Here is a 56,018-nt window from a genome sequence, read left to right as displayed (position 1 = left end):
GATGAGGCCGCTTTCCATCGGGGCCGGCATCGCGACGTAGGTGTCGCGGGCCACGTCCTCGTCGCGGATGTAGTTCTTCATGTGCCAGTAGTTGGAGTACGGCAGGGTCTTGGCGACCATCTCGCGCCAGTCCTCGATCGGGCGGTGCAGCCGGATGAGGTTGCCGATGTCAGGGTTGATCCCGACGTTGGCCAGACCGATGTCCTGGACCAGCTGGACGGAGGAATCCGCGGTGCCAAGGTAGGTGTCCTCGTACATTTCCAGCGAGAGCAGCACGCCGACATCGGCCGCGTGCCGGCCGAGATCCCGCAGGCGGGTCACGGCCTTGTCCCAGGTTTCCTTGTCCCCCACCGGGTCCTTGTAGCCTTCGACGGTCCAGAACCAGAGCTGCTTCTTCTGCTCCGCCGTGATGGCCTGGTGCAGCCCGAACGAGACCACCTCGCAGCCGAGCTCGGCGGCGGCGTCGATGGTGCGGTGGCTGTAGGCCAGGTTCGCTTCCCAGTTGCCTTCCTCGATGACGCTGCGGCGGATGGCGGAGATGACCGGGATGCCGATGCCCACGTCTGCGGCGGTCTGCTTGAATTCGGCAAGGCGGGCGGGGCTGAGGTCGCCGGGGCGGACCCAGCTGTCGGTGAGGTCCGCGTTGGCGAAGCCGGCGTCTTTGACTTCGGTGAGGACCTCGGCCCACGCGGAGGCCTCGGCGTCGTTGATCTCGGTTCCCGTGGCGTCGGTGCCGGGGAACTGCAGCAGGGCTGCCGTGATGGGCCAGTTTTCGGCGGTGTAAGCCATGGTGTTCACTCCTTCGTGAATCCCTGTTCCTAGGAACTGCGCCCGACCGGCAGCATGTAGTCAACGACACATTAACTGTCTTGGCGCCACTCAAAACCTATCGGGGGTGGCCCTTCCTTGTGAAGGGTCACTTCTGAGGCGGCCATGACTGCCGTACTGACCTGCTGAGGCTGGGGGACTTCAGCGCCGGTCGTCGATCACGTAGGCGCCGGCTTCATTTGGCGTCGGGCACACCGTCCCCTGACCCTTCCGCTGGCTTGAGCTTCCGGCGTCTGCCCCGGCGGCGGACTATCACCAGGCCAAGCACGACGATGGGGACCAGTACCCAGCCGCCGATGTCGAGAGCGTCACCGAGGGCATGGGCCAGTGCCCCCGCCAGATAGGCGAGGACGCTGAGGCTCGCGACCCAGGCAATGGACCCTGTGATGGTCCACAGCAGGAACTTGGGCCACGGCATCTTGGCAGCCCCCGCGGCAATGGCGCCCCAGAGCCGGACGACAATGATCCAGCGGCCGAAGAACAAGGCTGTGCCGCCGTGCCGTTCGAAGAACGACTCCAGCTGGACGATGCGACTCTCGTCGGCGTGGAAGCGCTGGGCAAGTCGCAGCATCAACGGGCGGCCGCCCACCCGCCCAAGTACGTAGCCAATAGTGCTCCCGATCATGGCGCCCAGGCTGCCGACAGCGATCACGGCAGCGAGGTTCAGATCTCCGTGGCGTGCCGAGGCGTAGGCCCCAAGCAGGACGGCCACGGCGGGAAGCGGCACACCGGCGCACTGGGCCAGCACTATCACGAAGACGCCGAAGTAGTACGCCCATTCGTCCGCAACCCCTGTTTCCGCGGCGACGAAGCCTGCCCAGCCGAGCGCCAGGAAGCGGAGGGCAGATAATCCGGTCATCGCTCACACCTCACTCCGCCAGTCCGCCGCGTCTTCCTAATGGCGGTCCCGCGCTGCCCGCGCCTATTTTGCGGTCGTTGCCCCCGCGACGACACCGGGATGGCCCTTATATACCCTTGTGGCCCTGGCCGCGTCAAGAGCACGCTGCAGTCACAGCCCGACCCGGTGCCGGCACCGCGACTCGGGTCGGATACTTTCACTGGACATCCGACCAGACCGAGGGCCCGGAGAACCGCAAGCCCTACCCCGGTGCGTGAATTCACCCGGAGCGGATGAGGTGCCGCACTTCACAGAGGGCACAGGATGGAGCTGCATCGGTCCGTCGGATCCCGTTTGACCGGCCCGGACTGTGAGGAACATCAGCGGAATCGGTACTAGCTTCACGACACGACTGCGCCGACCATGAGGCCGACGACAGAACATTTCAACGGAAAGCGGTGGACAAAATGAGTACTGCCCATCATCCGGGCGTTTCAACCGGGTGGACCGGTTGGGTCCGTTTCGCCGGAGTCATTCTGATCATCAACGGCGTTTTCAGCGGCCTTCAAGGTCTCGTCGCGCTCACCGGACCCGATACCTACTACTTGTCGACCCAGGGCGCGCTGTTCCTCTTCGACGCGAAGGGGTGGGGCTGGTGGAATGTGGCTCTCGGGGTGCTCCTGATCCTCACCGCTGTCGCGCTCTTCTCCGGTGCAACGTGGGCAAGGATCGTTGCTGTCGTCGTTGCGGGCGTCAGCGCGGTCGTTCAGCTGATGCTCATTCCGGCGCAGCCATGGTGGTCCTTGATCGTAATCGCCATCGACGTGCTGATCATCTACGCGATCATCGCCCACGGCGACGAGCTCCGGACCGGAGAAACGCCCTCGAACGTCGCCTCCTAAACCGAAAGCAAACGAGTTTCCGCTTGACCTGGATGGCAAGGGAAACCGGCAGGGTGCTCCCGTTCCGCACCGTGACATCCCGCGCCGGCGCTCCGATGGGACCGTCCCGGCGCAAGGGCGATGCGCTCACCACCCGTCCGTGCCCGGGCCACCCTTGAACGGCCCAACGATCTTGGTGGTGATCCAACCGCCGTAGAAGTCCCCCTCCTGGGAGGTCACCTGTTCACCGTCGACCTCGCAGGAGTCCATGTGACCCGGGTAGAGGGCGACCCGGGTCCTGAGCGCCTCGAAACCCCGGGCGGGTACCGGGTAGGTCCACCCGGCACGGGGAACAACGCCGCCGCCGGCAACGACATCGAAGTAGTGCGCTTCCCCCTTGAACTCGCAGAAGGTTGTGCCCTCGACCGGGACGAGTACACCGGCAGGGAAAGCCTCAAATGGCAAGTAGTAGACAGGGGGATGACTCGTCTCCAGGACGCGCACTGCATCGGTGGTGTCGGCAATAGCCTGCCCGCCAAGCCGCACGATAACCCGTTCCGATCTCGGCTCGACCCTTGGCGGCCGCGGGTAGTCCCACACCGATTCCTGACCGGCCTTGGGTTTGATGGGCTGGGGACGCCGGAAGAAGCCGGAAACACCGTGAGTAGGAGTCATGTCCCCATGCTCCCATCCTCTGCTGGGATGCCGCCGTGAAAGCCAGGTCTCCACTGGCTCAGGCGGCGGAAAGTGCAGCGAAGGCAGGTGACGGGGCCGGAGTTGGGAATCGGAGACGATCACCGCGCCGGGATTGCCGACCGCGCACGGGTCGGACGTGTCGCACCCGGGGACGGGGGCAATCGCCGGTAACCTGCCAAGGGAGTCTTGGAAGGGGCGGTGTTGTGGACATTCTGAGCGGCGTAAGCGGCGACTCGTTGAAGGTCCTGGTCTGGCTGTCGGCCATTGCCACAGGGCTGCTGCTGTGTTTCTGGCGGCCTAGCCGCGTTGACTTGGCTGCGCTCGGCTCCGTCCTCGTCTTTACCGTGGTCAACATCGCAGCGGGTGTATACGTCCTATCCCATCTCGGTGATTCGCGCTGGGGCGGCGGCGCGGAAGAGCGGCTGGACGCTCCCTCGCTGGCTGACACCCCTGTTGTTGGACAGTTCCTCGGCCCCTTGGACGTGCTGCTGGACGGTGTAGTGGAAGGAGTGAATGAATTCACCGATTTCCGGGCCTCGCTGCCGGTCGCAGTGGAATTCCTGGCAGCAGCCGGCTGGGCCCTCGCTGTTGCCGTGCCCCTGGGCCTGTTGGCGCTCGTGGTGAGCTACCGGGACGCCCAGCGCCGTAAGGCCGAGTCTGCGAGATTCAACTTGCAGGTCGAACAGCTCAGCACTGAACTCGACGAAATCAAGCGCCACCTCGGTTACCCGAACCGGGGTTAGCCCCGGAAGTGCATCCCGGAATGGGCGGGCCCCGGGGGCTTTCGGCCCGTGACAGCGGACTCGGCGGTCTGGAGGATTGCCCGATGACGAAGCGACAAAACTGGAAACAGCCCTACACGCCAGCTGCAGTGATCGCAGGGCTGGTGGCATCCGGCTACCTGTTCCGGCGCTTTCAATTGCGCTGGGGTGCCACCCCCGCCGAAGCCGACGGCGGGCTTCCGGGCGACGACTTCATGTCCGTTGCCGGTCTGCAGTCAACGCGGGCGATCACCATCGAGGCTCCGCCGGATGCGGTGTGGCCCTGGTTGGCGCAGATGGGTCAGGGACGCGGCGGACTCTACAGCTACGACTTCCTTGAAAACCTGGCCGGTTTGGACATCCACAGTGCTGACCGTATCCACCCGGAGTGGCAGGACATCAAGGCAGGCGACCGCTTTCACCTGGCACCGGCTGCTTCCGCAGACTTGGAAGTGGGGTTGGTGGAGCCGGGCAACGCCTTTGTGCTGCGCGTTCCTCCCGGTTCCCCTCCCGGCCCGTTCGATTTTTCCTGGGCATTTGTCCTGAAGCCCCGGCCCGACGGCGCCACCCGGCTGCTGGTGCGGGAGCGCTATGCCTACCGGCAGTGGTGGGCCCGGTGCCTGGTCGAGGCGGTGGAGGTTGCCAGTTTCATCATGTCCCGGCGGATGCTCCACGGTATCAAGAGCCGCTCAGAGGGCCACGTTTTGTAGCGTTCCTTGAGCCGCTGGGGGATGGCCGTCACTTGCCGTCTGGGGCGGGCCCGGTCAAGCCAATCTCTGAGCAACGCGGCAAGGAGTTCTGGCCGTTCGTGCATGAGTGCATGGCCTGCGCCGTCTACTACCGCCAGGGTGGCGTGCGGATAGCGCTCGAGTAGGTCCATTGCGTCGGTATACCCGACGACCGAATCGCGTCGTCCGGCCGCGATCAGGGTCTGCGCCGGGAAGGTGGCCGATCCGACGTCGACCGTCCATGCGGCGAAGATCCGGCCCAGCCGGGTCGCGTCGACGAGCGTCTTGCCCGGCACGATATGGCTGCGGTAGCGGCGGGCGGTGGCCGGTGGGCGCACGACGAAGTATTCATCGAAACCGTACCGTTGCTCAGGTTCGAGTTCGTCCTATGCCGTGGTCAATCTCGTCCAAACCTCCCAAGAAAGCAGCGTGCGGATCATGATGTGGGCGGAATCCCGTTTAACGCGCAAGACGTGCCACTAGCGATCTTGGCGTTGGGACTTGGCGTGGTCCGCGCGTTCAAGCAGTCGGGACACCATGTAGCCGGTGACGAGGCCCCAGAACGCCGGATGGATGTTGAAGAGACTCAAACCGGAGATGGTCACGACGAATGTCACCAGGGACCCCAGGGTGAAGGCTGTGGCGAAGGCGGTCACGAAGGCCTGCTGGAGAGCCCGCAGCATCGCAATGCCGCCTAGGGCCAAGATGAATTCCTTGGGCGTGGCGAGCATGAGGCGGGTGAGGGTGGGGGCCAGGAGGGCACAGACCATGGCCAGGATGCCGAACACGACGGCAGCTGTGTACTGCCGCTGCCTGCTTCCCGAGGAGGTCATGAGGGCGTTGGTGGGCCCGGTCACGCAGGCTGAAACAGCGCCGCAGCAGGCGTTGAGCAAGGAAAACGCGCCGGAAACGATGGCAAAGACGTTGACCGGCGGATTGTGGCCGGCGGCGCGGAGCACGGCGACGCCCTGGCCATTCTGAACAAACAACACGGTGAGGGCCAGGGGAACAACCAGCTCGAGCTGGGCAGCCCAGGTGAACTCAGGAAGCGTGAAGACGGGCGTGGCCAGGATTGGTCCGCCGTCCCGGAGGGCAAATTGACCACTCGCCGCCACTGCGAGGCAACCGACCACGAGGGTGCCGAGCACCGGCGGAACGAGCCTGCCTAGGGCGGGCACGGCTGTGAGGACCAGGAAAGCCGCCACCATCGGGACAGCAACCACAGGGTTGGCCTGGGTTGAGGCGACGATGTCTGTGCCGAATTTCAGGAACACAGCGGCCACCATGGCCATCACGAGGGGCATCGGGACGGCCGCCATGATGCGGCGCGCCATTCCGGTGGCACCCAGGGCGAGGATGAGAACAGCGGACGTGAAGAAGGCGCCGACGACCTCAGGAAAGGACAGGTGCTGCAGCGACGGGCCGAGGAGCACCGTGCCGGGAATGGACCATGCGAAGCCCAGGGGCTGACGATAGAGGAGCGACATGAAGACGGTCGCGGCCCCGCCCGAGAAAAGGATGGCAAACACCCAGGAAGCGAGCTGGCCCTGGGTAAGTCCTCCCGCTGCTCCAACGGCCAGGGTGACCGCTATCGGGCCGGAGCTGGAGAAGATGAGACCGATCACCCCATTGGATACATAGGGAGTGCCCAGGTCACGGAGGAATTGGCGTACGCCTGCGGGGCGACCCTCGGGGCGTTCAAGCAGCGGTTGGGACTCCGCAGCCACAGCGGCCTCCGCGTGGGGCATGGCGGGCGGGATCAGACGGGATCGCGGCATTCTGGCTCCTGGGATCGGCGGAAAAATACTGGCGCCCCGGAGGTGACACTCCGGGGCGCCTTCCGTGCCAGATCCGGGGCCGGCACCGATTGCGAGGGGTGGTTCCTACTTGTGCTGGCCTTCCTTGGCGAGGACGTAGTCATAGACCACTTCTTCGCCGGTCTGGCCGTCCGTGCGTGGACGCGGGTCCAGCATCAGCTCGGGCTTGACTGCCGATGCGATGTCATCGGCGTTGTGAGCATCGCCGGGGAAGTACAGCTGCTGGGTGACAGGCTGGAAGCCGGGGGCGGAGACCTTGATGTGGATGTGCGCCGGGCGCCAGGCGTGCCACCCGGCCGCGTTGATCAGCTGTCCGCAAGCTCCGTCCGTGGGAATCTGGTACGGCGCCGGGCGCATCGTGTTGATTTCGAAACGGCCGTCGTCGTCTGCCTTGACCGTGGCGCGGAAGAGCCACTCGGGGAGGCCCGGGGCGTACTGGGAGTAGAACCCGGCGCTGTCCGCGTGCCAAATTTCCACCTGGGCTCCCTGGATTTCATTGCCTTCGGTATCAGTGAAGTGGCCCGTGAAGTGCAGCGGGGTGCCCTCCTCGTCCTCGCGCATCTCCACGGTGCCAGGGCTCTGGAGTACGGGGGAGCCGGGCACGTAGTAGGGTCCCTCGATGGTGCCCACGGTGCCTGGACGGTCCTGGGAGTTGACGTCCTCGACAGTGTGTTCCAGCCACACGTCCAGGAACAGCGGCCATTCCCCGTCCGTCCCTACCTTGATCAGCCAGGCCTTGAGGGCGTTGTATTCCTCGTAGGTGACCTGGTGTTCGACGACGATGTCGTTGGCGGCCTTGATAAGTGCCCCTGCCAGCAGGCTCACCCGTTCCTTCGGCACATCCAGATGAGCGAGCTTTCCTGAGGCGGTAAAGCGTTCGGTGGCCTTTGAGCCGGCTTCGACGGCAGTGCCCTCGTCCTCTGTGCGGGTGTCCGCTTGGGTCTCAGTCATGGTGTTCTCCATACTCTTCATTGAACAGGGGAGGAAAGATTCCTGCACCCGTTGCGAGCCTCCGTGCGTCAGGATTTGAATCCGCGGTGACGTGGCTGCGCGTGATGTCTGTCTCATGGTAAGCCTCGCGATCAGGACGCCACAAATATCGATTTGGGGGCTTTTATGTCATAAAGCCTACATAGTTGCACCCTTGGTCGAACCTAGGTATTTGCCTGATGTGAGGGTGGTCACGATAGGACAAAATTGGCTGACAACGTTCCCCGTCGGCGCCACCGTCTGACCCGGACCTGCCGCCAATCCGCACAGCACTCTCCAATGAAGGAGCAGCCATGACCGAGAACCTGAACCATGTCCGTGAGGTCCTTGCCGACGCAGTGATCGACGACCGTGAGAACGGCGTCATCCGGGCCAAGCGCGAAATTTTCACCGATCAGGAGATTTTCGAACTGGAGATGAAGCACATCTTCGAGGGCAACTGGGTTTATCTCGCGCACGAGTCCCAGATTCCCAACGTGGGGGACTACTTCACCACCAACATTGGCCGCACCCCCGTGGTGATTACCCGCGACAAGGACGAGAACCTTAACTGCATCGTCAACGCATGCTCCCACCGCGGCGCCATGCTGTGTCGCCGGAAGACGGACAACCGCACGACGTTCACTTGCCCGTTCCACGGCTGGACGTTCAAGAACTCCGGTGAGCTGCTGAAGGTCAAGGACTCCCGCAACGCCGGCTACCCGGAGAGCTTCAACAAAGAGGGTTCCCACGACCTCACCAAGGTTGCCCGCTTCGAGTCGTACCGCGGCTTCCTGTTCGGTTCCTTGAAGGCTGACGTTCTCCCGCTCAAAGAGCACCTGGGTGACGCCACCAAGGTGATCGATTCCATCGTGGATCAGTCGCCGGAGGGCCTCGAAGTGCTGCGTGGGGCATCCACGTACACCTACGACGGCAACTGGAAGGTGCAGGCCGAGAACGGCGCCGACGGTTACCACGTCACGGCCGTGCACTGGAACTACGCCGCCACCACGGCCCGCCGCAACTCCGGCGACTCCGCCAACACCACCAAGGCCATGGACGCCGGCAAGTGGGGCAAGGTCAAGGGCGGCTTCTATTCCTACGATCACGGTCACCTGCTGCTGTGGCAGGAATGGACCAACCCGGAGGACCGCCCGCTGTGGGACCGCCGCGAGGAGCTCGTTGCTAAGTACGGCGAGGAGATGGCGAACTTCATGATCAACATCTCGCGAAACCTCTGCCTGTACCCGAACGTTTACATCATGGACCAGTTCTCCTCGCAGATCCGGCACTTCCGTCCCATCTCCGCGGACCAGACCGAGGTGACGATCTACTGCATCGCACCCAAGGGCGAATCGCAGGAGAACCGGTCCAAGCGCATCCGGCAGTACGAGGACTTCTTCAACGCCACCGGCATGGCCACCCCCGACGACCTCGAGGAGTTCCGGTCCTGCAACAAGACCTACTGGGCCACGTCGGCGCCGTGGAACGACATGACCCGCGGGTCCACCCACGAGATTGCCGGCCCCGACGAACAGGCCAAGGCGCTGGGCATGACCAAGGTGATCGCGTCCGGCGTGCGGACCGAGGACGAGGGGCTCTACCCGATCCAGCACGGGTACTGGAAGGAAGTCATGGACCGGGCCCTGGCGGAAGAGGAACAGTCCGCACTGGACACCGTTCCTGTCACCGCCTGACCTAGACCACGTGGAACCAGAGAGAGTGCATAACCCATGACAAACCTGATCAGAACAGTTGCGGCGCTCAAGAGCGCTGAGGAGATCGCCACCCTCGAAACCGTCCGCGCCTTCCTGTACAAGGAGGCCCGGCTGCTGGATGAACGCCAGTTCGATGAATGGCTTGAGTGCTACCACCCGGACTCCGAGTTCTGGATGCCCGCATGGGACGTCGACGACCGGTTGACCGAGGACCCGCAGAACGAGATCTCGCTCATCTATTACGATAACCGCGGCGGCATTGAGGACCGTGTCTTCCGGATCAAAACAGACCGGTCGTCGGCAACCTCCCTCCCGGAGCCCCGCACCGGGCACAACCTCACAGGCATCGAGATCGTGGAGCACGACGGCGACCAGGTGAAGGTGCGCTTCAACTGGTTCACCCTGTACTTCCGCTACAACACAACCGACACCTACTTCGGGACCAGCTTCTACACGATCGACCTCGCCGGCGAGGCGCCGGTCATCATGAAAAAGAAGGTCATCCTGAAGAACGACTACATCCACCACGTGGTGGACGTCTACATGATCTAACGGCCGGGCGCCGGTGCCCGGCACTTCCCGGGCACCGGCGTGCACGGTTCCGAACCCCGTGCCCACCGGGCACATCCGCACTTTCCGGGTCGCGACGACGCGACCCCCAGCAGGAGGAAATCATGGGCCACAAAGTAGCCCTCAGCTTCGAAGACGGCGTCACTAAAGTCATCAAGGTAGGCGACTACGAGACGGTGATGGACGCCGCATACAAGGCCCGGATCAACATTCCGTCAGATTGCCGGGACGGCGCCTGCGGCACCTGCAAGGCCTTTTGCGATTCCGGCTCCTTCGACCCCGGCGACTTCATTGACGACGCGATGACGGAGGACGAACTCGCCAAGGGCTACATGCTGACCTGCCAGGCGGTCCCGGAGTCGGACCTGGCCATCCAGATCCCTGCCACGTCGGCATCCGCGAAAACCTCGGCCACCACCTTCACGTCCACCATGACGGAACTCAACAAGCATTCGGAAACCACGGTTTCCTTCAGCCTGGAGGTCGAAAACCGCGACGCCCTGGCCTTCCTCCCGGGCCAGTACGTCAACCTCAAGGTCCCCGGAACCGACGCGGAGCGCTCCTATTCGTTCAGCAGCGGCCCCGAGGTTCATGCCGCCTCCTTCATGGTGCGGGTAACGCCGCAGGGCGCGATGTCCGAGTACCTGCGCGACCGGGCGGCGGTGGGCGACACCATCGAACTCACAGGTCCCTACGGTTCGTTCTTCCTGCGGGAGCCCAAGCGCCCCCTGCTGCTCCTGGCGGGCGGCACCGGTCTGGCCCCGCTCTTGTCCATCCTCGAGAAGCTCACCGAGAACCCGCCGTCGACGCCGGTCCACCTGATCTACGGGCTGACCCGCGAGGCAGACATCGCCGGCCTCGACTGGCTGCGGGAATATGAGGCGAAGCTGCCCGGATTCACCTGGGACTACATTGCCTCCGAACCCGGAACGTCCGCTCCCCACACCGGCTATGTCACGCAGATCATCGAGCCGTCCCATCTGAACGACGGGGACGTTGACATCTACCTGTGCGGCCCGCCCCCCATGGTCAATGCCGTGTCGAAATGGCTGGACGCCGAGGGCATCAAGCCCGTCAACTTCTACTTCGAGCGCTTTGCCCCGAAGGAGGCCACCGGCGGCGACGCCGAGACCGGTGCACCGGCAGCCGTGGAAAAGATCCAGGCCGAAGGCGACACGATGACCCGCAGCGAGGCCGTCTCGTCCCTGGAGACCGGACGGCTGGATTTCCGCAAGGAGGACAGCTTCGCCCAGCTGGACGCCCGCATGGGCCTGGAGCTCGCCGTGAGCGAGCTGATGCTGGGCCGCCTCACCGAGGAACAGCTGCACCAGTTCCGGCGGCTCGCCGAGGCCACCACCCGCTCTGTGGCGGGCGGCGTCGTTCAGGAACCGGGTGAGTTCGCGCGGACCAACGAGGAGTTCCACGAATACCTCTTTATGATCTGCGATAACCCCATGCTGCTGGAGTCCTACCGCCGGCTCGATGTCCACGCGCAGATGGCTGCGGCCTTCGAGATCGGGACGCACATCTTTGAGCGGGTCACGCGGGACCACGTTGATGTCGTTGATGCCTTCGAGCGTCAGGACAAGGCGCGGGCGCGGGAGGTCATCATGGCCCATGCGCACGACGCCAAGGAAACCATGGCTACGGCGATCGATGCCAAGGCTGGCCACTGATGACGCAGCCATATGCTGGTCAGTTCATTACTCCGGGCCGCTATGCCGGCAAGGTAGCCCTTGTGACCGGCTCCGCCCAGGGCATTGGCCAGAAGGTAGCGGAGCGGATCGGGGCCGAGGGCGGCGCCGTTGTCCTCGTGGACCGGTCCGACCTGGTCCACGAGGTGGCGCAAGGGATCGAGGAGGCCACACAGGGCTCCGGTTCAGGAGGCTCGGCCTCCGCCGTGACCGCAGATCTTGAGACCTTCGCAGGTGCGAAGCAGGCCGTGGAGGCTGCGCTGGCCGCCCATGGCCGGGTGGACGTACTGGTCAACAATGTCGGCGGCACGATTTGGGCCCGCCCGTACGAAGAGTACGACGAGGAGAAGATCGAGAAGGAGATCCGCCGCTCACTCTTTCCCACCCTCTGGACCTGCCGGGCTGTGCTGCCGGCCATGCTGGAACAGGGCTCCGGCACCATCGTCAACGTTTCATCGGTGGCCACCCGCGGGCTGCACCGGGTGCCCTATGCGGCGGCGAAAGGCGGAGTCAATGCCCTAACGCAGTCGTTGGCCATGGAGGTGGGCGGACGCGGCATCCGCGTGGTCGCAACCGCCCCGGGGGGTACCGATGCGCCGCCCCGCAAGGTCCAGCGGGGGCCGGAGGCCGAATCCTCCATGGAAAAGGCCTGGTATCAGGTGATCGTCGACCAAACCGTGGATTCTTCTTTCTTCAAGCGCTACGGGACCTTGGACGAACAGGCCGCGCCGATCGTATTCCTTGGATCAGATGAAGCGTCTTACGTCACCGGAACCATCCTTCCAGTTGCTGGCGGGGACTTGGGCTAAGGCCACGGGTGATGAATTCCCGCAGCCCGGGCCGGGCGGTCCGCACCAGTAGGATTGCGGTCATGACGTCGGGCTCCATAAGCGGTGAAATGGCAGAGGACCTTCCGCTCGTCGGCCGGCGGGGGGTCTTCGAGGAGCTGTTGGAGATGCTCCGGACCGTCCGCAAGTCAGAAGTGGGCGCAGTGGTGATTTCCGGGCCATCGGGCTCCGGGAAGACCGCAGTGCTCGATTTATTTCTTGAGCACTGCCGCACCGGCGTCCGTGGTGTCCGCGTACTGTCCGCCATGGGCGACGAGTGGGAGGCTCAGTTTCCCCTCGCCGGTTACTCCCAGCTAATGCTCACGGTGCCGCTCCGCTCGGCCAAGGATTACGACGGCGGCCCGCCCGTTCCCTCGGGCCCCGTCGCGGCTCTCACCCCGGCCCAGGTGGTCAACTACGCGTCGACGCTGAGCGCCCACCTGGAAGGGCTGCAGTCGCACGGCACCGTAGTTGTCGCCGTCGACGACGTTCACAAACTCGACGCCGAGAGCCTGCGCATCCTCACCTTCGTCATGCGCAGGCTGCACGGAAAACGGATTCTGTTCCTGCTCACGATCAACCCTGATGACGCTTCACGTGTCCCCGTAGGTGCGCTGGACTTCCTTTCCGGTCATCAGGTCACCCGTATCCCGCTGGATCCGCTCACTCCGCAGCAGGTCCAGCATCTTGCCCGGACAACGCTCGGCATCGACCTTAGTGCCACGGCGGCCCACGGGCTGGTCCAGCACACCGGCGGAATTGCGCAACCGGTCGTCGAGCTGCTCCGCGAGTTACCAGCGGAGACGTGGCAGTCGTGGTTTCCCTCCCTGCCCCCGACCTCCCGGGTGCGCGCCCGGATGCGCAGCGTACTGGCAGCGGCGTCTCCCGGGCTGGTCTCTCTGGCAGAGGCTGCGTCCGTGCTTGGACGCAGCGCGGGTCTGGCAGAGGTTTCCCAGGTCAGCGGGCTGGAGTCGGTCATGGAGGTACTCGACGAGGGACACCGGGCAGGGCTGCTGGGGCTGACTGTGGATCAGGCCCGTTCTTCCGTGGTGTTCTTTGAACCAGGCACAGCCGAGGCCATCTACGAACAGATCGTCCCCAGCCGGCGCATAGCGCTGCACCGGCTGGCAGCTGAGGCCGTACAGGCCGAGGGTGAGCGTCTGGGTCACCGCGTCGCAGCGACTCCCGGTCCAGACGAGGCCCTTGCTGAGGAGTTGGAGGAGTATGCCCGGGGCCAGGCCGTGCTGGGGGTGTGGCAGGATGCCGCGACGGCACTGTTCTCCGCGTCCCGGCTTTCGAAGGACAACCGGTCCCGGAACGACAGGCTGTTGAGGGCCGTGGATGCCCTGGTGGGCTCCGGCAACATAGCCCAGGCGCAGATGTGGAGCGCGGCAGTGGACGCCCTGCCGTCCTCACCGCTCCGCTCCTCAGTCCTGGGATACCTCTCTACCGTGTCCGGACAAAATGACAGCGCGCAGACGCAGTTGGAGATGGCCTGGCGCACCTGCAACCCGCAGCGTGATCCCGCGGCCGCGGCGCAGGTCGCGCAGCGCTTCGTCCTGCACGGGGTAGCGTCCTGGGACGGCCCGCTGATTACCGGCTGGGCTGAACGGGCTATGGAACTTACGCAGCCGGGAACTCCCGCGCACATTGAATCAGAGGCAATCTACGGCTTAGGCCTGTATGCGCAGGGCCGGCTTTCGGAGGCGGAGGCCTCCTATCACCGGGCCTTCGAACATGCTGCCGAAAACGCCCAGAAGCAGCGGGTCCAGATGGGTGCCGGCTGGCTGGCATTGCGCCTTGACAACGTTGAGTCGGCGTTGGTGAACTTCGAGGCGGCTGCTCCCACTGAATACCGTGGCGGCTCGATGCGGATTTCTCTCTGGGCCGAGGCCTGGCTGGCGCGCACCCACCTGGTGCTTGGCAACTGGGATGCGGCTGCCGCCACCGTGGCGCGCGCCTCCGTCCGCCTCGAGACCACGCGGATGCCGCTGATCCGGCCCCTGCTTTACTGGACTGCTGCGGAGCTTTGGTCCATGCGGGGGGACTGGGACCGGGCCCGATACTACGTTTCACAGGCCGCAGTGCAGCCGGGGACCTACCGGGCCATGCAGGTGCCGGCAAGCCTTGCCCGGGCCCGCTTCCACGAGGCGCGGGCCGACTATGAAGGTGCTTTGGCTGTGCTGCAGCCGCTGACGGAGCTGGACCCCTGGACGGAGAAGCGGGTGTCCTTCTGGCCCTGGCAGGACACCTACGTCAACGCCCTGGTCATGACTGACCAGCTCGACGCCGCCGACTCGTTCCTCACCGCGTTTGAACGGGTCCCGCGAGAGCGGGAAGTGCCGTCGGATCTGGCGCGGATGGCGTGGGCAAGGGGCCGGCTTGTGGCCGCCCAGGGGGACCCTGACACTGCCAGGGAACACTTCGAGGCGTCCCTGGGCCACCTCCGCGGACTTAACCGGCCGTATTTGCGGGCCCGGATCAGCTTTGCCTTCGGCCAGAGCATGCGCCGGGCGGGCAAACGTCGTTTGGCGTCCTCGGTCCTGCGCGTGGCCCGAGATCTGTACGACACCCTTGGGGCGGCCACCTACGTGGAGCGGTGCGACCGTGAGCTCAAAGCAACAGGTCTCGACATTGGTAACCTGCCCGATCCGGCCGATCCCGTGCTGATGGCGGCCAGCGAGCACCACCTACAGCTAACAGTGCAGGAACGGGCGGTGGCCGAACTGGTAGCGGCCGGGGCCACCAACAAGGAGGCTGCCCGCGCCCTGTTCCTGGCGGAGAAGACGGTGCAGTACCACCTGACCCGGGTCTTCCGGAAAATGGGGATCCGCTCCCGCAGCGAACTTGCGGCTGCGTTCCGGGCCAAGGACTGACCCGGGACACAGCTTGTTCTGATGCAAGCAGGGGTAATTCGGCCCGGCGTTTACTTGACGTCGGACGGGTGCTTGGCGAGCGGCACCACCGAGATGGCCATGAACGGGAACAGCGGCAGGTTCTGCAGGATCTCGTGAAGTTCGTCGTTCGAATCGACGTCGAAGATTGAGTAGTTGGCGTACTCCCCAACCACCCGCCAGATTTCCGGCCACTTTCCCGAGCGCTGCAACTCATGCGAGTAGGCCTTTTCCTTGGCCTTGATCTCCGCGGCTTCAGCGGCGGGGAAGTCGGCGGGCAGGTTTACGTCCATGTGGACAAGATATTTCACGGGTGTACTTTCGGAAGTTGGGATGTTATCGGTCTGAGCGGTACAGGGAGAGCTTGTCTTCATCAACAGCTGTGCCTACGCCCGGTCCCTCGGGAACACGGATGCGACCGCCGGTGATGGCCAGTGGTTCGGCCAGGAGGTCGTCGGCCATGTCCAGGTAATTGGACAGCTCCGCTGCACGCTTGGCCGTATGGGCGAAGGCGGCGCCGAAGACCACCGAGGCAGCCGTGCCGACCTGGGTGTCGATCTGGTTGCCTATGTAAACATCGATGCCCATACCTTCGGCCATCCCGACGATTTTGGCCGCCTCGGTAAAACCGGACCGGGCCGTCTTGACAGCCAGGAGGTTTGCGCCGCCGGTGAGGATTTCCCGTGCGGCCTCACCAAGATTGGCGGCAGACTCGTCCGCGGCAATGGGGATGGGGGAGTTCGCCACGAGGCGACGGCGCCCGAGGACTTCGCGCGCATCGTCGGGCTCCTCCAGGAACTGAAGTCCCAACTCCGCCGTGCGTCGCAGCACCTCTGCGGCCTCGTTGGCGGACCACCCGCGGTTGGCGTCCATGTAAAGCTCAGCGTCCTCGCCAAGCCCATCCCGCAGTACCCGGGCGGCCTCGATGTCGAGGTGAAGGGGGCGGCGGCCGGTCTTGAGCTTGAACGTGTTGATGCCATAGGTCTCGCGGAACCCCAGCGCCAATGCCAGCAATTCCTGGGCAGGCTTGAAGCCGAGCATATGGGAGACCCGGAGCGAGTCGGAGTACCCGCCCAGCAGCTTTGTGACCGGCTGCCCGAGAGTCTTGCCAATGACGTCCCACAGGGCGATATCCACGGCTCCCTTGGCCGTCTGGTTGTGGACAGTCCGGTTCAGGATCTCCTGGACCTTCTCGCGGTCAAAGATGTCGACCCCGATCAGCTGCGGGGCAAAAATATCCTCTACTACCGCGACGATGGACTTCTGCGTCTCCCCATAGGTGTAGGGGCGCGGCGGTGTGTCGGCAGTGCCCACGACCCCGTCGTCGGTGCGAAGCCTGATGAGCACATGGTCTGCCTCGTGCATGGATCCGGAGGCGAAGTGCAGGGGGTGGAGATAGGGGATCGAGTAGGGAATCGCCTCAATGGCTGCGATCTTCATCAGCGGGTCAACCTTTCATCAGTGGGAAACGGTGCGGGGCCGGGGTGCGGGGGCAGGTGCCCGGGCTCTGCAGTCGCGGTGTCAACGACTTCGAGGAAATTCTGCAGCAGGGCGGAGGGATGCCCTCGCATCCAGGCGACTGCGAGTTCCACCGCAGGGACGTTTTCAATCTCCCGGTAGACAACGCCTTCGAGTTGGATGGCCCGCACGCTGGACGGCATGACGGCCACCCCGCCCCCTGCGGCCACAAATGCCAGCATCGTGGAGGTCTCTCCTACCACTTGGGCAATGCGCGGCCGGAAGCCCGCCTGGCGGCACAAGTCTGACGTGGTGCGGTAGAGCACAGACTCGGGTGCATAGGCGATGAACTCCTGGTCCTGCAGTTCGTGCATGGCCACATTCCGGTCTATCGCCAGGGCGCTGAACGAGGGAAGCGCGACGACGAGCGGCTCCTTGGCCACAATCCGGTAGTCGATGTCCGGGGACGCAACGGGGGGGCGCAGCAACGCGGCGTCCAACGTACCCTCCCGCAGCCCTGCTTCCATGGAAGGTGTGAGCATTTCGCCGTGCAGCGCCAGGGACAGTCCGGGCAGGACCTGCTTGGCAAGGCGGGCGATCTGCGGCATAACGCCGTAGGTTGCCGACCCTGAGAAGCCCACCCTCAGAACGCCGGTGGCGCCCTTACCCACTTGAGAGACATCGGCCTGAAGTGTCGCCAACTCGTTGACGATCTGCCGACCGCGATCCAGCAGGAGTTGGCCAGCCGCTGTGAGGTCCACCCTCCGCGTGGTGCGGTTGAGCAACTTCACGCCGAGCTGGTCCTCCAACTGACGGATCTGCTGCGAGAGAGGTGGCTGCGCCATGTGGAGGCGCTTGGCGGCGCGGCCAAAGTGCCGTTCCTCGGCAACCGCGATGAAATAGTTCAATTGGCGGATGTCCAAGGTGCTGCCGTCCTTCTGCCGGGGACCGGCCTCAAGGATGCTGCCCTGTGCGCGGTGATTAGTTCAAATAATAACCATAATAAGCACTACTAGGTCATTTAGCACGCGTAATAATGTCAGGGCAGCATCACGCGGGCTACCTGAGTTGCTCCGAAGGGATGCTGTCCCTTGTCCGCCCTTCGACGATCTCCTCCACTCTGTGCTCGGCTTCCTCCAGCTTTCGCTGGCGGGGGACCAAAATGGTCACGACTGCGCCGACGAGGGCTACGGCCCCATAGATATAAAACGCTGTGGCCCCGCCAATGCCTGCGGCAGCCAGCCAGCCACCGATGATGGGTCCAAGTATCCCGCCGAAGCGTCCCACACTGGCACACCATGCCACGCCAGCGGCCCGGGCATTGGTGGTGTAGTAATTCGACTGGAATCCATAAATCAGGACCTGGGTGCCCAGTGTGCCTACCCCGGCGAAGGCGATGAAGGTGAACAGCAAGGGCAGCGGGAAGCTGAAGGTCATCAGCACCAGGCTGATGGTCGCCAGAACAAAGGTGGAGGCGATGACCCGCTGGGGGCCGCCCTTGTCAGCGAGACGCGAAAGCAGGAGACCGCCCGCAACGGCACCCAGGTTCAGCGCCAGGGGGAAGAACAGGGAGTATGTGCGCCCGTAGCCGTAGCCTTCCATGATTTTCGGCAACCATGTGTTCAGGCCGTAAGTCAGGAGCAGGCCACAGAACGACATCAGGCCAAGCAAAATGGATGGCACAGCGAACTGCCGGGAGAACACTGCGGCGAAACCTGTTTTTTGCGGTGCGGCGCCCACCTGCTGAATGACCCGTTCCTCGATAAGCGGAACGCCGGTGCGTTGGGAGGCGGCCTGGGCTTCCTGCTCACGGCCGCGGGCCAGCAGCCAGCGCGGAGACTCAGGGAGCTTGAACCACGCGATGGGCACGAGGAGGACGAGGGGTAGGGCGCCGATCATGAACAGCCCGCGCCAGCCGATGTCATTGAGCAGCAGGATGCCCAGGATTGATGCCAGGACGCCGCCTGCAGGGACTCCGGAATACACAATTGCGTTGTAGAACTGACGTCTTCCGGCGGGTGCGAATTCAGCCATGGTGGCGCCGGCAGTAGCGATGACCACTCCCAGGCCAAGCCCGGTAACAAACCGCAAGGCTCCAAAAGCAGTGACGCTGGTGGCAAAGGCCGTGACGAACATGCCCACGGAGAACCAGGCGATGCCCAGGAGCATCAGCCGGCGCCGGCCGAAGAAGTCGCCGACTGCGCCGCAGACCAGGGAACCCACAAGGACTCCGATGAGCGCCCAGGACCCCAGGAGGCCGGCGGCGACTGTATCAAAAGCGCCGATCTGGCTCGGGTCCGCAAGCAGTCCCGGAAGGACGGTGCCGTAAATAACGAGGTCGTATCCGTCAAACACGAGGGCCGTGCAGATGATGAAGGCGACCCAATTCGCCGTGCGCGCCTCCTTTTTTGGATTTTCGGCTACAACGGCATGTGGTTGTGTCATGGTGCCAGGTCCTCTCTGCGCGAAGTGAAGACGGAGCGGCGCAGCGAAGGATCTTCGGGGCCGACTTCCGATTGCTTTCAGCCTGACAGAGGTGTGATTCAAGTCATATGAGGGAAATGCCCGGCTTTTCGCTCGGGGGTTATTCATATGCTGCAGATATCAAACAGGCTTATTAGGGCGGTGCCGCCTTTGGCAGTCCTGTCCGTCTCAGTCCATACGATCTGGATATGGAACAGCGGGCAGGAACGCTGGTCCTTGACCGGGAGCAATGGATAGGCTGGCAAAATGATCAAGCCAGCACGCCTTCACTCAGACCTGTCCCGCCTCGGCAGGGAGTCGGACATGTTCCTGGCTACCGTCGAGTCACTTGTCGACGACGAGCTGACCGCTCCCTCGCTGTGCGAGGGGTGGACGCGCGCCGACGTCATCGCCCACGTCACCTCCAACGGACGCGCTCTGGTAAAGCTCATCGACTGGGCCGTCTCAGGCGAGGAACGTTCCTTGTATGCCTCGCCGGACGCCCGTTCCCAGCAGATCGCCGCCTTGGCCGCTCTCCCGCGGAAAGAGCTCGTCGCGGAACTGCGGGACTCGGCCCGGAGCTTTGCCGAGCAGGCACAGCGGCTGGGCGGGGAGATTGCGGCCCCCGGGGTGCAGCTGAACGGCAAGGAGCTCCCTGCCACGTCCATCGTTGCGCTCCGGATTGCCGAGGTGGTGGTGCATCACCATGACCTCGACACTGCCTGGACCATCGAGGAGGCCGATCCGGATTCGCTGCTGAACGCCCTTGAAGCCGTGGTGCGTTCGCTCCGGGCCAAAGGGTCACCGGGAATGACGTTGGTGACCGAGGAGCGTGACGAGTGGGTGATCGGCGACGGCGGTCTGCGCGTGGTGTCCGACCGCGAGGGGCTGCTCCAGTGGCTGGCCCGCGGGGACGCGGAACATATTGACGTGGACGGACCGGTGCCGGTGCTGCCAGCCTGGTGAGCCAGGATGAGAGCGAGCCCACATGGACCTGCCAGAAGCCGCTCAGAGGGCAACGCTTTGTACGGTTCCTGAGCCGCCGGGGGAAGGACGTCACCTGCCGTCTCGGCGAGCCCGGTCAAGCCAGTCTCTGAGCAACGCGGCAAGGAGCTCGGGCCGCTCGTGCATGAGTGCATGGCCTGCGCCGTCTACCACTGCCAGGGTGGCGTGCGGATAGCGCTCGAGTAAGTCCATTGCGTCGGTGTACCCAACGATCGAATCGCGTCGTCCGGCCGCGATCAGGGTCTGCGCCGGGAAGGTGCCCGATCCGACGTCGACCGTCCATTCGGCGAAGATCCGGCCCAGCCCGGTCGCGTCGACGAGCGTCGTGCCCGGCACGATATGGCTGCGGTAGCGGCGGGCGGTGGCCGGTGTGCGCACGACGAAGTATTCATCGAAACCTTGCCGATGCTCAGGTTCGAGTTCGTCGTACGCGTCAGCGTCCTGACAAATCACCTGATGGGCGGGCACATTTTGTGAGCGCTCGGCGACGGGGCATAGCAAAGCCAGGGCGCGCACGATGTCCGGCCGCTGTGCGGCCACGCCGCGCGCAAGATATGCGCCGTAGGAATGCCCCAGCAACATCACCGGTCCGGCCTCGAGACGATCAATGAAGTCAGCGATGAGCGCGACCACATCGTCGTTGCAGGCCAGGCCCCCGGTGGTGGAGCTGCCCATTCCTGGCAGATCCGGGTAGATCCGCCGGTATCCCGAGCCGGGGACGACGGCCTCGATCGCCGCCTCAATCTCGCGGTGATCAACACCGGCGCCGTGCAGCGCAATCAGCGGCACGCCGCTTCCGTGCTCGATGTAATGAATCAGGACGTCATTGATCCGTCGCTCCATGTCAACATCGTATTGATCGATTTCAGGACAGCAACACGGCCTCAAGAAACATGACGTCCAAACGCTTCAGACTTTGCAGTGCCGCGACCGTGACCGGTCTTACTCTCAGCCTTATGCTTTCAGCCTGTGGACCCCAGCCGGCGGAGAATGCGACAGCACAGAGTGCGGCCCCCAGTCTGAGCGCCTCTGCCACACCTTCTGCCACGGCCCTTGCCACCCCGACAGCCACTCCCAGCGCCGAGGTGCCTTCCCCCGCAGTCCCCGCCCCGCCTGCTCCGCCTGCCGCGCCGGTCCAGCCAGCATCAAAAACCTTCACATTTCCCGATGGGCACATCTCCTTCTCCTACCCGGGTTCCTGGTCCGTCAGGACGCAGCGGGGGCCGGGCCAGGAGGGGCCGCCCTGGCAGCCGGTTGAAGCGATCGTCTCGGACGGCACGGGCGCCGACCTCTTCAGCGTCTCAAGCGGCGCCAATGGCATCGGCTGCTCGGCGGGTCCCGTGAACCGCACGGTGTTCGATAAGGCACCCGTCGCCGGAATGCGCGAAGTTGACGGCACGACGCCGATGTTCGGATTCATTGTGGAAGGGAGCGGCGGCAATGACTCGTACTTCATGGCGGTCATGAACCCCCGCAACCTGGAGGAGGGGGACGTCTCGTCGCAATGCACGCTACTCAAAATGGGAAACGGCGGCGCGCAGAACCGGGTCATCTTCAACCAGTCGGTCTACCCGAACCACGTTCCGGGCTTCCCGAGCCGCCAAGCGGCGAAATCGTGGATGGCCACGGAGCAGTACGCGCAACTCAAGGCCCTGATGCTGAGCCTGACGTTCTCCTAGCGGTCCTCTCAGCGGACGATTGCGCTGCTGGCACGGGTGGGGCGGTTGTCAAGAACTTCGTGCGACGTCGGAAACGACCTGCCCGATCCGGCCCGGTGGTGTCAGGGCACAGGCCGCCCCGGCCACTCTTTGCCCGCCCACGGGTCGTAGTCGGCGATGAGCTCCTCCTGTGGCGGACGCTCCTTTTCGGGGACGTGCTGCAGGTTCACCCGCACCCGGTACCAGAGCGAACTCGACCCCCGCATCCCGTCGACGAGTACGTCGGCGGGATGCAGGGCCTGGACGAGGTCCGCATGCCGGGCCCTCCATTCATCGAGTGCCGCAAGTGCCTCGGGCTTGGTCTTGGTTCGTGCCACTTCGATCAGCGGCATCACCGACTGCCGGCGGCCCGAGCCGTCGCCGCTCCGCGGCGGCTTTTCGGCGGGACCGAGCTCGGCAGCCAGGGCCAGAAGCCCGTCCAGTGACCCCACGGCGTCATCGATGCCCTCGTGGGGGTCGCCCACCGCGGCGAAGCGCTCGAGCACCGTGGGCACCGTGAATTGTTCCGGGCGGGTGGAGGCCACCTCGTCCCAGGTGAGCGGCGTCGAGACCCGGGCGTCGGGCAGCGGCCGGACGGAGTACGCCGACGCCACGGTGCGGTCCTTGGCGTTCTGATTGAAGTCGACGAACACACTCTCCCCGCGCTCCTCCTTCCACCACCGCGCGGTGGCGAGTCCCGGGGCGCGGTTTTCGACCTCGCGGGCGAGGGTTTCGGCGGCGAGCCGCACGTCGCGGTAGGACCACTCTGGCGCGATGCGCACCAGGATGTGGAGTCCGCGCGACCCGCTCGTCTTCGGCCATCCCACCAACCCCAGGTCGTCAAGCACCTCCCGCGCTACGTAGGCGACGTCGACGATCTGCTTCCAGTCGACCCCCGGCATCGGATCCAGGTCGACCCGGAGCTCATCGGGGTGTTCCAGGTCCTCGGCGCGCACGGGGTGCGGGTTCAGATCCAGGCAGCCAAGATTCACCACCCACGCCAGGCCCGCAGCATCCCGGATCACGGCCTCCTCGGCTGAAGTCCCCGACGCGTAGTGCAGCGTCGTTGTGTCGATGAAGTCGGGGTGGTTCTCCGGCACGCGCTTCTGGAAGAACGGCTCGGCGTCGATTCCCTTCGGGAAGCGCTTGAGCACCATAGGCCGCCCGCCGGCACCCCGCAGGGCACCATCCGCGACGGCGAGGTAGTAACGAACCAGGTCCAGCTTCGTCAGCCCGGGCTCGGGGAACACCACCTTGTCCGGACTCGAGATGCGAACCTCGTTGCCGTCAATGCTAAGGAGCTCGGCCGGGGTCTTCGACGGGTTCATGCCGCCACGCTAGCAACGATCGGATGTCCCAGCCAGACCCGCTGCACGGCAGGCGGATTGACCCGAAGAACCTCCGACGCCTGGGCGCGACGGGTCTGCGGTCAGGATGCGACCCAGCGGACGGGGAGCGTCTTCACCCCGTAGACGATGGTGCTGTCCATCCGTTCCAGCTGCGCTCCCGGGGCGAGGGTCAGGCCGGGCAGCCGGGTCAGGGTGGCCTCCAGCGCGATCCGTGCTTCCAGTCGTGCCAGCGGGGCGCCGAGGCAGAAGTGAATGCCGTGGCCGAACGCCAGATGCCGGATCTGGCCGCGGTCGATGTCGAACCGGGCAGGCCGCTCGAACTGCCGCTCGTCGCGGTTCGCGGAGCCGATCCACGCCACCACCGGGGCACCGGCCGGAATCCCCATGTCGCCCAGGGTGGTGTGGGCAACCGTCACCCGGTACATGGACTGGACGGGGGACCGAAAGCGGAGCACCTCTTCAATGGCCTGGGGGAGCAACGATGGTTCCTCTACCAGCCGTTCGATGGTGCCGGGCACTTCGGTGAAGCAAAGAACCGCGTTGCCGATCAGGTTGGTGGTTGTTTCATTGCCGGCGACGAGCAGCAGGGCGCAGAAGCCCAGCAGCTCGGCCACATTCAGCTTCTGCCCGTCAATCTCGGCGGCGAGCAGGTTGCTGATCAAATCATTGCCGGGCCGGCTGCGTCGCTGTTCGATCAGGGCCAGGAAATACCCGGTCATCTCCTGGTTGGTGGCCTGGTGGTCCTCAGTAGTCGCCCCGGTCCGCGTCTGGCTGACGATGACGTCGGACCACTGCTTGAAGCGGTCACGGTCTGCGGCTGGTATGCCCATGAGTTCGGAGATCACGATAACCGGCAGCGGGTAGGCCAGCGCCTGGATCAGGTCCGCTGTTCCGAGTGACGCGATCCCCTCCAGAAGCTCGTCGGTGAGTTCTGAGATGCGGGGAGCCAGCGCGTCCACAGCTTTCGGCGTGAACGCCTGGGTCACCAGGGAGCGCAACTGCCGGTGCCGCGGGGGATCGGTGGTGATCAGGCTCGACGCGAACAGGTGGCCTGTTTCGGATGGATCGTCGCCCTGCATCCGGGAGGAAAACCTGGCATGTTCTGAGAGCACCCGCTGCACGTCGTCATACCGGAAGACATGCCAACTTCCTGATTGCTCGTCATGGTAAACAGGTGCGGATTCGCGCATTCTCTCGTAGTGGGGAAAAGGATCCAGCGGATGCTCACTGGCCGGGGCGAAGTCCATGGCTGGCCTCCCTGCTCAGCCCGGCGGTCTATCGGCCTTGATGACCGTCGGGGCGTCGAATTGATGGACCCGTGGAACCCTGAGTTTATTCGACGCCCGCTCGGCCTGTCAGCAGGCACGTGTGGCGGCTCGCCCTTGGCCGGGCGCCGTCCACCCGGAGCAAGGGACTTGCCGGCGGCGTACGAGACTCGCCGGCCACTAGGGTGCCGGCGAAGGTCGTGTTGAACGCCTTGACCACATTGGCGCTGGCGGGGACAAGCTGCGCGACGACGGTTTTGCCGGCCAAGGCATCGCCATAGGCGCGGACGACGGACTTGGCGGCGTCGAAGGGGACAGCAAGGACCACGATGGCGCCCTGCGGAGCATCGACTGTCGTGCCGAAGGTGACGCCGGTGACGAGCTCGGCGGCCAGCTCCTTGGCTTTGGTGGCGTCCTGTCCGAGGATTTCGACGGTCAGGGGAGGTCCCAGGCTTCCGAAACGTCCCGGGACCCGAGCAGCGTACGCCAGGGTGGACGCCGGCTCATTGTGCCCATCAAGATGAAGCGGTGACTGCTGATGATTCCGCAAACGCCGGGACGCCGCGCCGGGCGACTCCGGCCGATGCGGCGACGGTGGCCCAAATGCTCCACGAGTTCAACACCGAGTTCCAGACGCCCACCCCTGGCGTCGAGGAGCTGACGTCGCGGCTGGCCCAGTTATTGACGGGCGGGGACGTGGTGGTGCTGCTGATCGGCGAACCGGCCGGCGGAGTTGATCGAAATCAACGTCGACGGCGAGGACGTTGAGGCACGCCGCCTCTACGAAACACGCGGTTTCACCAACACCGAGCCCGATGGCACAGAGCCGATGCTGTATTACTACCGAGAGCTCTGAACGGCAGTCCGGGCACGTCGGGTTCTCAGGGAGGGTCTTCCGTGTCAGGATCAGGTATGCCCGACCGCCTGATGCTGCTCGACACCGCGTCGCTGTATTTCCGCGCCTTTTACGGTGTTCCCGACACGATCCGCCGCGAAGACGGCACCCCGGTGAACGCCGTGCGCGGGCTGCTGGACATGATCGCGCGGCTCACCACCGACTACGATGCGACGCATCTAATTGCGTGCTGGGACGACGATTGGCGCCCGCAGTGGCGGGTCGACCTCATCCCGAGCTACAAGTCGCACCGGGTCGCGGAGGAGGTCGCTGCTGGCCCCGACGTGGAGGTCGTGCCGGACGCGCTCGAGGCGCAGATTCCATTGATCCGCCGTGTGCTCGAGCTCGCCGGCATCGCCGTCGTGGGGGCGGCCGGACATGAGGCCGACGACGTCGTCGGCACCTACGCTAGCAACGCGCGGCTGCCCGTGGACGTGGTGACCGGCGACCGCGACCTCTTCCAGGTCGTGGATGACGCCCGTCAGGTGCGGGTGATCTACACCGCGCGGGGCATGAAGAACCTTGAAGTCCTCACCGACGCGGTCGTCGTCGAGAAGTACCGCGTGCTGCCCGGGCAGTATGCCGACTATGCGGCCCTCCGTGGCGACACCTCCGACGGGCTGCCGGGCGTCGCCGGCATCGGCGAGAAGACCGCCTCGTCGCTGCTTGGCGAGTACGGCACCCTCGACGGGTTGTTGACCGCCGCGGCGGATGCGGGAAGCGGTCTGTCCGCATCCGTGCGGTCGAAGCTCGCCGCGGCCACGGACTACCTCGCGGTTGCGCCCGCCGTCGTCAACGTCGTCCGCGACCTGAAGCTGCCGACGCTGGAGGAGGCGGGTGCGCAGCTGCGCCCTGTCGCCGGCGATTCGCGCGCCGAACTCGAGCGTCTCGCGGCCGACTGGAACCTCGGCGGCTCGGTCAGAAGGCTCCTCGACGTGCTCGACCGGCGTCGCTGAGGGGAAGCTGCACTCCTGAAACGCAGCGACGGAACGGGACTCCGCGGCACTCCGCCCTGACTGTTGCCAAACAGACGTGACAAGGCCAAGGTGAAGTAGGTCACATCGAGATCGGGAGTCCGGCCGCGGCCCATCCGGGAGCCGCGTACCTGTTGTGGAGGTCAGCATGAGCACAACTGAAGACAAAGTGTTCGACGCAACTCCCGAAGGCAACCCGCCCGAACTCAAGCGGGTCCTGGGACCGAAGCTCCTGCTGCTGTTCATCGTCGGTGACATTCTCGGCGCCGGTGTGTACGCCGTCACCGGAACCATGGCCGGCACGGTCGGCGGTCTCGTGTGGCTGCCGTTTCTGCTCGCGTTCATGGTCGCGACGCTGACCGCTTTCTCCTACCTTGAGCTGGTCACGCAGTACCCCCAGGCAGCCGGTGCGGCGCTGTACACGCACAAGGCGTTCGGTATCCACTTCGTGACCTTCCTGGTGGCGTTCGCCGTCGTCTGCTCCGGCATCACGAGCGCCTCGACATCCGCGAACGTCCTCGCCCAGAACCTCTTTGGGGGTTTTGAGGTCAACGGCTGGATGGCCATGCCCGGACAGGGAGCGATCACGGCCGTTGCGATGGGCTTCATGCTGCTGCTGGCGGCGATCAACCTGCGCGGCGTGGGCGAGAGCGTGAAGTTCAATGTGGTCCTGACCCTGGTCGAGATGACCGCCCTGTGCATCGTGATCGGCGTCGGTTTCTACGTGATGGCCCAGGGGACCGGGAACCTTGCGGAGATCACCGTCTTCACCGACTCCCAGGACAAGGGGTTGTTCCTGGCCGTCACCGCCGCCACCTCCATCGCGTTCTTCGCAATGGTCGGTTTCGAGGACTCGGTGAACATGGTCGAGGAGACCCAGAATCCCGAGCGGATCTTCCCCCGGACCATGCTGACGGGTCTCGGCATCGCGGTGATCCTCTACATGCTGGTGGCCGTGTCCGTGGTGACCGTGCTCACGCCCACCGAACTCGAAGGGATCAGGGAGGCCGAGGGCGCCGCGCTCCTAGAGGTGGTAGGCAAGGGCTCACCGGACTTCCCGATCGACCAGGTCTTTCCATTCCTCGCGGTCTTCGCAGTCGCCAACACCGCCTTGATCAACATGTTGATGGCCAGCCGCCTGATCTACGGCATGGCCCGCCAGGACGTCCTGCCGCGAGCGCTGGGAAAGGTCCTCCCGGGGCGCCGTACGCCGTGGGCCGGGATCGTTTTCTCGACCGTCCTCGCGCTGGGGCTGATCCTGTACGTCACCAGTGACCCGGACAGCAACGTCGTCGCGAACCTCTCCGGCACAACTGCGTTCCTGCTGCTGTGCGTCTTCACCGTGGTGAATGTGGCCTGCCTGGTGCTCCGCCGCAAGAGGGACCCCCACCGCAAGGTGTTCTTCACCTCGCCCGGGCAGCTACCGCTCGTCGCTGCCCTGCTGTGTGCCTTCCTCGCCGGTCCATGGGTCGGCCGGCCCGTCATTCAGTACCAGATCGCCGGGGGGCTGATGGCGATCGGCGTCGTGCTGTGGTTCATCACGTGGCTGATCACGAAGCGGACCAACACCCGGCCGGGCGAACCTGTCGGCATCCAGAACATCGGCAAGGACGGGTAGCCTCCACGTTTCGGATCGCCAGGTTCAGGAAATTATCCGAGGTCCGCAATGGCGGGGCTGTCTCATGGTAGAGGGGCCGGCGCCCGTCGGCGCCGGCCCCTCTACCATGGTGCCCCGCTGCTGGACCCTCAGCCGTTGATCACCTGCGGGACACCGAGGGCCTTGAGGCCTTCGACGCCGAACTCGAGTCCATAGCCGGACTGTTTGGCCCCGCCGAAGGGAACGCGCGGGTCCACGGCCCCGTGTTTGTTGATCCATACTGTTCCGGCTTCGATCCGGGCTGCCACCGCACGGGCCGCGGCCGGGTCTGCTGACCAGACGGAGGCGCCCAGGCCGACGTCGAGGGCGTTCGCCATGGCCACGGCCTCATCGACGGTGCTGTAGCGGATGATGGGCAGGGCCGGGCCGAACTGTTCCTCGGCGACGAGGGGGCTGTCATTGTCGATGTCGGCCACGAGCGTGGTGGGGTAGAAGTAGCCCGGCTGGTCTGCCTCCGGGTTGCCTCCCAGCAGGATCCGGGCGCCGGAGTCGCGCGCCGCATCGACGAGCCGGGCCACGGTGTCGAACTGCTGCCTGTTCTGCAGCGGGCCGAGGACGTTCACCTCGTCAAGTCCGACGCCCATCGGCATGGCCTCGGCGACGGCGGCGAGTTCCGTGCAGACCGCATCGTAGATGTCGTCGTGGACGTACAGCCTCTTGAGCGCCGCGCAGGTCTGCCCGGTGTTGATGAAGGCACCCCAGAACAGGCCTTCCGCGATCGACTTCGGGTCGGCGTCGGGGAGGACGATGCCGGCGTCGTTGCCGCCGAGTTCGAGGGTGAGCCGTTTGACGGTGTCGGCGGAGGATTGGATGATCGCCTTGCCGGTGGCGGTGGAGCCGGTGAACATGATTTTTCCGATGGCGGGGTGCTCGGCCAGACGTGCGCCGACCTCGCGTCCGCCGGACACGACGGACAGAAGGCCTTCCGGCAGTTCCTGGTTCAGGACGCTGACCAGCGCCAGGACGCTGAGCGGGGTGTACTCGGAGGGTTTGACGACCACGGCGTTGCCCATCCGCAGGGCGGGGGCGATTTGCCAGACGCTGATCATCATGGGCCAGTTCCACGGCCCGATCGCACCGACGACGCCGATCGGGCGGTAGCTGACGACGGCGTGCGTCTCGCCGTCGTCGACCACGGTCTCCGGTTCCAGCCCGGTGGTGGCCGTGGCACGGAGCCAGGCCGAGCAGGCGCCGACTTCGAAGCGGGCGTTGGGGCCGTTCAGCGGCTTGCCCTGCTCGCGGGAGAGGAGCCGGGAGAGTTCCTCGGCGGAACGATCGACGGCGTCGGCGGCCCTGAGCAGTGCGGCGCTGCGGGCGTCGTGACCCAGCGCGGCCCAGGCCGGCTGCGCGGCGGCGGCGGCGGTGATGGCGTTCTCCAGATCCGCCACGTCATGAACCGGTGCTTCCCCCACGGGCTCGCCCGTGGCCGGGTCAAGAATCGTGCGGGTCGGGCCGGACGACGGCGTGATGGCGGCGAGAAGGGCATCGTAGGTTTCCATCGGTACTCCACTTCGAGTAGTTAAGGCGCTGCTGGTGATCCGTCCCGGCCCTGCGGCCTGAAGACGCTGCTCCAAGCGTCCTCCGCCGGAAGCCCGGTGGCTTGTCTCTGCGGGAACGACTCTTGACGACCAGCGAACGATGGCAGCAAGGTTCAACAGGGGAAACACGCCAACAGGGGACACACGGATCGGTGCGGAAAGGCGTCGCTGCGCTCAGCTACAACAAACGGTCACTGATCGACAAAAGCCGGACACGGTGCCGCTGCCATGCTGGTTTGCACGGTGCCAGGCACCACTGACCCAGCACTCATGACCGTTAAGAAGGATCAAATGAGTATTTCAAAATCCGAGCCCCGGACCGCAGAAACCACTCCCCGGCACGAGCACTCCACTGCCCTCCGCGCCGGCAGCGTCGGTGTCATGGGCATTCTGTTCTTTGTTCTTTCCGCTCAGGCGCCGCTGACCGGCATCGTCGGGGCGTCCCCGCTGGCCGCAGCGCTCGGTAATGGCCCCGGAGCGCCCGGCGCCTATCTGGTGGTCGGCATCGTCATCGTGATTTTCGCGGTGGGTTTCGTTGCCATGAGCCGGAAGATCCAGGCCAACGGCGCCTTCTACGCCTACGTCACGGCGGCGTTCGGGCGGAAGATCGGCGCCGGCGCCGCGTGGCTGGCGCTGCTGGCCTACAGCACCGTGCAGGCTGCCATGTACGGCCTCTACGGCGCGGCATTTTCCGGCCTCCTCGGCAGTGCCGGCATCAGCGTCCCCTGGTGTGTGCTGGCTGTGGTGACCATGGCCGGCGTGCAGGTCCTGGGTTCCCTGAACATCGAACTCGGCGCCCGGGTCCTGGCAGTTCTCGTTGGCCTGGAGGTCGCGATCCTGCTGATGTTCGGGCTGACTGTGCTGTTCCGGGGCGGGGGACCGGAAGGGCTCAGCATTGCCGCGTCCTTCTCACCCGAGGCGATCGCCAGCGGCGCCCCCGGCGTGGCCATCATGTTCGCCGTGGCTTCCATGTTCGGATTCGAATCCACCGCCATCTATTCGGCTGAGGCCAAGGACGCGCGGCGGACCGTGGCCCGGGCCACCTACCTGTCCGTGGGCGTCATCGCCGTCTTTTTCTCCTTCATTTCCTGGATGCTGGTCAGCTATTACGGCCCGTCGCAGGTCGTCGGGGCGGCGGGGGCGGCCCTGGAGTCCGGCGACTCCACGGCGTTCGTGCTCACGCCCATGGTGGAACTGTTCGGGCCGTGGGCAGGGGTCACCACCGGCATTCTGCTCGTGACGTCCCTGCTGGCCGGCATCATTGCCTTCCACAACGGCATCAACCGTTACCTGCATTCGCTGGCGCTCCGCGGTTCCCTGCCCGGCATCGTCGCACGGACCAACGCGCACCGGGCACCGGCGGTGGCAGCCCGGATCCAGACCGGCATCGCCCTGCTGCTGGTGGCGCCCTTCGCGCTGCTCGCCCTGGACCCGGTCCTGACCCTCTTCTCCTGGTTCAGCGGGCTGGCCGTTGCGGCACTGCTGGTGCTGTACATGCTGTCCTCCCTTGCCGTCGTCGTGTACTTCCGGCGCGAACGGGTCTCCGGGCAGTACTGGCAGACGCTCGTGGCGCCGGTGCTGGCCACCGTCCTCCTGGCCTGGGTGCTCTACCTGGTGGTCAGCAACTTCACGTCCCTGATCGGCGGCAGCGCCGAAACGGCCGTGGCGCTCCTGGCGGCCGTCCCCGCGGTGTTTCTGGCCGGCCTGCTGGTGGAGGTCCGGGTCCTGAGCCGGGGCGGAGACCGGGCCAAAGTGGCGGAGTTCGCCGGTTAGGCCATCACTGCGCGGGTAGCCGGGCGCCAGGACAACGACGGGCCAGGACGACGACGGGAGGGTGCGGTTCCGGATATTCCGGAACCGCACCCTCCCGTCGTTACAGCGCTACAGCGCTACAGCGCTACAGCGCTACAGCGTTGCAGTGGTCTAGGCAGGCGCCGCTCAGGCGCCGCGGCGCCAGTCGCTGGGGGACTGGCCGAAGGCATCCCGGAACGTGCGGCTGAAGTGCGCCGCGTCCAGGAATCCCCACCGGGCGGCGACCGTGCCCACAGAGTCCCCGGCATGCAGCGGATCCCGCAGGTCCCGCCGGGTCCGTTCCAGCCGCTGGGTCCGGATCCAGCCGGAAACGGTGGCTCCTGATTCGTGAAAGACGTTGTGCAGATGGCGGGTGGAGATGAAATGGGCCGCGGCAATTGAGGCGGGGGACAGCGCGGGGTCAGAGAGATGCGCCTCGATGTACTCGCGGACGGAGGTGGCAAGGAGCGCCTGCGGCTTCATCCGGTCCGGAGTCATGGACAGTTCTGCATGCAGCATCGTGGACACGAGGTCGAGGGTGTTGGTGGTCAGCCGGGAACCGCTGGGGCCGTTCAGGACGTCCAGGTTTTCCGCGAGCCGGGCAATGAACGGCCCGACGATGCCGGTCAGGCTGCCGCCTGCGGCCATCCGCACGGCCGAGAGCTGCCCCACGCATTCGGGCGGCAGCGACAGGGCATCGCAGGGGAACATCACGACCATTACGCGGGCCTGCCCCTCGAACGCCAGGGTGTACGGCCGGTCGGTGTCATAGATCGCCAGGTCCCCCGGGCGCAGCACGGCTTCGCGGTTGTCCTGGATGAGGAGCCCGGTTCCGTGGAGCTGGAGGTTGAGTTTAAAGTAGCGCTGGCCGGAATGGGCAATCAGTGCGGGCGTGCGGTGGACCTCGTGGCTGGATGCCGTGACCTCGACGATGCACACGCGGTCGAGCAGCCGGGACCTCATGCGGCCGCTGAACGTGTCCGGATGGTCCGTCTGGGCCACGAGCGGTACAAAGGACTCCGCGACCAGGTGCCTCCAGTGGTCAAAGGAGGTTGCCGTGCTCGTGGAGACGTCTTGGGAGTCTCGGTGGGTTGTAGCTGGGGCCATTGCAGATCCTGACGCCGTCATAATCCTGGGGGTGTGTCCTGGGACACAGTCCTTTCAGGTTAGCGCCGGAGGTCGCCGGTGTCATCTTTTTTCGACACTCGGCGAAAAAAGATTAGTGGGCCGGGCCAAGAAGGCCCAGGTAGCCCTCCAGCTGGGCCACGAGGGCCGCGCTGAGCGGCTGCCCCGCGGCGGGGCGGTCGGCCGCGGGTCCCTCCGCCGTCGGCGCCGGGGGTGCAAGGGCGGCGGTAATCTGCGCGCCCAGCAGCATGTTCAGCAGCTGGCCGGCGATGGCGTCATCTGGAACCGAGGTGGTGACGTCGCCGTTCTTCCTGGCCTGGCCGAGGTATCCGAGGATCATGTGGTGCCACTGGTCCATCGAGGCGCGGTGGATTGCGGATTTCTCCTCGTCATTGACCGCCTTCTGCCAGAAAGGGATCACAATCCGCGCCTCGTTGACGCGCTCCTCATCGAGCGGGAGCACCTCGCGGCAGAAGTCCCGCAGGGCCGGCAGGCCTGATTTCCCGGCGGTGACCGCTGCCACCCGCGCGTTGGTCCTGTTGAAGACATGGTTGAAGGCAAAGGCCAGCAGGACGTCCTTGGTGGGGAAGTAGGGCTTGAGGGCGCCGTTGGCGAACCCTGCCTCGATGGCGATTTCGCGCATGGTGGCACCCTCGATGCCCAGCCGGGCAATGATCCGCCACGTCGCGTCCACGAGTTCCAGGCGGCGCTCATCATGATCAACAATCTTTGGCACGGAACTGCTCCCCGGGAAAATATTTTGTGGCCGACTCTTGTGGCACATCTTACGGATCGGTATTCTCTACAACTATAGAAAATAAACATCCGACCCGCAAAGGTCCCGGACAGAAGGCCCCCATGATGCCCCCAATTACTGACACCGCTGCGCCGTACCGCCTGGCGACGGGCGCCGAAATCGCCGAGGTCCGGAGCGTTCTGCTCGCCGCCGGCCTGCTGGGACCGGAGAAGCGCATTGCCTACCTGGGCCTGCTGGATCCGGCCCGCGACGCCGCCGGGGACCGTGAAGACCGCCGCTTCCGCGTGTTCATTCACGACGTCGACGGGGGCCGCCCGGCGGACGTCACGGTCTCCGTGACGGCCCAGGCGGTGGTGTCCGCCGTTGAGCTGGACACCGCCGTCGTGGGCGAGCTTCCGGTCCTGGAGGAAGAGTTCGAGGTGGTCGAGGAACTGCTGGCAACGGATGAGCGGTGGCTCAAGGCGCTGGCCGCGCGCGGCCTGGACGCCGGGAAGGTCAGGGTCGCACCGCTGTCTGCCGGTGTCTTCGAGTACGCCGAGGAGAGGGGCCGCCGCATCCTCCGCGGGCTGGCGTTCGTGCAGGAGTTCCCGGAGGACAGCGCCTGGGCGCACCCCGTCGACGGGCTCGTGGCCTACGTCGACGTGGTCAGCAAGACGGTGACCCAGGTACTGGACACCGGAGTTGTGCCGGTGCCCGCCGAACACGGCAACTACACCGATCCGGAGCTGACCGGGCCGCTGCGGACCACGCAGAAGCCCATCACCATCACCCAGCCCGAAGGGCCCAGCTTCACTGTGACCGACGGGAACCACGTGGAATGGGAAAAGTGGAGCGTCGACGTCGGCTTCGATGTCCGGGAAGGCGTCGTCCTGCACAATATCGCCTTCCAGGACGGAGACCGGCTGCGACCGATCATCAACCGGGCGTCCATCGCCGAGATGGTGGTGCCCTACGGTGACCCGTCGCCGATCCGCTCCTGGCAGAACTACTTCGACACCGGCGAGTACCTCGTGGGCCAGTACGCCAACTCCCTGGAACTGGGATGTGACTGCCTGGGGGAGATCACCTACCTCAGCCCGGTGATCAGTGATGCCTTCGGCAAGCCGCGCGAGATCCGCAACGGCATCTGCATGCACGAGGAAGACTGGGGCATCCTGGCCAAGCACAGCGACCTCTGGTCCGGTATCACGTACACCCGGCGCAACCGCCGCCTGGTGATCTCGTTCTTCACCACCATCGGGAACTACGACTACGGGTTCTACTGGTACCTCTACCTCGACGGCACCATCGAGTTCGAGGCCAAGGCCACCGGCGTCGTGTTTACCAGCGCCTACCCCGAAGGCGGCTCGGACAACATCTCCCAGCTGGCGCCGGGACTGGGCGCCCCGTTCCACCAACACCTCTTCAGCGCACGGCTGGACATGGCCATCGACGGCTTCACCAACCGCGTTGAAGAAGAGGACGTGGTCCGGCAGGTGATGGGCGAGGGCAACGAACGCGGCAATGCCTTCTCGCGGAAACGGACCGTGCTCAGCCGCGAATCGGACGGCGTCCGCGAGGCCGACGCCCGCAGCGGGCGGACCTGGGTTATCTCGAACCCCGAATCGCGGAACCGGCTGGGCGAAGCTGTGGGCTACAAACTCCACGCCCAGGGCCAGCCCACCCTGCTGGCGGATCCCGGATCCTCCATTGCCCGCCGGGCGGCATTCGCCACCAAGGACCTCTGGGTGACCCGCTTTGCCGACGACGAACGTTACCCCACCGGCGATTTCGTGAACCAGCATGCCGGGGGAGCGGGGCTGCCGGCCTATATCGCGCAGGACCGGGACATTGACGGCCAGGACATCGTGGTCTGGCACACTTTCGGGCTGACCCATTTCCCCCGGACCGAGGACTGGCCCATCATGCCGGTGGACACAGTGGGCTTCAAGCTGCGGCCTGACGGCTTCTTTGACCGCAGCCCCGTGCTGGACGTCCCGGCCTCCGCCCAGCCGGCCGGCGGCCACTGCCATGCGTAGCCGCTAAGGCATGGCGCGGATTCGGGCGTGGGGCCGGTCTTCCTGCCCCACGCTCCACGCCAGGATGTGCGCCGCCGTGACGGCCGGCTCCTGCCTCTTCCACGTGTGGCTGGTGGCGGAGAACCAGCACGCACAGTGGCTGAATGCGTTGATGGTTGCCATGGTTTCCGTGTGCCTGCCGTGCACCGTGCACATTTGGCGGCACCTCCGCGTCGGCGCCCTGCAAAGGGTTATGGCCGGTGCGCTGGCGATGGCCCTCCTGCACGCCTTCCTGTTCCTGGGCACCGGTGCCGCCGGCCACAACCACGCACCGTCGGCCGCGGCCGTGACAGGTCCGGGAGGCCACCCGGCGGCCATGTCGCTAGGGGTCATCGGGTTGGAACTAACGACTGCGTTGCTCGCCGCGACGTTAGTGGCCCGGCTGCGAATACGGCGCCGGCGTGCATCAGCTCTGTGCACCGCGGCCTAATTGCGGCCCGTTACGGCCAGGGCGCTGATGCCAGAAGTGCGAAGAGCGGTTCGAAGTCGTACATTCGGGTGCTGTTGCTCATAACAACGATGCCCAGACCGAGGTCGGGGAAGAGGCGCATAACGTTCCAGAAGCCCGCGCCGGCGCCGAAATGCTCCACCCACTGCCCCGGGGTCTTCGTCGGCCGGCGGAACCAGCCGGTTCCGTGGTGGAACGGCTTGCCCGCCTCGTCAATGGTGCGCATGCTGCGGGCCGCCCCGGGGGAGAGGACCCGGGTGCCGTCGATCTCGCCGTCGCGAAGGTGCAGGCGAAGGAACCTGCCCGCATCCAGGACGTCGCCTACCAGGCCGCCGTACGCCGGACCGTCCACGTAGAAGGGGTTCAGTGACAGGTACGGACCGTGACGGGATCCGGCGATCCCGCCGGGGAGGAGGCCGCGCAGCAGGGGGTCCGCGATCCGGGGCGCTTTGACGTAACCGGTCGCCCTGGCCGCGCCGTCCGGATAGCGGAATCCGGTGTGATCCATGCCCACAGGCCGCAGGACGGACTGACGGACGTATGCCTCGAAGGGCATCCCGGATGCAGCGGCGATGACCTCTCCGGCGGCAAGGTAGCCGACGTTGGAGTACCGGGCGCTCCGCCCGGCCGGGTACCGGTAGGCGCGGCGCCTGCCCATCAGACGGCGGAGCAGGGCCACGGGATCCGGGGGATCCGCGTCGGCCGGGTGCACCCAGCGGATGGGCATCGGGTTGCCGAGCCCGGCGGTGTGGTTGAGCAGTTGGCCCACGTTCGGCGTCGCCGCCCCGGGCGCCCGCAGGTAATCCACGTACTCGTCGGCCGGGGCATTCAGGTCGAGGCGGCCTTCGCCAACGAGCCGGCACGCCGCCGTCGCGGTCACGATCTTGGACATGGAGAACCACAGATACGACGTCGAGGCGGTTGCCGGCGTCTTCGCTGCACGGTCGGCGAGGCCGTAACCGGCGGCGAAGAGCACTCGATCGCGGGTGACCACGACCATGGAGAGGCCCGGAACGGCGCCCCGGCGCATCATCGTGGTGACGGCCGCCGTCGTGCCGCGGGGTGGTCTGCCCACAGCGACGCTCTCGCCCGGCGCGCCCGGGTTGGTGCCGTCAGTGACCATGGCTCATCCTCCTCGGCCCGGCCAGCAAACGTGCCGGTTCACCACTTCACTCGTCGTTTCTCTGCAATCGCGGCCCGGTCCCTAAGCAATGAGTGCCACCGCCATGACCATCGGCAGGGAGACCACCGAAGCGATCGAGGTGACCATCGTCAGCGTCTTGAAGGTACCTTGGGTCGACAACCCGAGGAGCGACTTGAACATCCAGAAGAAATTGCTGTTGACCTGAAGGGCGAACATCGCGCCGGACGCGATGGCGAGGCCGATGGTGATCGGCGAGACGTTGATCGATTCGAGTACCGGGGCGATGATCCCGGCAGCGGTGATGGCAGCCACCGACACTGACCCGATCGCCAGGTGCAGCACGGCGGCGATGAACCAGGCGAGCAAGATGCTGAGTATGACCGGAGCCGCCGCGTCGGCGGTGAAGAGGTCGGCCAGGATTTTGTCGAGCCCGGTCTCCCTGATGACGGCGCCCAGGGACCCGCCGATGCCGGTGATGAGTAGGATCTCGCCGCTGGTGTGGAAGCCCTCGCTCATCGCCGTCCCTGTACCCGCCGAGCCGAGGGTGCGCCGGCAGAGCACGTATGCACCGAGCAGGCCGACGAAGAGCGCGAAGTTGGCGTCGCCGACGAAGGCGATGAAATCATTGGAGAAGCCGAACAGTTGGGCGAAGGCACCGAAGGCGATCATCACCAGGGGCACGAGGATAGGCAGCAGGCAGACAAACAGCGGCGGCGTCGCGGTGTCCTCCTCGGCCAGTTCGGTGGTCTCTTGCACGACCATCGCCTCATCGACCTCTTCATCCTTATCCGGATTCCAGTATCGGCCGCGCAGGAGCAAGCGGAAGATCAGCGTTGTCGCGATCGCCGTCAACGGCCCCAGCACGAACCCGTAGATCAGCCACGTGCCGAGTGGGATGCTCAGAAGGCCCGCGATGGAGACCGCTGCCAGTCCCGGGACCACGAAGACGTAGCCGGCGAAGATCCCGGTCCCGAGTGCACCGCACATGTGCGGCAAACCGGTCCGGCCGATGAAGGGCCCGGTCGAGCGCGCCACCGGAGAGGCCAGCACAACCTGCACGTCCACGTAGATCGACGGGAAGATCGTCGCCATCGCAGCCGTCAAAGCGTACGGGAGCCGGCGCGCGCCTACGCCGTTGACGAGCATCGTCACCATCTTCCGGAAAGCGCCCATCGCGTGGAGCATCGCCCCGATGAGCACACCGAATCCGATAAGCAGGCCCACCTCGCCCATGATCTCGCCGAAGCCGGTGGCGATCGCCGTGATCGTCGCCGTGAAACCGACACCGGTCGCGAGGCCCAGGTAGAGCGAGCCGATCATCAGGGAGATCACCGGATCGACCTTGACCTTGATGATGAGCAGGACGACGACGACGATTGCTATAACGGTGTGAAGGGCGATCATGACCTGCTCCTGCCGGTACGGGCAGGGGCGGGATCATCCAACACCGTCGCCACGTCGATCCCAACGACTGGCACCGATCGGGCTCCGCCGTGCGGCTGTCGACGCCGGGCTTGCCCTTGTAGGTACGCACTCACTGCGGGGTTCCGCAAGAGTGAACAGCGGGTTCTCCGCGGTGAGCTCGTAGTTTGCCTTGATCCCAGTTGATACTCCGTGCCGGCCCGCAGTGTCAAGACGCAACCCGGGCCAAACCGAGTCCGCTTCGGTCAGGGCAGCCGGATCGAGGTGCTTCCAAAGTGCCACTCACCGGAGTTTCACCCCGGTCCCGGTCGCCGCCCGGCATATCGGATCGCCGCACCGCGAGCACGCGGGCACCCGACCCGAGCGCCCGCAGGGCAATTACCTCGATCGCGTCCTGGCCCGTGTCCGTATCCAGGCTGAGCAGGCCATCGTCTCCCACGGACCCTTTGACCTCCGCATCCATGTCCACAAGGAGCGTGGCAACCGCACCGAAGGCAGCCGCCCGCGCCAGATCGCTGAGGTCCGTCGAGGCGCGCCCGTTGGTGCGGCGCTCTTCAAAGGTCACTTGCAGCGCAACGAGATCGGCGGAAGCACGTGGTCGACGGACCGGGCGTACTGGGTCAGCCGCACCTTGCGTCCCTCGTCGCCCCGCAGCGGCCCGGACGGGGCACGGCCGCCGATGGAGTCGAGCCAAAGGGCCTCCAGCAGCTCATATCTCTCCGGTGGGTGCATGATGAGGGCATAATCCTGCAACTGCTCGATGCTGACTATCCCGCCGACTGGCAGCACTACCTGATCAGCCCCGCTTTTAGACCCTCGGATGCCGGTGTCACAGACGGGCGGAACGGACGCCGCGGCCGATGCGTGACGGAAGGGAAACAAATATGGTTGATGTGGCAACAGAGATTGTCATCCACCGGCCGCGCGGGGTCGTGGCCGGCTATGCTTCGGACCCCGAAAACGCCCCCGAGTGGTACATAAACATCAAGACAGTCCGCTGGGAATCCACACCACCCCTGGCGATCGGATCCCGGCTGGCCTTCCGTGCCCGCTTCCACGGCCGGAACCTGGATTACGTGTACGAATTCCTCGAGCTGGATCCGGGAACGAAACTCATCATGCGGACAGCGCAGGGGCCGTTCCCGATGCAGACCACCTACACCTGGGCTGACGCAGATGGCTCCTCAACCCGGATGACACTGCGCAACACCGGCACGCCGGCGGGCTTCTCCGCCGTCGTGAACCTCCTGATGGTCCCGATGATGCGCCGCGCGATGCGGAAAGACCTGGCCAGGCTGAAGCACATCCTCGAGGCGGGCTGACCGGGCGAGGGCTACGTCTCACGGGTGGCCCGGTTCATACGGCAGGGTCTTGACGCGGCGTTCCCTAGCGGAGGACGCTCGTTTCAGGCCCTCCGGCAGCCGCAGCCCAGCAGAGGCCCGGCCCCGCAGGTCCACACCCCTGAACAGCGACCTGAGGAGAGCCCCAATGAGCCCCCAATTCAACGAGCTGCTGACCCGCCAGGTGGGTAATGAATTCGCGGCCTCCCAGCAGTACATCGCCATCGCCGCCTGGTTCGACGGACAGGACCTGCCCCAGCTGGCCAAGCACTTCTACCGCCAATCGCTGGAGGAGCGGAACCACGCCATGATGATGGTCCGCTACATCCTGGACCGCGGCATCAGAATCACCATTCCGGGAATCGACCCGGTCCGGAACGACTTCGCCTCGGCGGAGGAACCACTGGTCCTCGCCCTCGCCCAGGAGGTTGAGGTGACCAACCGCATCAAGGAACTGTTCGCGGCGGCCCGGGCGGAAAACGACCCGCTGGGCGAGCAGTTCATGCTCTGGTTCCTCAAGGAACAGGTCGAGGAGGTGGCCTCGATGTCCACGTTGCTCAATGTCGCACGCCGGGCCGACAACCTCTTCGACGTCGAGACATTCCTTGCCCGCGAAAGAGTGGGCGACGCGGGCCAGCACGGGGGAGGACACGGCGGACACCATGGCCACGGAGGCGGCCGCGGGGGGCCCTCCGACGACCCGGGGACGCCGGAAGTCGCCGGCGGTTCGCTCTAGGCTCCGGCGGGAATGGCGCTGAGCTATGCCTTCACGGCCACCCTGTGGCATTATCCGGGAGAAGCGGGGTGGCACTTCCTCACCCTTCCGGAGGAGCTTGCAGCGGAGATTCGGGAGGAGACGGCAACGTTCCGTCGCGGCTTTGGCTCCGTCAAAATCACGGCCACGGTCTCGGGCCACAACTGGTCCACGTCACTCTTTCCCGACAGCAGGAGCGGGACGTATCTGCTGCCCGTCAAAAAGGCCATCAGGACGGCGGCCGGTCTCGAAGCGGGAGACCAGGTCGCGGTTCACCTTGAGGTGCCCGGGTCCGGCTGAGCACCCCCGGATGCAGGCCCTGTTCCTCTGGTGTGGGCGGGCGAAGGAGACGAGAATGGGCCCGTGTTTCCCCGCCCTGACGGGGACGGCCCTCCGATGAACGCCGCCGCCCGCAAGATCCAGCGCATCTACCTCACACTGACGCTGGGCAATACCCTTGCGGCCTCATTTATCTGGGGGATCAACACACTCTTCCTGCTGGATGCCGGTCTCAGCAACCTCGAGGCCTTTGCCGCGAACGCGTTCTTCACGGCCGGGATGGTGCTGTTCGAGGTGCCCACCGGGGTGATTGCCGACGGGTGGGGGCGCCGCATGTCGTTCCTGCTCGGGACCGTGACCCTGGCCGTCTCGACCTACCTCTACTACCTGCTCTGGCAGCTTTCCGCCCCGTTCCTGTGGTGGGCGGTCGTGTCGGTCCTGCTCGGTCTGGGCTTCACGTTCTTCTCCGGCGCGGTCGAGGCCTGGCTCGTCGACGCTCTGCGCTATTCGGGCTACGAAGGCGGACTGGAGGCGGTGCTCGGGCGGGGACTCATGGTCTCGGGTGTAGGAATGCTCGTGGGCTCGGTGGCCGGCGGGGTGATCGCACAGGCCACCAACCTGGGCGTGCCGTTCCTGCTGCGCGTCGGTGTGCTGCTGATGATGTTCGCCGTGGCCTTCGCCCTCATGCGCGACGTCGGATTCACCCCTGAACGTTCGACCCATCCACTTCGGGCAACCCGCGCCGTCCTCTCCGCCTCGATCGAGAACGGATTGAAAAATCCGCCGGTCCGTTACGTGATGCTGGCAGCGCCGTTCAGCGCCGGCGTCGGGTTCTACGTGTTTTATGCCCTCCAGCCCTACCTCCTTGAGCTCTTCGGCGACCCGCGCGCGTACTCCGTGGCAGGCCTGGCGGCGGCGCTCGTGGCCGGAGCGGAAGTGCTGGGCGGCTGGCTGGCGCCCCGCATCCGGAACCTCGTCGGCAAACGCACGACAGTGCTGATTCTGAGCAGCATCTTTAGCGCCTTGATTCTGGTCGTCCTCGGGTTCACCCGGGAGTTCTGGGTGGCGCTGGTGCTGCTGGCGCTCTGGGCCGTCGTCGCATCGGCGGGGACCCCGGTGCGGCAGGCCTACCTGAACGACATGATCGCCTCGAAGCAGCGGGCGACGGTGCTGAGCTTCGACTCGCTCATCGGCTCCAGCGGGGGAGTCGTAGTGCAGCCGGTCCTTGGCCGGGCGGCCGACGTATACGGCTATCCCGCCTCCCTGGCAATCGGCGGCGTGATCGAGTTGATCGCCGTGCCCTTCCTGCTGGCGAGCCGCCGGCAGCACCACCGGTCCGACCAGGCCAGTGCCCCGGCTGCCGCCACGGACGCCGGATCCTAGCGGCCCCGTCGGCGCCGCCAGGCCCCGGGCGGCCTCGAAGTTCCCGCCGCGACGGCAGTGATGCCGGACGGTCTTGACTCCCGCGGCGCCGAGCCTACGATAGTGCGCATCAGCACCTGCGAGGAGTGGACAAGTGTGTCCATCGCCGATGCTGGGCATGTTGATGGCCCCGGGACGCGAGGCCCGGGACCGGCACAACGGGGCCGGTACGCCGAGTTGCCGGCGGACGTCGATTACATCGTGGATGGCAGCTGGGGTGACTTCCAGGAACCTGATCAACACTGATCAAAAGGGAGAAACAATCATGCTCAAGGATCTCGAAATCATCGCAGTCCTCCCCGCGAAGGACATCGTCCGGGCGCGCAACTACTACCGTGACGTGCTGGGACTGGAGCCCGCCGTCACCCTGGACGAGGAGAATCTGCTGTACCGCTGCGGCAAGGGATCAGTGTTCCTGCTGTACCAGACCGACAATGCCGGAACAGCGAAAAACACCCAGATGGGCTGGGTATCAGCCGACATCGAAGCCGAGATGCAGGACCTGCGCAGCCGCGGCGTCGTGTTCGAGGAGTACGACTTTCCTGGTCTGAAGACCGAGAACGGGATCGCTGCGACTCCGGCAGGCAAGGTTGCGTGGTTCCTGGACAGCGAGGGCAACATTCTCACCGTCTCCGAAGGCCTGTAGCGCTGGAGCCTGAAAGCGCCGCCCCTGGCATGCCGCTGGGACTTTGCGGGGACGGCGCACCAGCACTCCCGGCCACTGGAGCGACACCGCGGACCCGGCCGGAAACTCTCTCCGGCCCGCCGTCTTACGTGGAGCGGCCTTCCGGGCCTACAGTTGGGCATGTACAGGCCGTCGACAGGAGTGCCCCAGTGATTACCCTGCAGATCGAACACCAGGTCCGGGACTTCGGCATGTGGAGGAGGGCCTTCGACTCTGACCCCCTGAACCGCGCCGCGTCGGGGGTGCGGTCCTACCGGATCTCGCGTCCCCTTGACCAGGAGGACTACGTGATGCTGGAGATGGATTTCGATACGCAGGCAGCTGCCGTGGATTTCCTGGGCCGGCTGCAGAACGACACCTGGAAGACCGGTGTGACGGCGCCGGCGCTGGTCGGAGAGCCGTCGACCAGGATCATCGAGACGGTCGCCATCGAGAAGGTGTCTGCTCTCTAGTTCCGCTGTTCACCTGGCCGCGACTGCGGCCTTGGCATGCTGCGGCGTGTTCGACGGCGCCGGGCCGGGCCGCGCGCGGACGGCCAGGCCGGCGCAGAAAACGACGGCCAGCCCGCCGATGATGGTGGTCCAGGCCAGGTGCTCGCCCAGCAGGAGTCCGGCCCAGCAGATACTGAGGACGGGCTGGATGAGCTGGACCTGGCCGACCTGGGCCATCGGACCGATGGCAAGCCCGTGGTACCAGGCGAAGAACCCGACGAACATGCTGACGACGCCGAGGTAGGCAAAGGCTGCCCACTGCACTGGTGTTCCCGAAGGCGGATGCTGGGACATCGAGAGGGCCATCAGGAACACCATCAGGGGAGCGGCGAGAACGAGCGCCCACGAGACGGTCTGCCAGGCGCCGAGTTCGCGCGCCAGCAGGCCGCCCTCCGCGTATCCGATGGCGGCGGCAACGACGGCGCCGAAGAGCAGCAGGTCCGGCCAGTGCAGCTGGCCGAAGCCGCCGGACTGCGCGGACGCGAAGGCGATCGCCGCCACCGCGCCGACGCCCGTGATGAGCCAGAAGGCCAGCGGCGGGCGTTCGCGTCCGCGCAGCACGGCCATCGTTGCGGTCGCGGCCGGCAGCAACGCGATAACCACGGCACCGTGACTGGCGGGAACGGAGGTGAGCGCGAACGAGGTCAGCAGCGGGAAGCCGACGACGATCCCGCCGGCCACGACGGCCACTCGCGCCCACTGGACACCCTGCGGCGGGCGCTGCCGGGTCAAGGAGAGGGCGGCTGCGGCGAGAACCGCGGCCAGGACCGCCCGGCCGGAGCCGATGAACAGCGGGTGCAGTCCGCCGACAGCCAGCCGGGTGAACGGAACGGTAAAGGAAAAGGCCGCCACGCCGAGCAGGCCCCACCACAAGCCGGTGGCCGGCCGCGAGGATAGCGGTGGCCAAAAACCAACGATAGCGCTACTGTAGTCTCTCATGTTCAACGATAGCAGTTCGCGCATTGTCGAACGACTCCGGGAGTGGATTGCGGCAGCACCGCCCGGAGCCCGGCTGCCCTCCACGCGGTCGCTGGTCGCCGACTACCAGGCGAGCCCGGTGACCGTGCAAAAAGCCCTCCGGACCCTCAGCGCCCAGGGACTGATCGAAAGCCGGCCTGGCGTCGGGACTTTCGTCCGGGCGATTCGGACCTCGCGGCCCGCGGACTACGGCTGGCAGACGGCAGCGCTGCGTTCACCCCAGTCGCCGCTGCGGCCGGTCCCCACCGCGATGCGCTCCGCCTCGAACGATGTCATCGCCTTCCACTCGGGCTATCCGGACCGGGAGCTCCTGCCGGAGCGTCTGGTGCGCGCGGCACTGACGCGGGCGGCCCGCGGCGACTCTGCCTGGTCGCGTCCGCCAGCTGCCGGGCAGCCGGAGCTGCAGTCCTGGTTCGCCCAGGAACTCCGGTCTTCGACCCCGGCCGGTGTCACACCGCCAACCCCGAACGAGGTCATCGTGCTGCCCGGAAGCCAGAGCGGACTCAGTTCCGTGTTCCGGGCCCTGGCCGGCAGCGGGCAACCGCTGCTGCTGGAATCCCCGACGTATTGGGGGGCCATCCTGGCCGCGGCGCAGGCCGGTGTCCATGTCGTTCCGGTGCCGAGCGGACCCGAGGGCCCGGATCCGGAAGAACTGGACAGGGCCTTCGAGGAGACGGGCGCACGCCTGTTTTACGCACAGCCGAACTATGCGAATCCCACCGGTGCGCAATGGCCGGCGCGGGTGGCCGAACGGGTACTGGACGTCGTCCGGGCGCACGGCGCGTTCCTCGTTGAAGACGACTGGGCGCACGATTTTGGCATCAGCACCACCGCCACGCCCGTCGCGGCACGCGACGATTCCGGACATGTCGTCTACCTTCGTTCGCTGACCAAAAGTGTGTCCCCGGGCATCCGCGTTGCCGCCGTGATTGCCCGGGGCCCAGCGCGTGACCGCATTCAGGCCGACCGGGGAGCCGAATCGATGTATGTCAGCGGCGTCCTGCAGGCGGCTGCCCTTGACGTCGTGACGCAACCCGGGTGGCACACGCACCTCCGCGGTCTCCGCCACCAGCTCCAGGCCCGCCGGGACCTGCTGATCAGCAGCCTCCGGGAGCATGCCCCGCAGGCCCATGTCGAGCACGTGCCGAAGGGGGGACTGAACCTCTGGGCACGCCTGCCCGACGGAACCGACCTTGAAAAGCTCACCCGTGACTGCGAGGCCGCCGGCGTCGTCATCGCCGCCGGCACCGAGTGGTTTCCGGCTGAACCCACAGGATCGTTTATCCGGCTCAACTACGCCGGACCCAACCCCGGAGCCTTTCCCGAAGGAGCGCGCATCCTCGGCCAATCACTGGAACGCAACAGCCGCTGAAGGCGCCGCAGGATATTCTGTTGGTATGACTGCCGCAGCCCCCTCAACCGTCGCCTTTGACGGACGCTTCGCCCGGGAGCTCGCGGAAATGGCCATACCCTGGCAGGCAGAGGAAGCACCCGACCCGAGGCTCCTCGTGCTCAACGAGCCGCTGGCCGCCGAACTGGGCCTGGACCCCGCCTACCTCCGGGATGCCGACGGGGTACTTTTCCTGATCGGCAATCTGGTCCCGAGCGGCGCCACTCCGGTGGCCCAGGCCTACACCGGTCACCAGTTCGGCTGGTTGGCCCCCCGGCTCGGCGATGGCCGGGCGCTGCTGCTCGGTGAGATCACGGACACGGACGGCCGCCTCCGCGATGTCCATCTCAAGGGCTCCGGGCGTACGCCGTTCGCCCGCGGCGGCGACGGTTTGGCGGCGGTGGGCCCGATGCTGCGAGAGTACATCGTGAGCGAAGCGATGCACGCCATGGGCATCCCCACCACACGCTCCCTCGCCGTAGTGGCGACGGGACGCCCGGTACTCCGCGACACCTTGCTGCCGGGCGCCGTGCTCACCAGGGTCGCCTCCAGCCACCTGCGAGTAGGCAGCTTCCAGTACGCCCGGGCAACGGACGACCTGAACCTCCTGCGCCGGCTCGCCGATCATGCGATCGCCCGCCACCACCCCGGCGCCGCCGACGCCGGGCAACCCTATCTCGCGCTGTTCCAGGCGGTCGTCGCCGCCCAGGCGTCGCTGGTGGCCCGGTGGATGCTGGTGGGATTCGTTCACGGTGTCATGAACACCGACAACATGACCATCTCCGGCGAGACCATCGACTATGGGCCCTGCGCCTTCCTGGAGGCCTTCGACCCGTCCACGGTCTACAGCTCGATCGACGAGACCGGGCGCTACTCGTACCGCAACCAGCCGGTCATAGCGGAATGGAATCTCACGCGGCTCGCGGAGTCCCTGCTGCCCCTCTTCCACGAGGAGCAGGAGCAGGCGATCGCCCAGGCGCAGGAGTCCCTTGGCGCGTTCCGCCGGCAGTACAGCGCGGCCTGGTCGGCCGGCATGGCGGCCAAACTGGGGCTGCCGGAGGGGCTCGACGACGGCGTGGCCTCGCCTCTGGTGGACGAGGTGCTTAGCCTTCTCCAGGCGGGCGGGGCTGACCACACCTCGTTCTTCCGGAGCCTCAGCGCGGCCGCCCGGGGGGATGCCGGACCGGTGCGGAGCCTGCTGCCTGATCCGTCCGCGTTCGATGCCTGGTCCGCACGCTGGATCGCCCTGGGTCCCGACGCCGACGCGATGGACCGGGTCAATCCCGCCTACATCCCGCGCAACCACCTGGTGGAGGAGGCCCTAGCGGCCGCCACGGGCGGCGATCTTGAGCCGCTCGGACGCCTCCTGGACGCAGTGACCGGGCCGTTCGACGAGCGCCCCGGACTGGAGCGGTACGCCGCTGCCGCGCCCGAGGACTTCGGCGCCTACCGGACCTTCTGCGGAACCTGAGCCGCTTTTCGACGGGCAGTCCGCGCTAGCCGGCGTCTCCGGCGAGTGACTGGAAGATCAGCCCGCGATAGCCGCAGCCTCAGGCCAGGGACAGGAAGAGCTTTTCCAGGTCCTTCGTACTCATGCTTGAGTCCTTCCGCACCGCGCACTGCTCCAGTCCGCTGGCAATGATGGCGAATCCCGCCCGGTCCAGCGCTTTCGAGACGGCCGCCAACTGAGTGACGGTGTCCTTGCAGTCGCGCCCTTCCTCCAGCATCCGGATGACGGCCCCCAGCTGCCCCTGAGCGCGCTTGAGCCGGTTGATGACGGGGGCGACTTCGGCTGAATCAAGGTCCATGGGTGTCTCCGAAACTAGGGAAGGCTTTGCTTCAGAATATACCCCCATGGGTATTTTTGACTACCCCCAGGGGTATCTGCAATACTCGGTGGGGTATTCAGTTTTTCGTTAGTCCGTCTCGAAAGGACACCCATGACGCCCCCTTCCACTTCCTCCGCCCAGGCCTCTTCCGCGGCACCGGCAGTCACCTCGCTGGCACCGGAAACGCTGCGCAGCTGGTTCCAGGAACACCAGGACCTCATCGTGATCGATGTCCGCTCGGCCGCAGAATTCGAAAACATGCACATCCGAGGCTCTTACAACGTCCCGCTGCCGCTGCTTTCCGAGCACACTGACGAATTGGCAGCCCGTTTGGGCAGCCGCGTCGTGCTTGTCTGCCAGTCGGGAGCGCGGGCCGAGCAGGCACGGCAGCGACTTGGTGGCGCGGGCATCGGCACCGCCTATGTCCTGACAGGTGGCGCCCCCGGCTTCGCTGAGTCAGGCGGCGACGTCGTCCGCGGCAAGGCGCGCTGGGACCTCGAACGCCAGGTCCGGCTTGCGGCCGGTTCCCTCGTGGTTCTGGGCCTTGCCGGCGGCAAGTTCGTCTCGCCCAAGATCCGGCTCCTCGCCGGAGCCATCGGCGCCGGACTGACCTTCTCGGCGGCCACGAACACCTGCGCCATGGGCCAGGCGATCTCTGCCATGCCCTGGAACAAAGCCGCCCAGGAGCCGACCCGCGAGTCCGCCATCCTGCAGTTTCCCGTCGTGGGTTCCCTGACCCCGGAGTCCAAGGCCTCATGACCACCACGCTGATCCTCGTTCTTGCCCTGTCGGTGCTCATTGGGCTGTCGCTCGGTGTACTCGGCGGCGGCGGATCCATCCTGACCGTGCCGATCCTGGTCTACGTGGCCGGATTCGAGGCCAAGGAAGCCATTGCCGCCTCCCTGTTCGTGGTCGGCGTAACCTCGGCTGTCAGCGTCTTCAGCCACGCCCGCGCCAGACGTGTCATGTGGCGCACGGGCCTGCTGTTCGGCGCCGCCGGCATGGTCGGTGCCTTCGTGGGCGGTCTTCTGGGCGGGCATATCCCCGGCCAGATCCTCCTCATCGCATTTGCCCTCATGATGGTTGCCACCTCGATCGCCATGATCCGCGGACGCAGGAAGAAGGCTGATGCGGGCACCGATGTGCCCAAGCACACCGAACTGCCGCTGTTCCGTGTCCTGCTCGACGGCCTCGTCGTCGGTCTGGTCACCGGCCTGGTCGGCGCCGGCGGCGGATTCCTGGTGGTGCCGGCCCTGGCGCTGCTCGGCGGCCTGCCGATGGCAATCGCCGTCGGAACGTCGCTCGTCGTGATCGCGATGAAGTCCTTTGCCGGCCTGGCCGGCTACCTCACCACCGTTGAGCTGGACTGGGGAATCACGCTGGCCGTGACGGCAGCCGCCATCGTGGGCACCCTGATCGGGTCCAAGCTCGCCGGGCGCATTCCGGAAGTGGCCCTGCGCAAGGGCTTCGGATGGTTCGTGCTGGTGATGGGCGCGTTCGTCCTCATCCAGCAGGCCCCTGTTGATCTGCGCGGACCGATCGCCCTGGGTGCCGCCGGAGCAGCGGTCGTTGCGGCCGCAGTCTGCTGGTTCCTTGTCAGCGCCTGCCCGCTGCGCAGGTCCACCAGCACCACCCGCCAGGACGCCCAACCCACGCCGGTCTGAGTCGACCGGCCAACCAATCAGCCACTCCCGAAACGAAAGGTATCACCATGGCAGAAATCAGCATCACCGAAGCAGACCAGCGCCGGAACCAGGCACAGGTCCTGGACGTCCGCGAGGACGGCGAAGTCGCCGAGGGAATGATCCCCGGCGCAATCCACATCCCCACGGGCGAATTGCAGGCGCGCCTCTCCGAGCTTGACGCCAAGGTCCCCGTGATCGCCATCTGCCGCAGTGGCAACCGCAGCGCCCGTGTGGCGGATGCGCTCAACGCCGCCGGCTTCACAGCAGACACCATGGACGGCGGCATGATCGCGTGGACCCGCGCGGGCCTGCCGACCGCCTGATCCGCCCCTGAACTGCAGTTCCCTCTCACGCCCCACGACCTAAGAGGAATGGAAGTTAGTTATGGCAACCATCGACATCACCGAAAAGACCCTCCCCGACACGCTGGAAACCAACGACATCGTCTTTGTCGACTTCTGGGCCGGCTGGTGCGGCCCCTGCCGCAGGTTCGCCCCCACCTATGAAGCGGCCTCAACCAAGCACCCGGACGTCGTCTTCGCCAAGGTGGACACCGAGGCCGAACAGGCCCTGGCGGCCGCGGCGGGAATCACCTCGATCCCCACGCTGATGGCATTCCGCGACAAGACCCTGGTCTTCTCGCAGCCGGGCGCGCTCAACGCCGCCGGCCTCGACCAGGTCATCGAGGGCGTCAAGAAGCTGGACATGGCCAGCGTGCGGGCCCAGGCAGCACAGCCACAGGGCTGACCGGTTGCGGGCCTGACCGGGCGCCGCCCGGGAGGTTCTGGGCCCGGACCGCCGGCGCCCGCCCGCCTTGCAAGATACCCCGGGGGGTATTATTGTTGTTAGTAGTCGACGGGGGACACCACCCCATTTCTTTACGAAGGAGAGCACATGCTTCTGGAACGCATTTATGATGAGGACCTTGCCCAGGCCAGCTACCTGATCGGCTGCCAGGCCAAGGGTGAAGCCGTGGTGGTGGACGGCCGGCGTGATATCGCGGTGTACCAGGCGCTGGCGGCGAAGAACGGCATGAAGATCGTTGCGGTCACCGAGACCCACATCCACGCCGATTACCTCTCCGGGACCCGGGAACTCGCCGCGGCGACGGGGGCGAAGATTTACCTCTCGGGCGAGGGCGGGCCGGACTGGCAGTACGGGTTCGAGGGTGAGCGGCTCTTCGACGGCGACACGATCACGCTGGGCAACATCAGCATCCAGGCCCTCCACACCCCGGGGCACACCCCGGAACACCTGTCCTTCCTGGTCACCGACGGCGCGTTCAGCGATAAAGCCGGGTACCTGCTCTCGGGTGACTTTGTTTTCTCCGGGGACCTGGGCCGTCCGGACCTGCTGGACGAGGCCGCCGGCGGGATCGACACCCGCTTCGCCGGTGCGAAGCAACTCTTCGCGAGCCTGCGGGATAAGTTCCTGACCCTCCCGGACTACGTCCAGGTCCACCCGGCCCACGGTGCCGGCAGCGCCTGCGGCAAGGCCCTGGGCGCGATCCCGTCCTCCACGGTCGGCTACGAACGGCTCTACGCCTGGTGGGGCCCGTACCTGGCCGCCAACGACGAGCAGGGCTTCGTCGATGAACTCCTCGACGGCCAGCCCGACGCGCACGCCTACTTCGGGCGGATGAAGCGGGAGAACCGTGAGGGCCCGGCCGTCATGGGGGAACGTGCCCCGCTGCAGGAACTGGACCTCGACGCCGTCGCCCGGGGGCTGGCCGCCAACACGCTGACGTTCATTGACACCCGCCCCAACGACCAGGTCCACCGGGGCACCGTGACCGGGTCCCTGAACGTCCCGGCCGGCAAGTCCGTCGCCAGCTTCGGCGCCTGGGTCGTGAACCCGGAGACCGATCCGAACCCGCTCGTGCTCCTCGCCGAAGACCGGGACGCCGCGCAGGACATGTGGGACCACCTGGTCCGGGTCGGGATCGACCACGTCGCCGGGTACGTCACCGGCATCACCGGCCTGCCCACCAGCATCCCGAAGCTGATCTCGCCGGAGGAGCTCGAGGGCTTCGAGGCCGGCATGATCCTGGACGTGCGCAACCGCACCGAGCACACCGCCGGGCACATCCCGGGCTCCCACCAGCTCAGCGGCGGCCGCGTGATGTGGCACCTGGAGGAACTCCCGGCCCAGGGCACCATCGTGTCCTACTGCCAAAGCGGTGTGCGGAACTCCGTCGCGGCCAGCGCGCTGCGCCGCGCCGGCTACGACGTCGTCGAACTCGACGGCAGCTACAACGCCTGGACCGGATACCAGCAGGCACAGGCACGCGAAACCGTCCCCGCCAGCTGACCCGCACCACCGGCGCCTAACCGACCGGCACCTAAACCGACCGGCACCCCCGGCGGCGGCCCTGACACCAGGGCCGCCGCCGAACCGCGTCCCACCACAGGGAGCACCATGAACTCCGGCACCACCCACCCGCAGCAGCATCGGCGCCGCCGCCCCGGCCCAACGCTGGGCCTGCGGCAGAACCTGGCGCAGTTCATGCTCCTCGTCGCCGTCAACGCGCTCGTCGGCGGCACCCTGGGCCAGGAACGCACGGTGCTTCCGCTGCTGGCCGGGCAGGTCTTCCACCTGGACCTCTACACGTCCGCGCTGACCTACATCCTCGCCTTCGGCCTCGCCAAGGCCGCCACCAACTACTTCGCCGGCACCCTCTCAGACCGCTACGGCCGCAAACCCGTCCTGGTCGCCGGCTGGGTCATCGCCCTGCCCGTCCCGCTGATGCTGATCTTCGGACCCTCCTGGGGCTGGATCGTGGCGGCCAACGTGATCCTGGGCATCAGCCAGGGCCTCACCTGGTCCACCACCGTCATGATGAAAATGGACCTCGTTGGCCCGGCACGCCGCGGCTTCGCGATGGGCCTGAACGAAGCGGCCGGCTACCTCGGCGTCGCCGGCACCGCCCTGGCCACCGGCTACATCGCCGCCACTTACGGCCTGCGGCCCGGACCGTTCCTGCTCGGCGCCGCCTACATCGCCCTGGGCCTTGGCCTCTCGGTCTTCGCCGTGAAGGAAACCCGGGGCCACGCGAAGCTTGAAGCGGCAAACCATACCTCCGCCCACGCCAATGCCCACGGACAGCTGAGCAACCGGGAAATTTTCACCCTCACCAGCTTCCGGGACAAATCCCTGTCCTCGGTCAGTCAGGCCGGCATGGTCAACAACCTCAACGACGGCCTTGCCTGGGGTCTCTTCCCCGTCCTGTTCGCCGCCGCCGGACTGACCATCGAAAAGATCGGCATCCTGGCCGCCGTCTATCCCGCCGTCTGGGGTGCCGCGCAGCTCGTCACCGGGGCACTGTCGGACAAATACGGCCGGAAGTGGCTGATCGTGGGCGGTATGCTCCTCCAGGCCGCCGCCCTGGCGATGATCGCCGTCGGCCAGGACTTCGGGATCTGGCTGGCCGCCGCCGTCCTTCTCGGCCTCGGCACGGCCATGGTGTACCCCACCCTGCTCGCCGCCATCGGCGACGTCGCGCACCCGGAATGGCGGGCCCGCTCCGTGGGCATCTACCGGCTCTGGCGCGACGGCGGCTTCGCTGTCGGCGCGCTGCTCTCCGGCATCATCGCCGACGCCTACGGCATTCCGGCCGCCGTCGGCGTCGTCGCGGGACTCGCGGCCCTGTCAGGTCTCGTTGTGGCCGTCCGGATGCGCGGCACCGACCACCACCCAGCCCGCGCCTGAGCCGGCGCCGAACCTCCCAAATGGCCGGCGGCTAACAGTCGACGGGCCGCCCGGGTTCAGTCCGGCACCTGCAGTCCGGCACCGTCACCACCGCAGTCCATCAGGGCCTAAGGCTCCAGGGACACCGTGATGTCGAGATAGATGCCGTTGGTGACCAGGCGGTCCGCCAGGAACTTGGCGAGGCTCGCCTCGGTCGCCGTGTGCTCGCTCTTCGCGATCGCGCCCCGCAGGCACGCCATCGTCGCCGTGGACTTGACGGTGGACAGGGGTGCACGGTGGTCGGATGCCAGCCGCTCAATATCCGTTTGGAAGGCGCGCTGGTGGCCTTCCCGTGCGGTGGCGAGCAGCGTGAAGGGTACAAAAGCAGTCGGCACGAAGAGTCCTTTTCTGGCGGCGGCCCCGTGGCCGTCCAATGAGAACAAGTCTTCGAAGGGTCCGGCTATTCCGCGAACTGGTGTACTGAGTCGGAGCTCACCCGGCGGGCTTCCCGGCCTGGCGGGGAGCCACCGTGACGGAGGAGACGAGTTTCAGCCGGGGATGCAGCTGGTCACCGCCGTCCACGACGCCTGTCTGCCACCACAGTTTCAGCCCCTCCGGGGCCACCTCCAGGCAGGCCAGGTTGTTGTTGAACCAAGGCCCCTTGACGCCGGACCAGCGAAACGGCGGGTCCGGGACCTTTGCCGAGCGAGCCACCAGGGCGCCCACCGGCGTGGCCAGCCCATAGGACATAACGGCCGCGAAGGACCTCATCAGCCGGGGCAGCGGGTTGCGGATGGGGGAGCAGACGGCCTGCACGATCCGGCTGCCCGAGGACCGCTCCACCTCCGAAACGTAGGAATAGTGGACGTCACCGGAGAGAAAAGTGATGGTCTCCGGGGCCGGGCCCCGTGTGCCGTCGGCGACCTCGGTCACCATGGCCGCCACCTCCTGGAAGCTGTTCTGGAAGGCGCCCCAGTGTTCCAGGTCCACCGCCTGGCGCAGCTTTTCGCCGGCACGGGCGGCAGGTTTCCCCCACGCACCCTGGGATATGGCCTCATTCCAGGATTCGACGTAGTGCAGGCCCATCGGCAGCAGGAAAGGCAGCGACGTCGCCACCAGCAGGTGGCGGAAACCGCCGCGCATCCGTCCGTCGAGCCAGGCCATTTCCGCTTTGTCCACCAGTGCGCGGTCGTCCGGCGTCAGGTCCCGGGCGGCTCGGGAGTCCACCACAACCAGCCGCGTGTCCCCGAAGTCCCGGTAGTAGCTCCACCGGTACGATCCCGGGTCCTGATCGGCCCGGTCCGCGAAACTGTCCAGCTCCGCGCTCACGTCGATCTCATCCTCGCCCCTGTGTCCGGCGATCCGCTGCCAGACGGCGTCCCCGGCCCGCTCCTGCGGTGACAGGTTCCCCAGGTGCTGATAGACCCAGTACGAGGCCAGCCCCGCGACGATCCGCCCATGCCACCAGGAGGTGGCCTCCATCTCCTTTTTCCAGCTGAGGGAGGTGTTCCAGTCGTCGCGGATGTCGTGGTCATCGAAAATCATGGCGCTGGGCAGCGTGGACAGCAGCCACCTGTTCGCGGGGTCTGACCAGGCCAGATTGTAGAGGTGGGCGTATTCCTCAAAGTCCTTGAGCTCCTCGCCGGGCGGTTCATCGATGTCCCGCCGGGCGCGGATGAACTCCTGCATCTGGTCGCTGGTCAGGTCGGCGTACACCTGGTCGCCGAGGAAAGCCACGAGATCCGGCCACGGCTGGTCACCGCCGGAAGCCATCTCAAGCGCGTAGGCGCGCAGTGAGTCGACGCCGTGGGTCCGGTTGCCGGATTCATCGTGCGGCACACTGGTCCGGCACGAGCCGAAGGCCATCCGCAGCGGCTTGCCGGTCTGCAGCGTCGCGATCATGGACGGGGGAAACTCCGATGCGGGATCGGGCCAGACCTGGCTTCCGTTGATGTCGAGGGCGTACGGCGTTACTGTGCCAGGCTCCAGGCCGTCCAGTTCCACGAGGGCGTAATGGTGGCCGTGCACCGCGAAGGTGGCGGTTGCCCACTCCCTGCCGCCCGCGCGAAGGGTGACCCGGGCAGCGGTCCGGGTCTCCACCCAGATGCTCGCCGAGGTCTCATCCACGTACCGCATCATCGGGCCGAGCACCAAGGGTGAGGTAGTCATGACTCAGTTCTACCTGCTCGGCACCGGTGCGGCCATGCTTTGGCGGCAAGTGATCCGGCGGGCGGCTGCTTTTCGTGATCGTGCAGGACCGGCCGCACCCGTTCCCGGGTATCCGGAAATCACCCCCGCGGGGCCATGGCGTAGGTGGCGGTGGCGTAGGCCAGGGCCGCGGACATCTCCTTGAGCAGGTCCGCGTTGATGTTGCTGATGGTGTCGCAGGCCTTGTGGTAGCAGGGATCGAGTTTCTTGCCGGCCACGCCGCCGTAGGCCTGCACCTGGGCTTTGGTCTTTGACTTCACCTCGCCGGTGAACAGCCCGCCGCCAGGAATGCCTGCGCTGAGGAACGGTTCGTAATCGGAGTCGCCCTCGACAAAGGGCGTTGTTTCCGCCGGCAGCGAGTTGCTTTCGAAGAACCGGAAAAAGACCTCCTCGATCTCCTGGGAGCCCTTCGGCCCGGCCTCCCCGAAATCCGATCCGTCGCCGTCGTGAAAGGACCTCACGCCGTTCGGCGAGGCTGCCATGTCCACATTCAGATACAGCGCCGTACGGCGGACTTCGGCCGCGCTCAGCTCGTCAACGTAGTGCCGCGAACCATCGAGGTCATCCTCCTCGGCGCCCCAGAACGCAAACCGGACCCGGTTCGCCGGGCTGAACCCGCTGTCCTTCATCCACCGGGCGATCTCCAGCATCGCCGCGACCCCGCTGGCATTGTCGTTAATTCCCGGGCCCTCCTCCACGGAATCCAGATGCGCGCCCACCACAATGGTGTTCTCGGCGCTCCCCTCCGTGTCGGCAAGAATGTTAAAGGTTTCCACCCGCTCGTCATCGGGCCGGTGGGTAAACGTCTGCCGGACCGGGGTGTACCCGGCCGTGCGCAGCTGGTCCTCCACGTACCGCGCCGAGTCCTCATAACCGGAGGTCCCCGAGGCGCGGTTGCCGTCATTATCATCAGCGACACGTTGCAGCGCCTGCAGGTGCTCCACCAGGCCCCTGCCTTTGAACTCCTCCAGGACCGTTCGCGCGTCGACCGCACTCGCGGGGCC

55 protein-coding genes (2 of these 55 running past the window's edge) are annotated in these 56,018 nt (G+C 66.1%); 30 read left to right on the top strand and 25 right to left on the bottom strand.

The genetic code is table 11. From position 1 onward, the window contains the following. Both J2W14_RS16105 and J2W14_RS16100 read right to left on the bottom strand, forming a co-directional pair. On the bottom strand, positions 1–789 hold the 5' portion of the coding sequence (locus J2W14_RS16105) for a sugar phosphate isomerase/epimerase family protein (protein ID WP_307464336.1). It extends 210 nt beyond the left edge of the window; the window shows 789 of its 999 coding nt (coding positions 1–789); it begins with the start codon at positions 787–789; its stop codon lies off the left edge, out of view. Positions 790–1,003: 214 nt separating this feature from the next. Further along, a complete protein-coding gene (locus tag J2W14_RS16100) occupies positions 1,004–1,687 on the bottom strand; it encodes a DedA family protein (RefSeq protein WP_307464335.1) in 684 nt (227 codons plus the stop codon). 446 nt (positions 1,688–2,133) lie between these two features. Between J2W14_RS16100 and J2W14_RS16095 the strand changes: the two genes are divergently transcribed. Further along, on the top strand, positions 2,134–2,568 hold the full coding sequence (locus J2W14_RS16095; RefSeq protein ID WP_307464334.1) for a DUF7144 family membrane protein: 435 nt from the start codon (positions 2,134–2,136) through the stop codon (positions 2,566–2,568). A gap of 126 nt (positions 2,569–2,694) precedes the next feature. On the opposite strand, the gene J2W14_RS16090 is transcribed toward J2W14_RS16095, so the two are convergent. Further along, a complete protein-coding gene (locus J2W14_RS16090) occupies positions 2,695–3,222 on the bottom strand; it encodes a DUF427 domain-containing protein (RefSeq protein WP_307464332.1) in 528 nt (175 codons plus the stop codon). A gap of 224 nt (positions 3,223–3,446) precedes the next feature. Here J2W14_RS16090 and J2W14_RS16085 point away from each other — a divergent pair, with 224 nt between their 5' ends. Then, positions 3,447–3,986 (top strand): hypothetical protein, encoded by a 540-nt coding sequence (locus J2W14_RS16085; protein ID WP_307464330.1) that lies wholly within the window; start codon positions 3,447–3,449, stop codon positions 3,984–3,986. Between the two features lie 83 nt (positions 3,987–4,069). Continuing rightward, positions 4,070–4,714 carry an SRPBCC family protein gene (locus tag J2W14_RS16080; RefSeq protein WP_307464328.1) on the top strand — a complete coding sequence of 215 codons (645 nt, stop codon included), beginning with the start codon at positions 4,070–4,072 and terminating at the stop codon, positions 4,712–4,714. Positions 4,715–5,211: 497 nt separating this feature from the next. Here J2W14_RS16080 and J2W14_RS16075 read toward each other — a convergent pair whose 3' ends face one another. After that, positions 5,212–6,480 carry a benzoate/H(+) symporter BenE family transporter gene (locus tag J2W14_RS16075; protein ID WP_307464380.1) on the bottom strand — a complete coding sequence of 423 codons (1,269 nt, stop codon included), beginning with the start codon at positions 6,478–6,480 and terminating at the stop codon, positions 5,212–5,214. 135 nt (positions 6,481–6,615) lie between these two features. Beyond that, entirely contained in the window at positions 6,616–7,512 is an 897-nt protein-coding gene (gene catA / locus J2W14_RS16070) for a catechol 1,2-dioxygenase (protein WP_307464326.1), read from the bottom strand. Positions 7,513–7,832: 320 nt separating this feature from the next. On the opposite strand from catA, the gene benA reads away from it, so the two are divergent. From benA to J2W14_RS16045, 5 genes are all read left to right on the top strand, one after another. Next, positions 7,833–9,215 carry a benzoate 1,2-dioxygenase large subunit gene (gene benA / locus J2W14_RS16065; protein ID WP_307464324.1) on the top strand — a complete coding sequence of 461 codons (1,383 nt, stop codon included), beginning with the start codon at positions 7,833–7,835 and terminating at the stop codon, positions 9,213–9,215. Between the two features lie 36 nt (positions 9,216–9,251). Next, positions 9,252–9,788 carry a benzoate 1,2-dioxygenase small subunit gene (gene benB, locus J2W14_RS16060; RefSeq protein ID WP_307464321.1) on the top strand — a complete coding sequence of 179 codons (537 nt, stop codon included), beginning with the start codon at positions 9,252–9,254 and terminating at the stop codon, positions 9,786–9,788. 122 nt (positions 9,789–9,910) lie between these two features. Continuing rightward, positions 9,911–11,482: a benzoate 1,2-dioxygenase electron transfer component BenC gene (benC, locus tag J2W14_RS16055; RefSeq protein ID WP_307464320.1), complete on the top strand. Its 1,572-nt coding sequence runs from the start codon at positions 9,911–9,913 to the stop codon at positions 11,480–11,482. Then, positions 11,482–12,309, top strand: a complete 828-nt coding sequence (locus tag J2W14_RS16050) for a 1,6-dihydroxycyclohexa-2,4-diene-1-carboxylate dehydrogenase (protein WP_307464319.1) — start codon at positions 11,482–11,484, stop codon at positions 12,307–12,309. The genes benC and J2W14_RS16050 overlap by 1 nt, the downstream gene beginning before the upstream one ends. 89 nt (positions 12,310–12,398) lie before the next feature. Next, a complete protein-coding gene (locus J2W14_RS16045; RefSeq protein WP_307464318.1) occupies positions 12,399–15,203 on the top strand; it encodes an ATP-binding protein in 2,805 nt (934 codons plus the stop codon). Between the two features lie 50 nt (positions 15,204–15,253). On the opposite strand, the gene catC is transcribed toward J2W14_RS16045, so the two are convergent. From catC to J2W14_RS16025, 4 genes are all read right to left on the bottom strand, one after another. Further along, entirely contained in the window at positions 15,254–15,532 is a 279-nt protein-coding gene (gene catC / locus J2W14_RS16040; protein ID WP_307464316.1) for a muconolactone Delta-isomerase, read from the bottom strand. 25 nt (positions 15,533–15,557) lie between these two features. Next, the gene (locus J2W14_RS16035; protein ID WP_307464313.1) at positions 15,558–16,661 is read right to left on the bottom strand and encodes a mandelate racemase/muconate lactonizing enzyme family protein; all 1,104 of its coding nucleotides are present in this window, start codon (positions 16,659–16,661) and stop codon (positions 15,558–15,560) included. After that, the gene (locus J2W14_RS16030; RefSeq protein ID WP_307464311.1) at positions 16,661–17,602 is read right to left on the bottom strand and encodes a LysR substrate-binding domain-containing protein; all 942 of its coding nucleotides are present in this window, start codon (positions 17,600–17,602) and stop codon (positions 16,661–16,663) included. Before J2W14_RS16030 ends, J2W14_RS16035 begins: the two co-directional genes overlap by 1 nt. A 136-nt stretch (positions 17,603–17,738) precedes the next feature. After that, positions 17,739–19,124, bottom strand: a complete 1,386-nt coding sequence (locus J2W14_RS16025) for an MFS transporter (protein ID WP_307464309.1) — start codon at positions 19,122–19,124, stop codon at positions 17,739–17,741. A gap of 285 nt (positions 19,125–19,409) precedes the next feature. Here J2W14_RS16025 and J2W14_RS16020 point away from each other — a divergent pair, with 285 nt between their 5' ends. Then, positions 19,410–20,108, top strand: coding sequence for a maleylpyruvate isomerase family mycothiol-dependent enzyme (locus J2W14_RS16020; RefSeq protein WP_307464307.1), 699 nt, complete (start codon positions 19,410–19,412; stop codon positions 20,106–20,108). A 90-nt stretch (positions 20,109–20,198) separates the two neighbouring features. Here J2W14_RS16020 and J2W14_RS16015 read toward each other — a convergent pair whose 3' ends face one another. Further along, positions 20,199–20,990, bottom strand: coding sequence for an alpha/beta fold hydrolase (locus tag J2W14_RS16015; RefSeq protein WP_307464305.1), 792 nt, complete (start codon positions 20,988–20,990; stop codon positions 20,199–20,201). 497 nt (positions 20,991–21,487) lie between these two features. On the opposite strand from J2W14_RS16015, the gene J2W14_RS16010 reads away from it, so the two are divergent. Then, a complete protein-coding gene (locus tag J2W14_RS16010; protein ID WP_307464303.1) occupies positions 21,488–21,826 on the top strand; it encodes a hypothetical protein in 339 nt (112 codons plus the stop codon). Positions 21,827–21,927: 101 nt separating this feature from the next. Here the strand turns inward: J2W14_RS16010 and ligD are convergent, their stop codons facing one another. The 3 genes from ligD to J2W14_RS15995 all read right to left on the bottom strand — a co-directional run bounded on the left by ligD (position 21,928) and on the right by J2W14_RS15995 (position 25,008). Beyond that, the gene (gene ligD / locus J2W14_RS16005; RefSeq protein ID WP_307464301.1) at positions 21,928–23,172 is read right to left on the bottom strand and encodes a non-homologous end-joining DNA ligase; all 1,245 of its coding nucleotides are present in this window, start codon (positions 23,170–23,172) and stop codon (positions 21,928–21,930) included. 101 nt (positions 23,173–23,273) lie between these two features. Next, complete coding sequence (locus J2W14_RS16000) at positions 23,274–24,440, bottom strand: cytochrome P450 (RefSeq protein ID WP_307464300.1); 1,167 nt, start codon at positions 24,438–24,440, stop codon at positions 23,274–23,276. 85 nt (positions 24,441–24,525) lie between these two features. After that, a complete protein-coding gene (locus tag J2W14_RS15995) occupies positions 24,526–25,008 on the bottom strand; it encodes an NAD(P)-binding domain-containing protein (RefSeq protein WP_307464298.1) in 483 nt (160 codons plus the stop codon). Between J2W14_RS15995 and J2W14_RS15990 the strand changes: the two genes are divergently transcribed. The 3 genes from J2W14_RS15990 to J2W14_RS15980 all read left to right on the top strand — a co-directional run bounded on the left by J2W14_RS15990 (position 24,987) and on the right by J2W14_RS15980 (position 27,945). After that, entirely contained in the window at positions 24,987–25,226 is a 240-nt protein-coding gene (locus J2W14_RS15990) for a hypothetical protein (protein ID WP_370871322.1), read from the top strand. The genes J2W14_RS15995 and J2W14_RS15990 overlap by 22 nt on opposite strands. Before the next feature lie 144 nt (positions 25,227–25,370). Beyond that, a complete protein-coding gene (locus tag J2W14_RS15985; protein WP_307464296.1) occupies positions 25,371–26,309 on the top strand; it encodes a 5'-3' exonuclease in 939 nt (312 codons plus the stop codon). A 166-nt stretch (positions 26,310–26,475) separates the two neighbouring features. Further along, on the top strand, positions 26,476–27,945 hold the full coding sequence (locus J2W14_RS15980) for an APC family permease (protein WP_307464294.1): 1,470 nt from the start codon (positions 26,476–26,478) through the stop codon (positions 27,943–27,945). 128 nt (positions 27,946–28,073) lie between these two features. On the opposite strand, the gene J2W14_RS15975 is transcribed toward J2W14_RS15980, so the two are convergent. Beyond that, positions 28,074–29,483: an aldehyde dehydrogenase family protein gene (locus J2W14_RS15975; RefSeq protein ID WP_307464292.1), complete on the bottom strand. Its 1,410-nt coding sequence runs from the start codon at positions 29,481–29,483 to the stop codon at positions 28,074–28,076. 330 nt (positions 29,484–29,813) lie between these two features. Here J2W14_RS15975 and J2W14_RS15970 point away from each other — a divergent pair, with 330 nt between their 5' ends. Further along, positions 29,814–31,295 (top strand): APC family permease, encoded by a 1,482-nt coding sequence (locus tag J2W14_RS15970; protein ID WP_307464290.1) that lies wholly within the window; start codon positions 29,814–29,816, stop codon positions 31,293–31,295. Between the two features lie 165 nt (positions 31,296–31,460). Here the strand turns inward: J2W14_RS15970 and J2W14_RS15965 are convergent, their stop codons facing one another. Continuing rightward, positions 31,461–32,420 (bottom strand): helix-turn-helix domain-containing protein, encoded by a 960-nt coding sequence (locus J2W14_RS15965; protein ID WP_307464288.1) that lies wholly within the window; start codon positions 32,418–32,420, stop codon positions 31,461–31,463. 112 nt (positions 32,421–32,532) lie between these two features. After that, complete coding sequence (locus J2W14_RS15960; protein WP_307464285.1) at positions 32,533–33,174, bottom strand: TetR/AcrR family transcriptional regulator; 642 nt, start codon at positions 33,172–33,174, stop codon at positions 32,533–32,535. 122 nt (positions 33,175–33,296) lie between these two features. Between J2W14_RS15960 and J2W14_RS15955 the strand changes: the two genes are divergently transcribed. After that, on the top strand, positions 33,297–35,213 hold the full coding sequence (locus tag J2W14_RS15955) for a primary-amine oxidase (protein ID WP_307464283.1): 1,917 nt from the start codon (positions 33,297–33,299) through the stop codon (positions 35,211–35,213). 76 nt (positions 35,214–35,289) lie between these two features. After that, a complete protein-coding gene (locus J2W14_RS15950; RefSeq protein ID WP_307464281.1) occupies positions 35,290–35,682 on the top strand; it encodes a hypothetical protein in 393 nt (130 codons plus the stop codon). 10 nt (positions 35,683–35,692) lie between these two features. Here J2W14_RS15950 and J2W14_RS15945 read toward each other — a convergent pair whose 3' ends face one another. The 4 genes from J2W14_RS15945 to J2W14_RS15930 all read right to left on the bottom strand — a co-directional run bounded on the left by J2W14_RS15945 (position 35,693) and on the right by J2W14_RS15930 (position 38,998). Further along, on the bottom strand, positions 35,693–36,823 hold the full coding sequence (locus J2W14_RS15945; RefSeq protein WP_307464280.1) for a serine hydrolase domain-containing protein: 1,131 nt from the start codon (positions 36,821–36,823) through the stop codon (positions 35,693–35,695). Positions 36,824–36,904: 81 nt separating this feature from the next. Next, a complete protein-coding gene (locus tag J2W14_RS15940) occupies positions 36,905–38,248 on the bottom strand; it encodes a GntP family permease (RefSeq protein ID WP_307464279.1) in 1,344 nt (447 codons plus the stop codon). Positions 38,249–38,474: 226 nt separating this feature from the next. Beyond that, positions 38,475–38,831, bottom strand: a complete 357-nt coding sequence (locus J2W14_RS15935) for a hypothetical protein (RefSeq protein WP_307464278.1) — start codon at positions 38,829–38,831, stop codon at positions 38,475–38,477. Then, the gene (locus J2W14_RS15930; RefSeq protein WP_307464276.1) at positions 38,828–38,998 is read right to left on the bottom strand and encodes a baeRF11 domain-containing protein; all 171 of its coding nucleotides are present in this window, start codon (positions 38,996–38,998) and stop codon (positions 38,828–38,830) included. Before J2W14_RS15930 ends, J2W14_RS15935 begins: the two co-directional genes overlap by 4 nt. Positions 38,999–39,150: 152 nt before the next feature. Here J2W14_RS15930 and J2W14_RS15925 point away from each other — a divergent pair, with 152 nt between their 5' ends. From J2W14_RS15925 to J2W14_RS15900, 6 genes are all read left to right on the top strand, one after another. Next, positions 39,151–39,588, top strand: a complete 438-nt coding sequence (locus J2W14_RS15925) for an SRPBCC family protein (protein ID WP_307464274.1) — start codon at positions 39,151–39,153, stop codon at positions 39,586–39,588. 166 nt (positions 39,589–39,754) lie between these two features. Next, on the top strand, positions 39,755–40,342 hold the full coding sequence (locus J2W14_RS15920; RefSeq protein WP_307464273.1) for a ferritin: 588 nt from the start codon (positions 39,755–39,757) through the stop codon (positions 40,340–40,342). A 12-nt stretch (positions 40,343–40,354) separates the two neighbouring features. Further along, positions 40,355–40,660: a DUF1905 domain-containing protein gene (locus J2W14_RS15915; protein ID WP_307464271.1), complete on the top strand. Its 306-nt coding sequence runs from the start codon at positions 40,355–40,357 to the stop codon at positions 40,658–40,660. 96 nt (positions 40,661–40,756) lie between these two features. Beyond that, on the top strand, positions 40,757–42,022 hold the full coding sequence (locus J2W14_RS15910) for an MFS transporter (protein ID WP_307464378.1): 1,266 nt from the start codon (positions 40,757–40,759) through the stop codon (positions 42,020–42,022). Positions 42,023–42,326: 304 nt separating this feature from the next. Continuing rightward, positions 42,327–42,707, top strand: coding sequence for a VOC family protein (locus tag J2W14_RS15905; protein WP_307464270.1), 381 nt, complete (start codon positions 42,327–42,329; stop codon positions 42,705–42,707). Between the two features lie 188 nt (positions 42,708–42,895). Next, the gene (locus tag J2W14_RS15900) at positions 42,896–43,198 is read left to right on the top strand and encodes a hypothetical protein (protein WP_307464268.1); all 303 of its coding nucleotides are present in this window, start codon (positions 42,896–42,898) and stop codon (positions 43,196–43,198) included. A 9-nt stretch (positions 43,199–43,207) separates the two neighbouring features. Here the strand turns inward: J2W14_RS15900 and J2W14_RS15895 are convergent, their stop codons facing one another. Further along, on the bottom strand, positions 43,208–44,176 hold the full coding sequence (locus J2W14_RS15895; RefSeq protein WP_307464266.1) for a DMT family transporter: 969 nt from the start codon (positions 44,174–44,176) through the stop codon (positions 43,208–43,210). Here J2W14_RS15895 and J2W14_RS15890 point away from each other — a divergent pair. Beyond that, positions 44,175–45,587, top strand: a complete 1,413-nt coding sequence (locus J2W14_RS15890) for an aminotransferase-like domain-containing protein (protein ID WP_307464265.1) — start codon at positions 44,175–44,177, stop codon at positions 45,585–45,587. The two genes, J2W14_RS15895 and J2W14_RS15890, sit on opposite strands and share 2 nt — an antisense overlap. A 25-nt stretch (positions 45,588–45,612) precedes the next feature. Beyond that, complete coding sequence (locus tag J2W14_RS15885; RefSeq protein WP_307464264.1) at positions 45,613–47,076, top strand: protein adenylyltransferase SelO; 1,464 nt, start codon at positions 45,613–45,615, stop codon at positions 47,074–47,076. A 79-nt stretch (positions 47,077–47,155) separates the two neighbouring features. Here J2W14_RS15885 and J2W14_RS15880 read toward each other — a convergent pair whose 3' ends face one another. Next, positions 47,156–47,413: a metal-sensitive transcriptional regulator gene (locus tag J2W14_RS15880; RefSeq protein WP_307464263.1), complete on the bottom strand. Its 258-nt coding sequence runs from the start codon at positions 47,411–47,413 to the stop codon at positions 47,156–47,158. 132 nt (positions 47,414–47,545) lie between these two features. Between J2W14_RS15880 and J2W14_RS15875 the strand changes: the two genes are divergently transcribed. The 6 genes from J2W14_RS15875 (at position 47,546) to J2W14_RS15850 (ending at position 52,827) form a co-directional block, all read left to right on the top strand. Continuing rightward, positions 47,546–48,193, top strand: coding sequence for a rhodanese-like domain-containing protein (locus tag J2W14_RS15875; protein WP_307464261.1), 648 nt, complete (start codon positions 47,546–47,548; stop codon positions 48,191–48,193). Continuing rightward, on the top strand, positions 48,190–49,098 hold the full coding sequence (locus tag J2W14_RS15870) for a sulfite exporter TauE/SafE family protein (protein ID WP_307464259.1): 909 nt from the start codon (positions 48,190–48,192) through the stop codon (positions 49,096–49,098). Before J2W14_RS15875 ends, J2W14_RS15870 begins: the two co-directional genes overlap by 4 nt. Positions 49,099–49,145: 47 nt before the next feature. Then, complete coding sequence (locus tag J2W14_RS15865) at positions 49,146–49,442, top strand: rhodanese-like domain-containing protein (RefSeq protein ID WP_307464258.1); 297 nt, start codon at positions 49,146–49,148, stop codon at positions 49,440–49,442. 61 nt (positions 49,443–49,503) lie between these two features. After that, positions 49,504–49,866 carry a thioredoxin family protein gene (locus tag J2W14_RS15860; RefSeq protein ID WP_307464257.1) on the top strand — a complete coding sequence of 121 codons (363 nt, stop codon included), beginning with the start codon at positions 49,504–49,506 and terminating at the stop codon, positions 49,864–49,866. 147 nt (positions 49,867–50,013) lie between these two features. Then, the gene (locus J2W14_RS15855; protein WP_307464255.1) at positions 50,014–51,429 is read left to right on the top strand and encodes an MBL fold metallo-hydrolase; all 1,416 of its coding nucleotides are present in this window, start codon (positions 50,014–50,016) and stop codon (positions 51,427–51,429) included. Positions 51,430–51,537: 108 nt separating this feature from the next. After that, positions 51,538–52,827 (top strand): MFS transporter, encoded by a 1,290-nt coding sequence (locus J2W14_RS15850; RefSeq protein WP_370871318.1) that lies wholly within the window; start codon positions 51,538–51,540, stop codon positions 52,825–52,827. A gap of 107 nt (positions 52,828–52,934) precedes the next feature. On the opposite strand, the gene J2W14_RS15845 is transcribed toward J2W14_RS15850, so the two are convergent. The 3 genes from J2W14_RS15845 to J2W14_RS15835 form a co-directional block, all read right to left on the bottom strand. Further along, positions 52,935–53,201, bottom strand: coding sequence for a hypothetical protein (locus tag J2W14_RS15845; protein WP_307464253.1), 267 nt, complete (start codon positions 53,199–53,201; stop codon positions 52,935–52,937). Positions 53,202–53,298: 97 nt separating this feature from the next. Then, on the bottom strand, positions 53,299–54,975 hold the full coding sequence (locus tag J2W14_RS15840; RefSeq protein ID WP_307464251.1) for an alkaline phosphatase D family protein: 1,677 nt from the start codon (positions 54,973–54,975) through the stop codon (positions 53,299–53,301). 119 nt (positions 54,976–55,094) lie between these two features. Beyond that, positions 55,095–56,018: the 3' portion of a M20/M25/M40 family metallo-hydrolase gene (locus J2W14_RS15835; protein WP_307464249.1), read on the bottom strand. It continues 180 nt past the right edge of the window; the window shows 924 of its 1,104 coding nt (coding positions 181–1,104); its start codon lies beyond the right edge, outside the window; its stop codon occupies positions 55,095–55,097.

This window comes from Pseudarthrobacter oxydans (assembly GCF_030812335.1).
Lineage (GTDB): Bacteria > Actinomycetota > Actinomycetes > Actinomycetales > Micrococcaceae > Arthrobacter > Arthrobacter oxydans_B.
Note: the sequence above shows the minus strand (reverse complement) of the source record. Positions and strands in the feature narration are given on the sequence as shown.

Excerpts from the sequence above, each read along its gene's own strand:
- J2W14_RS16100 (WP_307464335.1), bottom strand. The coding sequence starts at position 1,687 with ATGACCGGATTATCTGCCCTCCGCTTCCTGGCGCTCGGCTGGGCAGGC.
- J2W14_RS16095 (WP_307464334.1), top strand. The coding sequence starts at position 2,134 with ATGAGTACTGCCCATCATCCGGGCGTTTCAACCGGGTGGACCGGTTGG.
- J2W14_RS16090 (WP_307464332.1), bottom strand. The coding sequence starts at position 3,222 with ATGACTCCTACTCACGGTGTTTCCGGCTTCTTCCGGCGTCCCCAGCCC.
- J2W14_RS16080 (WP_307464328.1), top strand. The coding sequence starts at position 4,070 with ATGACGAAGCGACAAAACTGGAAACAGCCCTACACGCCAGCTGCAGTG.
- J2W14_RS16075 (WP_307464380.1), bottom strand. The coding sequence starts at position 6,480 with ATGCCCCACGCGGAGGCCGCTGTGGCTGCGGAGTCCCAACCGCTGCTT.
- catA (WP_307464326.1), bottom strand. The coding sequence starts at position 7,512 with ATGGAGAACACCATGACTGAGACCCAAGCGGACACCCGCACAGAGGAC.
- benA (WP_307464324.1), top strand. The coding sequence starts at position 7,833 with ATGACCGAGAACCTGAACCATGTCCGTGAGGTCCTTGCCGACGCAGTG.
- benB (WP_307464321.1), top strand. The coding sequence starts at position 9,252 with ATGACAAACCTGATCAGAACAGTTGCGGCGCTCAAGAGCGCTGAGGAG.
- benC (WP_307464320.1), top strand. The coding sequence starts at position 9,911 with ATGGGCCACAAAGTAGCCCTCAGCTTCGAAGACGGCGTCACTAAAGTC.
- J2W14_RS16050 (WP_307464319.1), top strand. The coding sequence starts at position 11,482 with ATGACGCAGCCATATGCTGGTCAGTTCATTACTCCGGGCCGCTATGCC.
- J2W14_RS16045 (WP_307464318.1), top strand. The coding sequence starts at position 12,399 with ATGGCAGAGGACCTTCCGCTCGTCGGCCGGCGGGGGGTCTTCGAGGAG.
- J2W14_RS16035 (WP_307464313.1), bottom strand. The coding sequence starts at position 16,661 with ATGAAGATCGCAGCCATTGAGGCGATTCCCTACTCGATCCCCTATCTC.
- J2W14_RS16025 (WP_307464309.1), bottom strand. The coding sequence starts at position 19,124 with ATGACACAACCACATGCCGTTGTAGCCGAAAATCCAAAAAAGGAGGCG.
- J2W14_RS16020 (WP_307464307.1), top strand. The coding sequence starts at position 19,410 with ATGATCAAGCCAGCACGCCTTCACTCAGACCTGTCCCGCCTCGGCAGG.
- J2W14_RS16015 (WP_307464305.1), bottom strand. The coding sequence starts at position 20,990 with ATGGAGCGACGGATCAATGACGTCCTGATTCATTACATCGAGCACGGA.
- ligD (WP_307464301.1), bottom strand. The coding sequence starts at position 23,172 with ATGAACCCGTCGAAGACCCCGGCCGAGCTCCTTAGCATTGACGGCAAC.
- J2W14_RS16000 (WP_307464300.1), bottom strand. The coding sequence starts at position 24,440 with ATGGACTTCGCCCCGGCCAGTGAGCATCCGCTGGATCCTTTTCCCCAC.
- J2W14_RS15985 (WP_307464296.1), top strand. The coding sequence starts at position 25,371 with ATGCCCGACCGCCTGATGCTGCTCGACACCGCGTCGCTGTATTTCCGC.
- J2W14_RS15980 (WP_307464294.1), top strand. The coding sequence starts at position 26,476 with ATGAGCACAACTGAAGACAAAGTGTTCGACGCAACTCCCGAAGGCAAC.
- J2W14_RS15975 (WP_307464292.1), bottom strand. The coding sequence starts at position 29,483 with ATGGAAACCTACGATGCCCTTCTCGCCGCCATCACGCCGTCGTCCGGC.
- J2W14_RS15970 (WP_307464290.1), top strand. The coding sequence starts at position 29,814 with ATGAGTATTTCAAAATCCGAGCCCCGGACCGCAGAAACCACTCCCCGG.
- J2W14_RS15965 (WP_307464288.1), bottom strand. The coding sequence starts at position 32,420 with ATGGCCCCAGCTACAACCCACCGAGACTCCCAAGACGTCTCCACGAGC.
- J2W14_RS15955 (WP_307464283.1), top strand. The coding sequence starts at position 33,297 with ATGATGCCCCCAATTACTGACACCGCTGCGCCGTACCGCCTGGCGACG.
- J2W14_RS15945 (WP_307464280.1), bottom strand. The coding sequence starts at position 36,823 with ATGGTCACTGACGGCACCAACCCGGGCGCGCCGGGCGAGAGCGTCGCT.
- J2W14_RS15940 (WP_307464279.1), bottom strand. The coding sequence starts at position 38,248 with ATGATCGCCCTTCACACCGTTATAGCAATCGTCGTCGTCGTCCTGCTC.
- J2W14_RS15930 (WP_307464276.1), bottom strand. The coding sequence starts at position 38,998 with ATGCACCCACCGGAGAGATATGAGCTGCTGGAGGCCCTTTGGCTCGAC.
- J2W14_RS15925 (WP_307464274.1), top strand. The coding sequence starts at position 39,151 with ATGGTTGATGTGGCAACAGAGATTGTCATCCACCGGCCGCGCGGGGTC.
- J2W14_RS15920 (WP_307464273.1), top strand. The coding sequence starts at position 39,755 with ATGAGCCCCCAATTCAACGAGCTGCTGACCCGCCAGGTGGGTAATGAA.
- J2W14_RS15915 (WP_307464271.1), top strand. The coding sequence starts at position 40,355 with ATGGCGCTGAGCTATGCCTTCACGGCCACCCTGTGGCATTATCCGGGA.
- J2W14_RS15910 (WP_307464378.1), top strand. The coding sequence starts at position 40,757 with ATGAACGCCGCCGCCCGCAAGATCCAGCGCATCTACCTCACACTGACG.
- J2W14_RS15905 (WP_307464270.1), top strand. The coding sequence starts at position 42,327 with ATGCTCAAGGATCTCGAAATCATCGCAGTCCTCCCCGCGAAGGACATC.
- J2W14_RS15890 (WP_307464265.1), top strand. The coding sequence starts at position 44,175 with ATGTTCAACGATAGCAGTTCGCGCATTGTCGAACGACTCCGGGAGTGG.
- J2W14_RS15895 (WP_307464266.1), bottom strand. The coding sequence starts at position 44,176 with ATGAGAGACTACAGTAGCGCTATCGTTGGTTTTTGGCCACCGCTATCC.
- J2W14_RS15885 (WP_307464264.1), top strand. The coding sequence starts at position 45,613 with ATGACTGCCGCAGCCCCCTCAACCGTCGCCTTTGACGGACGCTTCGCC.
- J2W14_RS15880 (WP_307464263.1), bottom strand. The coding sequence starts at position 47,413 with ATGGACCTTGATTCAGCCGAAGTCGCCCCCGTCATCAACCGGCTCAAG.
- J2W14_RS15875 (WP_307464261.1), top strand. The coding sequence starts at position 47,546 with ATGACGCCCCCTTCCACTTCCTCCGCCCAGGCCTCTTCCGCGGCACCG.
- J2W14_RS15870 (WP_307464259.1), top strand. The coding sequence starts at position 48,190 with ATGACCACCACGCTGATCCTCGTTCTTGCCCTGTCGGTGCTCATTGGG.
- J2W14_RS15865 (WP_307464258.1), top strand. The coding sequence starts at position 49,146 with ATGGCAGAAATCAGCATCACCGAAGCAGACCAGCGCCGGAACCAGGCA.
- J2W14_RS15860 (WP_307464257.1), top strand. The coding sequence starts at position 49,504 with ATGGCAACCATCGACATCACCGAAAAGACCCTCCCCGACACGCTGGAA.
- J2W14_RS15855 (WP_307464255.1), top strand. The coding sequence starts at position 50,014 with ATGCTTCTGGAACGCATTTATGATGAGGACCTTGCCCAGGCCAGCTAC.
- J2W14_RS15850 (WP_370871318.1), top strand. The coding sequence starts at position 51,538 with ATGAACTCCGGCACCACCCACCCGCAGCAGCATCGGCGCCGCCGCCCC.
- J2W14_RS15840 (WP_307464251.1), bottom strand. The coding sequence starts at position 54,975 with ATGACTACCTCACCCTTGGTGCTCGGCCCGATGATGCGGTACGTGGAT.